The following is a 55220-nucleotide window of genomic DNA, read 5'->3' as shown; positions in this document are numbered from 1 at the left end:
ACTGGAGCGCCTTGGCGGTGGCGGAGAGGGTGGCGCAGGCCTCCGCCGCGTCGGCCGGCCCGCCGATCCAGCGCGCGTACATGCCGAGAAGCTCGAAGTTCGCCCCCACCTGCCGCAGCGTGTTGAAGGCGTAGAGATGGAAGTAGTCCATCGGCCGGGCCGCCAGGATTTCCAGATGCTCCGGCAACGCGGCACGGAAGGCGGCGATGGGGTTGCCCGCCGGACGGCGGCGCAGATGATCGGACAGCAGGGCGCGGGACGCTTCCATCAAAGGCTCTCCCTGCAAGGCCTGACCGCTGCGCTTCACGAACTCCACGTAGGGGAACAGCGGCGCCGGGGCGAACAGAGCGTCGTAATCCTCCCCCTCCAGCGTGAAGCGCCCGGCGTTGTGGATGTAATCGAGCCGCCGCGCGCCCGCGTCCATGCCGAGGATCGCGATGGTCGTCTTGACGTGCTGCGCGCGGTAGGAGGTGCCGCGGGTGTCCGGCAGATGATAGCCGTCCACCTCCACCAGCACGAGACGGCCGCGCGCCACCTGCACCGCCGCGTGGGTTTCCACACGGTCGTAGAGGGCGAGTTCCTGCACCTCCAGCCCATAGAGCCGGCGCAGGTCTTCCGGCGGCGCCTTGAAGAAGGTGAACTGGTCGCCTTCGAAATCCTGTGCGACGGTGAAGGCCAGGGCCGCCATCGGCTCCATCCCCAGCGCCCGCAGCAGCCCGAGCCACAGGTCGGTGTAGCAGTTGGTCTCCGCCCAGTCGCGGTCCGGCCTGTCGAGCGGATGCGCCATGCCCGGCCTCCCCTGCCCGCTCAGCCCCACAGGACGGCGCGCACCGCGGCGGGCCACGCCTTCGCGTCCAGGCCGTGATGGCGGAACAGCGCCAGCGCCACCCGCTCCATCCCGAAGCCGACGCAGGCCGTGTGGGCGACCGCGCCGTCCGGCGTCCGCAGATCCCACAGCAGCCCGAAATGGTCCTGATGGTAATTGAAGCTGAGGCAGGCGGTCGGCCGTTCCGCCGAGGCGATGGGGATCAGCAGCTCGAACTTCAGCCCCTGGTCGCGCTGGCTGGCCGCCAGCATGCGGCCGGCCCGCCCGAAGAAAGGGTCGCTCGCCAGATCGACGGCGACCGGCAAGGCCAGCGATTCCATCAGCGCCCGCCCCCGCTCCACCCAGCGCTGCCGGAACTCCATCACCTGCTCCGGCGTGCCGGCGCGCACATACTCGCGCATCCGGAACAGCTGCATCCGCGCCGGGTCCAGGGACGGCTCATGGCGGAAGCAGTAGGAATAGACATCGACCAGCGCGCCTTCGGCGGGCAGCGGCCCGCGCTCCGCGATGGTCGGGTAGACGGGGTAACAGGCGGCGGGGGTCAGGACGACGTTGGTCGCCATCTGGGCGTCGGTCCACTCCTCCCCCTCCTCCAGCCGGCGCAGCAGGGACTGGTGGGCGCGCTCGTCGCCCTTGAAGGCGTGGACGGTGCCGGCAAGGTGCGGAAAGCTCTTCAGATAGCCGCTCTGCTCGAACTGGTGGCGGGCCACCCCCGGGGGAAAACGCATGACGTCCGCCCCGTCGGCGCCGCCCCAGGTGGTGATCAGGTCGTTGAAGCGCTCCACGACGTCCTCGAAGACGCCGCTGCGGCCGTACAGCCCGTCGACCCCCGTGGGGATCAGCAGCCCGGCCGCGACCAGCGCGTCGCGGAACGCCGCCTGCCCGTTTTCCACCGGTGTGCCCTCTGCCCGCATGTCCATCCGCGTTCCGTTCCGAAAATGCCTCAGCCGAAGAGAGAGCCGTTGTCCCTGTGCGCCAGCAGCAGATTCGCCGTGTTGCCCAGGATCCGGTCGTTGTTGATCATCAGCGGCGCCGAGTGGGCGTCGCGCAGATGGCGGCACAGGCTGTAGGGGCTGTCGTTGCGGTAAGCGGCCAAGCCGCCGGCCAGCATCGCCTGCCCCACGATCCGCAGCACCGTCTCCGCCGCCTCCGTCTTCAGCGTGTTCATGGCGACGGCGAATCCCGGGGCGGTGAGACGGTCGGGGTCGTCCGCCACCTCTTCGAACCGGGCAAGCGCGCCGCGCACCATGCCGCGCATGCTCTGAAGCCCCGCGGTCGCCTCGGCCAGCCGCCGCGCCCCCGGCGGCGGGGTGCCGGGGCGCTTGCGCGCCTCCGCCCGGATGAAGGCGGCGGCCCGCGCCACCGCGTCCGTCGCGATGCCGAGCCAGACGCTGCTCCACAGGATGTGGGTCACCGGCAGCATGGTGCGGGCGGAGATGTCGGCGTAGGGCAGCGGCAGGATCTGCTCCCGCCCGGCCTCGGCCACCAGCCGGTAGCCGACGCTGTGGGTGCCCCGCATGCCCAGCGTGTCCCAGCCGCCGATCTCCTCCAGTTGCGTCTGCCCACGCAGAACCGGCACGATGACCTGATCGGAGGGCGGCGAGTCCGCCGAGCGCCGCGCCGTCACCAGGATCGCGTCGGCCTGAGCCCCGTAGGAGATGACCGTCGCCTGCTTCTCCAGCCGGAAAGCGCCACCCGGCTCGTCACCCACCGCGCAGGCGCTGGAGCGGACGTCGCCGCCGATCCCGGCCTCGGTGGTGGCGGAGGCGAGCAGAAGCTGCTCCCCGGCCAGCCGCTCCAGAAAGCCGCGATGCCACGCGCTGACCTGGCCGTGGCGGACGAGGCAGGCCACCTGGATCTGGTGCATGGCGTAGATCAGCCCGCTGGACGGGCATTTCTGGGCCAGCGCATGGGCCACGGCCGCCGCGTCGGCCAGACCGCCGCCGCCGCCGCCGAAATCCCGCGGCACCATCAGGCCGAGCAGCCGCGCCTCCCTCAGGGCGGCGAAGGCCTCAACGGGAAAGCGCGCCTCGCGGTCGACGCTGTCGGCATGGCGCCCGGCGACGGCGGCGACCCCCGCGGCGCCCTCCGGCGGCATCGCCGCCGGGCCGTCCGGCACGGCCGCCCTCATCCGGCCCCCGTCCCGCCCGGCGCGCCGTCCAGCAGACCGGCCACCGCGGCTCGGATCGCCGCGATGCTCTCGAAGGTGCGGCGGCGCAGCAGATTCTCCGGGAATTCGACGCCGTAGCGCTCCTCCAACGCCAGCATCAGGTTCACCGACCCGTGGGAGGTCAGCCCGGCGGCGTAGAGATCGTCCTCGTCGGACAGGGTGGAGGCGTCGGTGGCCAGCCAGCCGCTGTCGGCGAGAAGCACCCGGATGTCGGCCGTGTCGACCGCCGGGGCATCGCCGCCCCGCGGCGCCGATCCAGCCGCGATCTGCCAATCCGGTTGGCGCATGCTCATTCCCCTTACCCCCTATTCAACCTCTGGCTTTTCCAATCCCGGCACAACGCCACAAAACCTTAATTGTTCTGCGCCTTCCTCTGCTTTTCCGTATGCCTCGGGTGCCTTTCGGATGCCAACCGCTCCTCGTGCTTAACACCTGTGGCGATTGCCGTTCCCCCGGTCGGCTCTAACTTGAGCGCCGGTTCATCCAACCATCACAGGATCGGGAGATCACCATGGCTGTGCGGCAATCGGATGCGGAATGGCGCGGCAACCTCGCGCAGGGCGCGGGAACCATGCGGCTGGGCAGCGGCGCGTTCGAAGGCGCCTACTCCTTTCCGTCGCGTTTCGAGAATGGCACCGGCACCAACCCGGAGGAGCTGATCGCCGCCGCTCACGCCGGCTGCTTCTCCATGGCGCTGTCCGCCGGCCTGTCGAAGGCCGGGCACACGCCGACGCGCGTGCACACCACCGCCCGCGTCCACCTCGACAAGGCCGGCGACGGGTTCGCCATCACCAAAATCGAACTGGATTGCGAGGCGGAGATCCCGGGGATCGACGCCGCGACCTTCCAGCAGCAGGCCGAAGGCGCGAAGAAGAACTGCCCGGTGTCCAAGGCCCTGGCCGGAACGGAGATCAGCCTGAACGCCAGGCTTCTTTGATCGCGTCCGGCCCGGCGGTCCGTCAGGATGCGACGACCGCCGGGCCGGCGCCGCTTCGCCCGTTAACCTCCGGCGCGGGAAAATGCCACATTGTCGTGGCGGCGGCGGAGTTGCGGGCCGCCGGGAACACGCCCTTTGACAAATTGCTGCATTTTCAAATCCGGGCATTCCCTAAGCCATTAATCGGCAAAACCCCAACTTGTTGAATATCGCGGCACCGCCCGCTTCAATTTTCACAAAAACTCGTCCCCGTTTCCCATCACTTCATAAGCAATCGAGAACTCATCAGCTGATTTTTGATGAGATCAACACGATTATATAACATTTGAGTTGTGATTTTTTATATTATTATGCGTTTTGTCTTGGCGGCAGTGCGGCACGCCCGTTATGATCAAGCGGTGTAAACCATTGGTCGTAACGCTTACGCCCCGCTCGCAAGGTGAATCGCCCATGCCGCCGTCGCCGTCTCCCCTCGAGTCGATCCGCCAAAGCCTGATGTCGGGCGGGCGCCTGCCGGCGATGGTCGCAGCCCCCATCGCGCTCGGCGTCTCGCTGGCCGCGAACGCGGCGCCGATTTCCACGCTGACCGCCATCCAGAACGAGACCTTCTATCCGACCACCGGGAACATTCTCATCACCAGCACCGGCGGCGTGGTCGACAGCGGCACCGGCAACCTGTCCACCGACCTGACCACCGGCGTGTGGGTCCAGTCGCCCGGCGGATGGACCCTGACCAACCAGGGCACGATCAAGATTTCGGTCGAGACGAACTTCTATCAGGCCGACGGCATCTACGCTCAAACCTACGGCACCATCATCAATTCTGGATTGATCTCGGTGCCGAAGACCTACCACGGCATCCTCCTGGCCAACTCCGCGGGCTCGCTGACCTCGGTCATCGAGAACACCGGAACGATCATCGGCAATTGGTCTGCCATTGAAAGCTCCCACGCCCTCGTCCTCACCAACGGGTCCCCGTCGAACAGCACCGCGCTGATCAAAAACGTGCGGCCGGCGACGGAGTTCATGCAGACGGATTACGCGGCGGTCTCAGCCGCCTCCATTACCAAGCAGTCCACCGTCACCAACTACGGCACGATCATCGGCACTGGCGACGCGCTGTTGGTCAACGGCCCGTCGACCATCGTCAATCACGGCACCATCGCCGCTGGAAACGGTTTCAGCGCGATCAAGACCTTCGGCATCGGGGCCGGCAGCCTCATCAATCTCAAGGACGGCAGCTTGGTAGCCGGCGGCATCCAAGCCTCGGGCGCCAACCAGGTCATGCTGCTGGAGGGGGGGGGCACCCTGTCCGGTCCGGTGTCCGGCCTGACCACCCTCAACATGAACGGAACCGAGTGGACGCTGGGCGGCGCGAGTTCGGCCACCATCACGAACCTTCAGGCCGGCACGCTGCGCGTCAACGGCTCCCTCACCACCGGGTTGCAGCTCAGCAGCGGAACGACGCTGACGGGCACCGGAACGGTCGTCGGCAACGTGACCACCCCGTCCGGCACGACCGTGACGCCCGGCGGCTCCGGCGCGCCCGGCACCCTGACGGTCACCGGCAATTACACGCAGCAGAGCGGCAGCACCCTGGCCATCCGGACGACGTCTTCGGCGGCCAGCAAGCTGGCCGTCACCGGCACCGCCACGATCGGCGGCGACCTGTCCGTGACCTCCACCGGCAGCGGCTACGGCGACAGCACGACCTACACCATCGTAACGGCCGCGGGCGGGGTGTCCGGCGCCTTCACCACGATCACCGGCAGCGACGCGACGCTGACCCCAACGGCCACCTTCGACACGGCGGGCAAGGAAATTCTGCTCACCCTGACCAAGGTGACGCCGCCGCCCGACCCCGATCCCGGCCCGAATCCCAACCCGAATCCCGGCCCGAATCCTGATCCCGGCCCGGCGCCGAATCCCGATCCCACGCCCACGCCCACCCCAACGCCTCCGCCTCCGCCTCCGCCGACCGGCGTGATCGACACCAGCCGCCCCAGCTTCACCAACAGCGATGGCGCGGTCCAGGGCAGCTCGGTCACTTTCGACGGCGGCACGCTGCGCCCGGCCTCGCCGCTGACCGTCGGCCAATCGGTGACCGTGACCAGCCAAGGCGGCACCATCGCCCCCAACGGCAGCACCGTCACTCTGGCGGGCGCCGTCGGCGGCAGCGGCGCGCTGGCCGCGTCCGGCCCCGGCGCGGTGGTCGTCTCCGGCCAGCTCGCCAACGCCGGCGGCCTGTCGGTGAGCGACGGAGCGGCGCTGACCATCGCCAGCAGCGGCGTGGTCGCGGGCGGCACGCTGGCCTTGAACAACGGCGGCAGCGCCACGGTCGGCGGCGTCGTGGCCGTCCCGGTGACGGTGGCCCGCGGCGGCGCGATGACCGTCGTCGAGGGCGGCGGCGTCGGCGGCACGCTGGCGGTGAACGGCGGCACCCTGACCGTCGCCGCCTACGGCGCGGTCAACGGCGCGGTCACCGTGACCTCCGGCGGCAGCGCCACCCTGGCCGGCGCCGTCATGGCCCCGGTCACGGTGAACGACGGCACCGTCACCGTGGCCGCCACCGGCATCACCGGCGCGGTCAACCTGGGGAACGGCGGTTCGGCGACCGTGAACGGCGTGGTCTCCGGCGCGCTGACCACCAGCGCCGGTTCGGCCTTCAGCGGCGGCGGCACCGTCCGCGGTCCGGCCACGCTGGCCGGCGCCGTGTCGCCGGGCAATTCGCCGGGCGTGCTGACCTTCCAGTCCCCGGTGACCCTGACCGCCACCAGCGTCCTGAACGCCGAGATCGACGGCCCGACCGCCGGCTTCGGCGCCGGCCGCCACGACCAGATCCGGGTGCAGGGGGCGTCCTTCGCCGCCGCCGGCACGCTGGCTCCGGTGCTTCGCGGCATCAGCGGCGACGCGACCAACGCCTACACCGCCACGCTGGGGCAGAGCTTCACCATCGTCCAGGCGGACGGCGGCGTGACCGGCGGCTTCGCCGCCGTGACGCAGCCGGCGGCGGGGCTGGAGACCGGCACCCGCTTCGACACGCTCTACGACGCCACCGCCGTCCGGCTGGTGGTCACGCCGACCAACTACGCGGTCCGCGGCGGCACCCGCAACCAGCGGGCCGCCGGCGCGGCGGTGGACGCGCTGCGCCCGGCCGCCGGGGCGCGGCTGGAGGGCGTCGCCGCCCCGCTGTTCAGCGGCCTCTACGGCCTGCCGGGCAGCGGCATCGCCGGCGCGCTCGACCAGCTCTCGGGCAAGCTGCACGCCGACACGCTGGCCGCCGACCGCACCAGCCGCCGCCTGTTCGGCAGCGCGGTGGAAGGCCGCCTCTCGGCCCTGCGCGGCGGCGAGGCATCCTCCACCGGCGTCCGGCTGGCCGGCGGCGGCAACAGCACGAGCGCCGTGGGCGAAACCGGTGAGGCCCGCGGGGCGGGCGGCGTGTGGGGCCAGCCGCTGGCGGCCTACAGCCGGACCGGCTCGGACGGCAACGCCGCCGGCACCACCGAGCGCATCGGCGGTTTCCTGCTGGGCGCCGACCACAGCTACGAGAACGGCGTGAGCGGCGGCGTGGCGCTGGGCTACCTGCGCAACCGCGTCACCTCGCGCGACGGGCTGGGCAAGGCCGACGTGGACAGCTACCAGGCGACTCTCTACGGCTCCTGGAGCCTGCGCGGCACGGCGGACAGCCCCTTCGTCGAGGGCGCCATCGGTTACGGCTACGCAAACTACGACGCCTCGCGCGGCATCGCCTTCGGCACGCTGGGCCAGGGGGCCAGCGGCAGCGCCGACGGTCACGATTTCTCCGCTGAGATCGCCGCCGGGCACCGCATGGCCTTCGCCGGGTCGGACAGCGCCTGGATCGAGCCGCGGGCTGGCCTGCGCTTCGACCGCATCACCCGGGAATCCTTCCGCGAGTCCGGCGGCGGCGTGGCGCTGGACGTCGAGGCGGCGGGCTGGACCAGCCTGCGCAGCGCCGTCGGCGTGCGCGCCGGCACCAGCGTGACCGTGGGCGGCTGGCGCCTGCTGCCCAGCGCCGCCCTGGCGTGGGAGCATGACTTCGCCGACGCCACGGCCTCGACCACCAACCGTCTGGGCGGGGTGGCCTTCACCGCCGACGCCAGCAAGCCGGGGCGCGACGCCCTGGTGGTCGGCGCCGGGCTGGGCGTGGCTCTGGACGATCGCCTGACCGCCACCATCGGCGTCCAGGACGCGATCCGCGCCCGCGAAAACACCCTGTCGGCGACCGCCGGCCTGAAATGGAAGCTGTGAGAACCGGAACGGCGATGCGCAAGGCCATCATCACGGGAGCGCTGGCGGCGCTCCCCCTCCTCCTTGCCGGCGGAACCCCCGCGGTCGCGGTGGAGCCGGGCAAGACCTTCGGCGACTGGCAGACCGAATGCGAGACGCCCCCCGACGGCAAGCCGCGCTGCTTCCTGTCGCAGACCCGCGTGATGGAGAACAAGGAGGCCAAGCAGGCGACCCGCATCCTCAAGGCGTCGGTGGGCTATTTCGCCCCCGACGGCAAGGGGGTGATGGTGGTGATCCTGCCGCTGGGCGTCGATCTGCGCGCCGGGGCGGCGCTGACCATCGACGACGGAAAGCCACTGCCGCTGACCTACCAGCAGTGCATCCAGGACGGCTGCCTCGCCAACGCCCCGATGGACGAGGCGACGCTGACCGCGCTGCGCCGCTCCAAGGCCGCGCAGATCGCCGTCCGCCCCTATGGCGCGACGCAGGCCGTGGCCTTCCCGCTCTCCACCAAGGGCATCACCGACGGGCTGTCCGCCCTGAAGCCCTGAGGCTGTTGCCGGTCACCGCGGCGACGGCGCCGCGGATGGCCTCATCCCACCGTCCGGGGGCCGGCTGCCGGTGCAGGGTGACGGTGGGATACCAGGGCGTGCCGCCGCGGCCGAGCAGCCAGCGCCAGTCCGGTGCGTAGGGCAGCAGCACCGCGGTCGGGCGCCCCATCGCCCCGGCCAGATGGGCGACCGCCGTGTCCACGCAGACGACGTGGTCGAGCAGCGCCAGCACCGCCATGGTGTCGGCGAAATTCTCCAGCTCCGGCCCCAGATCGACCAGCGGCGCCGTCCCGTAATAGCGCGCGGCCTCGGCCTGCGCCGGCCCCTTCTGGAGCGACACCAGAACCGTTTTCTCCAACGCGAAGAACGGCGCCAGCCGGGCGAGCGTCAGGGAGCGGTTGCGGTCGTTGCCATGGGTCGGGCGCCCCGCCCAGACCAGCCCGACGCGGCGGTAGCCGCGGGGCAGCAGCCCGTCCAGGCGCTCCGTCCAGCGCTCCGCCCGCTCCGGCTCGGCCCGCAGGCCGGGAAGCGGCGGCGGAATGGTGTCGAGCCTCGTGGCGAACAGCCCCGGCAGGCTGGACAGCGCGGCGCAAGCGGCGAAGGGTGGTGTCTCCTCCCAGGCCGTGACGATCCGGTGCCCGCCGGGAAGCGCGCGGATCACCGGACGCATCTCCGGGCTGCACGCCACCACGATGTTCGGGCAGAGCGCGGCCGCCATTGGCAGGTAGCGCGCGAATTGGATGGTGTCGCCGAAGCCCTGGTCGGCGACCAGCAGCAGCGTGCCGTCGGGTATGGCACGGCCGTCCCACGACCGTGCGGCGGTGGGCCCATGCCGCTCCAGCACGGCGGGCGGGACCGTCGGCGGCACGCCGGGAAGGCGCCAGCGCCATTCATATTCCCGCCAGCCCTCCTCCCATTGCCCGGAGAGCAGCAGCCCCTCGGCCAATTCGAAATGCGGCCCGGGCCAATCCGGGCGGAGGCGGACGGCGCGGCGCTCGCAGGCGATCGACGCCGCGACATCCAGCCGGTCGTAGAGGACCAAGCCCAGATTGTACCAGCCCGCCGGATCGGAAGGATTGATGGTGACGGCGCGGCGACCATGGGCGACGGCCTCGTCCAGCCGGCCGTCGCGGCGGCGGATTTCGCACAGGTCGCTGTCGGAAGGGGGCATCGGCATAGCGGCTAAAGGCTGTAACCCAACCCGAGAATGACCGGCTCCAGGATCGGAACCGCCGGCTTCAGATGCTCCATGTAGGCGCGGTACCGGCCGACGGAGCGGCTGTAGAGCTTCTCCGCGACCTGGGCGTGGCTGGGGGTGCGGGCGTGGCGCCGGTTCTCCTCGAAGCGCAGGCAGCGCCGGTCGAAGCCCAGCCCGAGGAAGCCCAGCAGGCGCCGCACCGCCGGTTCCGGCTCCCGCACCAGATCCTCGTAGCGCAGCGGCAGGTAGCGCAGCGGCATCTCCCGCCGGTAATGCTCCACCAGATCGAACACCCGCAGGATATGGCGGGCCGCCGTCTCCACGTCGTTGGCGCAATGGAAGCCGTGGGTGAGGTTGGTGCCCATCATCGACAGCACAACGTCCAGCGGGTGGCGCAGCACATGCACCACAGGCGCTCCCGGGAACAGCAGCGCGATCAGGCCGAGATGCGTCTCGTTGAAGGGCATCTTGTCGGTGAACAGCGTGTGGCCGGGCTTGGCCGGGACCAGCCGGCGGGCGTGGCGCAGGTAGGCGTCGCGCAACCGCTCCAGCCCGTCGCGCTGGTCGCCCATCCACAGCTCCGACAGCGCTTCGGGATAGCCGAGCGGGCTGCCCAGCGTCTGCGGCAGCGCCCGGACCACCGCGCCGAGCGCCGGCAGCTCGTCCCCCGCGGCGATGGCGGGGTGGCAGGACAGGATCTGCTCGACCAGCGTGGTGCCGGAGCGCGGGGCGCCGGCGATGAAGACCGGTTGCGGTCCGGCGGCGGGCGCGGCGGGCCGCGGCATCAGGCGCAGGCGCGGAGCCACGAAGAAGGTGGCGAGGCGCGCGATGAGGTCCACCGCCGCCGCCTCGTCGTAAGGGCGCCCGGCCTGCCGCAGCAGCGCCTTGCCGGCGGCGAAGGCGGCGAAGGTCTCGTCGTGGCGGCCCAGGCGGTCGAGGATGCGCCCCGCCTCCAGAAGCGCGTCAGGGTCGGGGCCGCCGTGCCGGGCCGCCGACTCCTCCAGGATGGCGAGGGCCCCTTCGCCGTTTCCCTGCCGGGCCAGAAGGGTCGCCGCGAAGGTGTCGGCGCCACGGTGGCCGGGATCGAGACGCCGGGCGCGGTCCACCAGCCGTTGCGCGCCGGGAAGATCACGCGCGGCGTCCTCGGTCTGCGCCCAACCGTGCCAGGTCAGGGCGATGGAGGGGTGCAGCGCCGCCGCCCGGCGGTAGGTCCGCCGCGCCTCCTCCAGCCGGCCCTGCCGGTTCAGGCTCCAGGCGAGATTGGCGACCGTCGCGGCGTCCGGCGGCGCCAGGGCCAGGGCCCGGCGGTAGTGGAACTCGGCGGCCTGGGGCCGCTGGGTGTCGGCCAGCACCAGCGCCATCAGCGTGTGGGAGCGCGCATCCTCCGGCGCCAGCCGGACCGCGTTGCGGGCGTGAGGCTCGGCGTCGGCCGCGCGGCCGGCCTGGAACAGCCGCCCGGCCAGTTCCTGCGTCGCCGCGAGATCGTCCGGAGCGGCCCGCAACCGCCGCTCAAGCGCCGCGGCGTCGGGGGCGCCGCTCGGAAGGATGTCGGGCGTGGTCGGCATGACAGGCGGGTCCCATGGCGGCTGAACGCCCGCATGGGCGCGTGGTGCGGCGCCAGGATAGGGAAGCGTATGGGTGGCGGCAAGGGCATCCCCTCTCCCGCCCCGGGAGAGGGAAGGGGCCCGCGCGAAGCGTGGGAAGGGTGAGGGTGCCGTCAAGAATCCGTGCCTTGATCCTCGCACGACCCTCACCCGGCCCTGCGGGCCACCCTCTCCCGGGACGGGAGAGGGATTTGACGCCGCTGCGGACGCCCTACCGCCCCACCCAGACCGGGCGGCGCTTCTCCAGGAAGGCCGCGATGCCCTCCTGATAGTCGGCGGAGAGGTAGCAGAGGCGCAGCAGGTCGGCGTCGCCGTCCGCCGGCAGCCCATGGTCGCGCCAGCGCCGCAACGCCTCGCGCGTCGTCCACAGGGTCAGCGGGGCGAGGCCCGCCAGTTCCTCGGCCAACTCCTGGGTCTGCTCGGCGAGGTCGTCCTCCGCAACGACGCCGCGCAGGGCGCCGGCGCCGGACAGCTCTTCGGCGGTCAGCAGGCGGGCGCTGAAGATCATCTCCTTGGTCCGCGCGGTGCCGAGGATGGCCGCCAGCCGGGCGAGGTTCTTGATGCTCAGGCAGTTGCCGACCGTGCGGGCGATGGGGAAGCCGAAGCGCACCGACGGCGTTGCGATGCGCACGTCGCAACAGGCGGCGAGCAGCGCCCCCTCCCCCACGCAGGCGCCGGCCAGGGCGGCGATGGTGGGAACGCGCACCGCTTCCAGCGCCATCGCCGCGGCTTCCGCGCGATCCTCCAGGATCGTGTAGTCCTCCGGCGTCTTGACGCTCTGCAGGCAGGACAGGTCGGCGCCGGCCATGAAGGCGGGCTTGTCGCCGGCGGCACCGGTCAGCACCAGGGCCTTCACCGCCGGGTCCGCGTCGACCTCCCGGCAGATTTCGATCAGCCGGTCCTCCATCCACGGGGTGATGGCGTTGCGCGCCTTGGGCCGGTTGAAGATCACCCACTGGACGGCGCCGCGCCGCTCGGTCAGGATTTCGGGCAAGGCTTCGGCCTCGCCGGTCGTGGCGATGGTCATCGTTCGGACTTTCTTAGTTTTTAGCCGCCCTCAGGCCGCCGGCCCGAGGATCTGGCAGGAGCCGATGGGAAGAAGCGCCGTCACCACGCTGCCCGGAGCGAAGCTCTGCGCGGGCGGGATGAAGGCGCGCAGCGTCCGCCCGCCCCCCAGATCCACCAGAACGTCGCGGTACTCGCCGAGATAGGCGGAGCGCTGGACCGTACCGGTCAGCACGTTGCAGCCCTCGGCGGGCAACCCCGTCTCCTCGGCGCCGAACAGCCGGACCTGGGAGGGGCGCACGCACAGCGACACCGTCCCGCCATGCGCCGCGCCGCTGCGGTCGGGCGCCGTCAGCACATGGTTGCCGACGCGGATGGCGCCGTTGCCCTCGCTGGTCCCGGCCAACTCGTTGTTGGCACCGATGAAGGTGGCGACGAAGGCGTTGGACGGCCGCTCGAAGATGTCCTCCGGCGAACCGAGCTGCTGGAGGTGGCCCGACTTCATGACGGCGATGCGGTCGGCGGTGACCAGCGCCTCCGACTGGTCGTGGGTGACGTAGACGGTGGTCAGGCCCAGCAGGTCGTGGACCTGCCGGATCTCGAACCGCATCTCCTCGCGCAGATGGGCGTCGAGGTTGGACAGCGGCTCGTCGAGCAGGAGGATGCGCGGCTCCACCGCCAGCGCACGGGCCAGCGCGACGCGCTGCTGCTGGCCGCCCGACAGCTCCGACGGGTAGCGGTCGCGCAGCGCCTCCAGCCGGACGGTGCGCAGCGTGCGGTCCAGCCGCTCGGCGATCTCCGCCTTGGGCAGGCGGCGGATGGCGAGGCCGAAGGCCACATTCTCCGCCACCGTCTTGTGTGGCCACACCGCGTAGTTCTGGAAGACCAGGGAGATGCCGCGCTTCTCCGGCGGCAGCACCCCGCGCGCCGAGGACAGCAGCACGTCGTCGGCCCAGATCTCCCCCTCCGTCGGCGCCTCGAACCCGGCGAGGAGTTGGAGCGTCGTGGACTTGCCGCAGCCCGACGGGCCGAGCAGGGCCAGCAGCGTGCCGTTGGGAACCTGCAGGTCGATTCCGTGCAGCGCGGTGTAGGTGCCGAAGGACTTGCGGAGGTTCTTGATGCGGATCCCGCTCATGTGGGGAGAACTCCTTCCGCCGGGGCGGTTTTGCGACCGGATTTGCGAGAGGTGCGGCGCACGGTGGTCAGGCGCGTCAGGGGACCGGCGGCGGCCACCAGCGCCAGCGTGATGAGGAGGAGAAGGACGCTCATGGCGCAGACGGCCTCGTAATTGCCGCCGTCCTTGGCGTTGTAGATGAGCGTGGTCATCACGTTGGTCTTGGGCGTGATGAGGAAGACCGCCACCGACAGCTCCCGGATGATCGGGATGAAAACCAGGAACCAGCCCGACAGCAGCCCGCCGCCCATCAGCGGGATGGTGATGGACAGGAAGGTCCGTCCCTCGCCCGCGCCCAGGCTGCGGGCGGCGCGCTCCAGCTCCGGCCCGATGCCCTTGAGGATCGACCCGCCGTGGGCGTAGGCGATGGGCAGGAAGGTCGCCGCGAAGGCCGCCACCAAGAGAAGCGGTGTGCCGTAGAGGTTCAGCGGCGCCCGCGTGTAGGCGGCGAAGAAGCCGACCGACATGACGATGCCGGGGATGATGATGGGGACGGTCGCCACCGCGCCGAACAGGCTGGCGCCGAAGACCATCCGCCGCTCCACGAGGTAGGCGACCACGGTGCCGAGCATCACGCACAGCGTCGCGGCGAGCGTCGAGAACAGCAGCGAGTTGACGATGGCGGTGTGCGTCTCGGAGTTGCCGAACAGCGCCCACCAGTACCAGTGCAGCGACAGGTTCTCCCACGACAGGCCCTGGCCCCAGGCGCGGGTCAGCGAGACCAGCAGCAGCGCCGCGTAGGGCAGGAACACCGACACCAGCGGCAGCAGCAGCGCCGCACCGAAGGCCGGCCAGCGGGCGGCGCCCAGCGCGATCCGCCGCCCCGCCCGGCTCTTGCCGGAGATGGTGACGAACTGCTTGCGGCCCAGGATGCGGCGGCGCATCCAGAACAGCATGGCGGTGACCAGCAGCAGCGGCATGCAGTAGGCGGCCGCCATGTAAATTTCCGGCGGGAAGAGCTGGTAGAACTCGGCCAGCTTGGTCGTCACCACCGGGATGCCGGTCGGCGTCAGCAGGAAGGCCGGCACGCCGAACAGCGTCAGCCCCTGGATGAAGGACAGGATGAAGCTGGCGATCACCGCCGGGGTGACCAGCGGGATGGTGATGCTGAGCATGGTGCGCAGCGTGCCGGAGCCCAGCGTGGCGGCGGCGTCCTCAAGCTCCACGGCCATCTCGTCGAGCGCGCTCGACACCATGGTGAAGCTGTAGGGCACGGTGTAGATGCCGCAGATGAAGATCGCCCCGGTCATCGAGTAGATGTTCAGCAGCGGCCCCGCTTCCGCCCCGGCGAGCGAGCGCCACAGCGCGTTCAGCCAGCCGGAGTTGGGGGCCGCCAGCAGAATCCAACCGGTCGCCCCGATGAAGGACGGGGTGACGAAGGCGGTCAGCGTCAGCACGCGGATGGTGCGGCGGAACGGCAGGTCGGTCCGCGACACCAGCCAGGCCAGCGGCACGCCGATGCCGACGGCGATCACCGCGGTCGCCACGGCGAGCAGCAGCGAATTGAACAGCGGCTCCAGCAGGTCCGCCGATTGGAAGATCCGCGCGTAGTTGCCGAGTGTCCAGGCGCCGGTGATGTCGTCGTGGAAGCTGTTCTTGAGAACCCAGCCGAAGGGCAGGACCACCAGCAGGAAGAGAAGAAGGGCGACGGCGCCGAAGACCACGGTCCTGGCGAGCGGCACGCGGGCCATCGCCGGGCGCGCGGTTGCCGCGGCTGCGCTGTCTGGGCTGTCCGTTGAAATGACCCCCATAGGGTCCGCCTCCATTGTCCATCAGAACCCTCTCCCGTCCCGGGAGAGGGTGCCCGCGAAGCGGGCGGGTGAGGGTACGGCCAAGGATTGAATGTGGTCCCATCGCCGGCACCCTCACCCTTCCCACGCTTCGCGTGGGCCCCTTCCCTCTCCCGGGACGGGAGAGGGAATCAGCGATCAGCGCACCAGTTCCTTCCACTTGGCGATGCCTTCCGCGACTTCCGGGCCCAGGTCGTCGCCCGTGTTGCGGGTCCACTTCAGCTGGTCGAGCGACCGCCCCTCCGCCCAGGGCACGTCCTTGCGCAGCGTCGGCCAGAAATTCTTCTGGAGGATCATCGACACCTCCGTGGAATAGAGGAAGTTGGTGAACAGCCGGGCGGCGTTCGGGTGCGGGGCCTTCGCCAGGATGCCGGTGACGCCCAGGTTCAGGATGGCGTCGTCGGACGGCGCCACCACGTCGATGGGGTTGCCGGCGGCCTTCTGGGTCAGCGTGTAGCTGAAGGGCGCGCCGGAGCCGACGACCCGCTCACCGGCCAGGATGTCGGTGACGGTGTCGACGTTGGACTGGCCGACCTTCGGCTTCTGCTTGCCGAAGGCGCGCAGGAAGTCGTCGCCGTACTTGCGGCGGATGGCGACCACCCAGTTCGCCACGTCGCCGGAGAAGGCCGGGCTGCCGGTGGTGATCTTGCCCTGCCACTGGTCCTCCAGCAGCGCCTGCCAGCTCTGCGGCGGCGACGGGACCTTGCCCGGCGCGTAGTTGATGCTGGTCAGGCTGATGGCGCCCACATGGAACATCTTGTCGGGGTCGAGGTTGCGGAAGGCGTCCGGGATGTGCACCCCGTCCACCGGCTCGAAGGGCGCCAGAGCGCCGATCTTCTTCAGCTCCGTGTAGTGCAGCATGTTGGTGGTGCCCAGCGAGTCGCACTCGTGGACGCCGCTCTGCAGTTCCATGCGCAGGCGGGTGTAGACGGTCTGGGAGGCCTGGCGGAGCAGGTTGACCTCGATGCCCGGATACTTCGCCTTGAAGGCGTCTCGGATCGCCTCCATCGTCTGCTGCTCGTAGGAGCCCCAGTAGAGGGTCAGCGCGCCTTCCTTCTTCGCGGCGGCGTAGAGCGGGTCGTCCGCCGCCGACGCGATGCGCGAGAAGGCGGTGCCGGCCAGACCGCCGGTCACCAGGGCGGTGCCGACGAGTCCGCCGGTCTGGAGAAGGCGGCGGCGCGAGAATTCCATCATGTTGCCAATCCCTGTCTTGTTGTTGCGGTACCGCCGTTTCGGCGTCGTTCTTCGTTCTTGAGCGGAAATCAGTAGTCGCCGGTGGTCGCCCCGCCGTCGGCGACGATGGTCTGGCCGGTGACGTAGGCCGCGTCGTCGGACGCCAGGAAGGCGACGACGGCGGCGATCTCCGCCGGCTTGCCCAGGCGCCCGATGGGCGTCTTCTCCAGCCATTGCGAGCGCACCGCGTCGGGCACGCCCTCGACGATGGCGGTCTCCACGACGCCCGGAGCGACCGCGTTGACCAGGATGCCGCGCCGCGCCCCCTCCAGGGCGGCGGTGCGGGTCAGCCCGACCACCCCGGCCTTGGAGGCGGAGTAGTTCGCCTGCCCGAAGGTCCCCAGGATCGCCGTGGAGGCGATGTTGACGATGCGCCCCCAGCCGCGGTCGCCGATCAGCCGGAAGGCCGTCTGGCAACCCAGCCACGTGCCGCGCAGGTTCACGTCGATGACCGCGCTCCATTCCGCGTCGGTCATCTTGGGCAGCGAGCGGTCGCGGACGATGCCGGCGACGTTGACCATGATGTCCACGCCCCGGAAGGCCTCGGGCAGTCCGCTCACGGCGGCGCCCCAGCTTTCCCGGTCGGCGACGTTCAACGCCGTGGCGTGGGCCTGGGCCCCTTCGGCGCGCAGCGCGGCGGCGACGCTCTCGGCGGCCTCGGCCCCGATGTCGGCGACGACGACCGCCGCCCCTTCCGCGGCCAGCCGCTCGCAGACGGCGCGCCCGATGCCGCCGCCGCCGCCGGTGACGAAGGCGACACGGCCGGCGAGGCGGCGGGAATGGGTGGTTGCGGCACTCATGCCTGCGCCTCCTTGCGCGCGATGGAGAGCACGTCCTCGCCCTCCTGTACGGTCTCGCCGCGCTGGTTCTTCACGGTGATGGCGACGCGGACGATGCCGCGGTCGGGCTTGGAGGCGCTGGGACGGACCTCCGCCACCTCGGCCTCGTAATGCACGGTGTCGCCGGCGAAGACCGGGCCGACGAAGCGGCGGCGCGTCTCCAGGAAGGCGAGGATCGCCCAGTCGTCGATGGCGGAGCGCAGGCCGGTGCTGAGCGAGTGGGTCAGCATGCCGTGGGCGATGGTCCGCCCGAAGCCGTTGGCCTTGGCGGCCTCGGCATCCATGTGCAGCGGGTTGAAATCGCCGGTCAGCCCGGCGAACCAGACGATGTGCGCCTCGGTCACGGTGACGCGGGAGGAGCGCGCCCGGTCGCCCGGCTTGATGTCGTCGAGATGGATGGCGGTCATTCTGGATTCCTCAGGCGGCGGGACGCGGGCGGAACACGGGGAGGCTGGTCGCCTCGTCCAGCTGGTGGAAGGCCACGGCCAGCGGCAATCCGGCCCGCAGGTCGGCCTCCGCCACCCCCTCGACGCGGGAGAAGACGGTGACGCCCTCCTCCAGCCGGATCAGGGCGCAGACGTAGGGATCGCCGCGCTGGTTGCCGCGGTGGACGACCGAATAGGACAGCAGCTCGCCGCGCCCGCTCGCCTCGACCCACTCCGGGCGGGCGTGAGGTGCGTGGATGGAATGGGCGCGCGGGTACCACTGGAACTGCCCGGTCTCCGGGCAGCGCTGGATCAGGAAGCGCCCCTCGCGCGCCGCCTCCCAGAAGGGGGCGGAGGTCTCGTCCTGGACGGGCGGGATGGTCATGCTGGTCGTTGGGGCGGTCATCGGGGCACCTTACCGGGCAAGGATGGCGGTGGCGGCGGAGCAGAAGGTGCCACCCAGCCCATGGGCCAGGGCGATGCGGGCGTCGGGCACCTGGACGCCCGGCCCCTCGCCGCGCAGCTGGCGGACGCTCTCGATCAGGGTGAAGATGCCGCGCTTGCCGGGATGGTTGGACGACAGCCCGCCGCCGTCGGTGTTGGTCGGCAGGCTGCCGCCCAGCGTCAGGTTGCCGTCCGCCACGAAGGCGCCGCTCTCCCCGCGCCCGCAGAAGCCCAGATCCTCCAGCGCCAGCATCGGCGTGATGGTGAAGGCGTCGTAGATCTGCGCGACGTCGATCTCGACGGGGGTCACCCCGGCCATGGCGAAGGCGCGCGGGCCGGACAGCGCCGCCGGGGTGGTCAGGTCGTCGGGAATCTGGCTGTTCTGGGTGCGCGCCACGGCGGCCCCGTAGCCGACCAGATGGACCGGCGGCTTCCTCAGGTCGCGCGCCCGCTCCCGGCTGGTCATCACCACGGCGCCGCCGCCGTCCGTCACCACGCAGCAATCCAGCCGGTGCAGCGGCGAGGCGATCATCGGCGAGGCCAGCACGTCGTCCACCGTGATCGGCTTGCGCAGCCGGGCGTCCGGGTTCTTCGCGGCGTGTTCGCGGAAGGTCACGGCCACCTGGGCAAGCTGTTCCGGCGCGGTGCCGTAGAGGTCCATATGGCGACGGGCGAACAGGCCGTAGGTCGAAATCAGCGTCGGCGCGTAGGGAATCTCGTACTGGCCGGGGCCGGCGGGGAAGACGAAGGGGTCGAAGGACGGGTTGCTCAGCGGCCACCAGCGCGGGCAGGCGGCGTAGCTGATGACCACCACCTCGGCCAGCCCGGTGGCAATGGCCGCCGCCGCCTGCCCGGCCTGGAGGATGTAGGAGCAGCCGCCGACGTCGGTGCTGTTCACGTAGGTCGGCGCGATCCCGATGTATTCGGCCAATTCGACCACATCCATGGTGCTGCCGCCCTCGGCCCAGTCGCCGGAGGCCGCGCACAGCCCGTCCACGTCCTTCAGCGTCAGCCCGGCGTCGTCCAGCGCGCCGAGGATGCACTCCATCTGAAGGGCGAAGGGGTGGACGCGCGGCGCATCCCGGCGGGGCGATTCAAAAACGCCGGCGATGGCCGCCTTTCCCGAAAGATCGATCACGCGCGGGTTGTCCTTTCCTGGTTGTGGAAGGCCGCGCGGCGCTGCCGCGACGCGCGCCGAGCGGCTTCAGTGGACAGGCGATGGGAGTAAAGACATCGACCGTCTCGGAAATGACGAAGTCTTTCCGATGACCGGCAGAGATTTCGATCAGGCCGATCCGCTCCCGGCAAGATCAAGACTACCGGACACAGTTCGCGTCACAAGCAGAAAAAACGATGCGGTCCGGTGCACGGAACGCACCAATGTCACACCCGGCACATCCGTGGAACGGTGCCTTCCATGCACCGGATTGGGCCAAACTAAGCGATTGTTTTCCAGCCGCCGTGGCGCAAGCCTTGGGCATCGCATTCCCGCCGCCGCCCTGGACCGGACCGGTTTCCAGCCGGGCGCGCGGCCCCGCCCGGTCCGCCTGCGCGGCGTCCGGCCATCCGAAGGATCATGCATGCTCAACACCGATACGCAACGCCGCGACGGCCCCCTGGCCGGCGTGCGCGTGGTCGATCTCACGCACATGTTGGCCGGCCCCTACAGCACTTGGCTGCTCGGCGCGCTGGGTGCGGAGGTCATCAAGATCGAGCGTCCCGGCAAGGGCGATTTCACCCGCATCATTGCTCCCTTCAGCGATGAGGAAAGCATTTACTTCCTCAGCGTCAACCGCAACAAGCAAAGTCTGACGCTCAACTTGAAGGAGGAAAAGGGGAAGGAGATTTTCAAAAAAATCGTCGCCACCTGCGACGTGCTGGTGGAGAACAACCGGGCCGGGGCGATGGACCGGCTGGGGCTGGGCTACGCCGATCTGAAGGCGGTCAATCCACGGCTGGTCTACGCCTCGATCTCCGGCTTCGGGCAGGACGGCCCCTACCGGCACCGGCCCTGCTTCGACGTGGTGGCCCAGGCGATGTCCGGCATGATGAGCATCACCGGCGAGCCGGGCGGCGATCCCTGCCGGGTCGGCGCGTCGATCGGCGACATCGGGTCGAGCCTGTTCGCCGCCGTCGGCATCCTCGCCGCCCTGCAGAAACGGGCCGGCACCGGCGAGGGCAGCTTCATCGACGTGGCGATGCTGGATTGCCAGCTCGCCCTGATGGAGAACGCCATCGCCCGCTTCCTGAACGCCGGGGAGACGCCGCGGGCGCTGGGCAGCCGCCACCCGCTGATCGCCCCCTTCCAGGCCTTTCCCACCGCCGACAAGCCGATCGCCATCTGCGTCGACACCAACGAGCAGTGGGACCGGATGTGCCGCGCCATGGGGCTGGAGCATCTGCTGTCCGACCCGCGCTTCCCCACCGGCTCGGCCCGCAACGCCAACCATGCGGAGCTGGAGCCGCTGCTGCGCGAGGTCTTCCTCACCCGTGGGCGCGACGCCTGGCTGGACGCCATGGAGGACGCCGACGTGCCGGCCAGCCCGATCAACAGCGTGCCGGACGCGCTGAACGACCCGCAGGTGGTGCACCGCAAGATGGTCGTGGAGGTGCCGGAGGGCTCGGGCAAGCGCTTCGCCGCCGTGCCGATCACGATGCCCAACGCTCCGCTGCCGGCGGAGAGCCCGGCGCCGCGGCTGGGCGAGCACACCGACGCCATCCTGGCGGATCTTGGCTTCAGCCCCGACGAGATCGCCGCCTTCCGTCGCGACGCGGTGGTGTGATGGCCAACGGTGCGGAGGGCGCGGGGGGCGAGCGGCGGGTGGCGGGCGGCGAAGGGGCGCGTGCGGTGCTGGCGGAAATGTTTCATACTGCCGCCGGGATCACTGCCGCCGGGATCGCTCCCAGCCTCGCCCCGGCTTCCGTCCACAGCCCAAAGGTCCGCATGGCGCGCCGCCTTCCGCCCCTTCTCGCGCTTCGCGCCTTTGACATCTTCGCCCGCCAGGGCACGGTGCGGGCCGCCGCCGACGAACTGGCGGTGTCCCACACGGTGGTGTCGCGCCACATCCAGAATCTGGAACAGGCGGTGGGCGTGAAGCTGGTGGCGAAGTCGGGGCGCGGCCTGTCCCTGACCCGCGAGGGCATCCGCTACGCCGCCCAGCTCCGCCGCGCCTTCGACCTGATCGCCGATGCCAGCAACGAGCTGCGCAACGGCGGGATGGAGGCGGTGCACATCTGCTGCCTCGCCGGGCTGGCGTCGCGCTGCCTGCTCGCCCGCCTGCCCGAGCTTGAAGAGGCGCTGACCGGGCGCGAGGTGATCCTCCAGCCGACCTCGACCCGCCCCGACTTCAGCCGGGAGGAGGCCGACGCCGAGATCATGTATCTGGAGGACGGCGGCTCCGTCGCCGACGGGCTGCGCTCGGAGATGTTCGCGCGGCCGCGCATCCTCGCCATCGCCAGCCCGGAGTTCAAGGCCCGCTACCCCGACGTGCGCACGCCCGCCGACCTCGTCGGCCTGCCGCTGATCCACGAGCAGTCCACCGGCATGTGGGAAGCCTGGCTGGAGGAGGCCGGCATCGCCGACATCCCCCGGCTGCGCGGCCCCCGGCTGTGGCAGGCGCACCTGACCATCGAGGCGGCCCGGCTGGGGCGCGGCGTCGCCCTGGTCAGCGACCTGCTGGTGACCGAGCCGCTGGCCAACGGCGAGCTGGTGGAGATGGTGGACAGCAACGTGACCATCGGCGGCTATTACTTCATCGCCCCGGTCCACCGCTGGAACACCCCGGTCATCTCGGCCATCCGTCAATGGCTGCGCGGCGTCTTCCCGCCGGACCAGACCTCCCCCCTCCAAGGCACCCCATGACCCAGGACCACGCCCTGCCTTCGAACATCCTGCTGTCCGGCGTGCACACCGTCGACGAGAGCTGGATCGACCTTTACGGCCACATGAACATGGTCCGCTACGTCGCCCTGTTCGACGAGGTCGGCTACGCCCTGATGGAGCAATGGGGGCTGGGCGAGACCTACACGCGGGACGAGGGGCTCGGCCTGTTCGTGGTCGACGTGGCGGTGCATTACCGGCGGGAACTGCGCGCCGGAACGCCGCTGCAGGTGGCGCTGCGTCTGCTCGACGCCGACGACAAGCGGTTGCTGAGCCTGCTGGAGATCCGGCGGGCCGACGACGGGACGGTCGCGGCGACCATGGAGCAGCTGTCGATCCACGTCGATCTGGGCACCCGCAAGGTGACCACCTTCCCGCCCGCCATGGCCGAGCGCCTGCGCGCGCTGGCGGCGGTCCAGTCCGCCCTTCCCCTGCCGCCCCGCCACCGGCGGCGGCTGCATCTGGCACCCACTCCCTCTCCCGCCCCGGGAGAGGGAAGTCTGTAAGCAACAGAACTGGTTGCCGGCCAGTGGGACCTTCACGATATGTCCGCCATGACTCATCTGCGCATCGCGTTGCGGCTGGCTTGGCGGGACCTGCGGGGCGGCATCGCCGGACTTTGGATCGTCGTCCTCGGGGTGGCGCTGGGGACGGCCATGATGGCCGCCATCGGCTCGCTCAGCGGCGGCGTGCTTGATGGGATGCGGGCCACCGCCCGCGAGGCGGTCGGCGGGGATCTCTCCCTGCGCCTGTTCCACGCACCAGCCACGCCGGAGCAACGGGCGGTCCTCGACAAAATCGGCACCGTCGGCGAGACGGCCGAGCTGCGGCCCGTCGCCTCGACGGTGACCGACAACGCCCGCGCCCTGGTCGAACTGAAGGCGGTCGAGGAAAGCTACCCGCTGGTCGGTGCGGCGGCGGTGTTTGGCGCCCCGTCCCTTGCCGACGCGCTGGCCCGCCGGGACGGGCACTGGGGCGCGGCGGTGTCCTCCGACCTCCTCGAAGCGCTCGCGCTGGGCGTCGGCGACCGTCTGCGGCTCGGTGCCGCCGAGGTCGCCATCCGCGCCGTCCTGGAGCATGAGCCGGACCGCGCCTTCCGCGCCTTCTCCCTCGGCCCGCGCGTCGTCATCGACCGCCGGGCGCTGGACGCGACGGGCCTCGCGGAACCGGGAATGCCGGTCTATTGGTACTATCGCCTCGTCCTGCCGGAGACGGCCCGCGCCGACGCCGTCCTGCGCGATCTGGAGAACCGCTTCCCCGACGCCGGATGGCGGATCGTCGACGCCGCCCGCGGCATTCCGGGCGTGGACCGCACCGTGCACCTCGCCCGCGCGCTGCTCCTTCTCGGGTCGCTGGCCGTGCTGCTGATCGGCGGCGTCGGCATCGGCCGGGCGCTGTCGGCGCATCTCGCCCGGCGCTTGCCGGTCCTTGCCACGCTGAAGGCGCTGGGCGGCTCGCCGCGCCTGCTCTTCACCGCCTTCCTGGTGCAGACGCTGGGGGTGGTCGGCGTGGCGCTGCTGATCGGTGTGGGGACCGGCGCTGCCCTGGCCGCCCTGGCGGCGAACGCCCTGCCGCTCGACTGGAAGCCGGAGGCGGGCGGTGCCGTCGATCCGTCGGCGCTGCTGCTGTCCGGAGCGGTCGGGCTGCTGGCGGCCCTGCTCTGCGCCGTGCCGCCGCTGGCCCGCGCCGCCGGGACCAGCCCCGCCGCGATCTGGCGGGGAGCGGTGGATGGCCTGTCCCAGCCGCTGGGATGGCGGACCCGTGGCGCTGTCGTTTTGCTCGGGCTGGGGCTCGCCGGTCTGCTCGCCGCCTGGACGGGGATGCCGCTCGCCGTCGCCGGCTTCCTGCTCGTCGCCGGGCTGGTGTGGGCGGCGTTCGCGCTGCTGGGGCGGGGACTCGCCGGCGTGGCCCGCCGGTTGGCGCGCGGGCAGGGAGCGGTGGTCCGGCTGGCCGTCGCCAACCTCGGTCGGCCCGGCGCGCCGACGGTCCCGGTGGCCGTCGCGCTGGGCATCGGCCTGACCCTGCTGGTGGCGGTCGGCGTGGTCGGACGGTCGGCGACCGGTCATGTCACGGCGACGCTGCCGGCACAGACGCCCTCCGTCGTCGTGCTGAACGTTCCACCGCCGGAGGGTGGCGGCTTGAGCGAACGCCTGTACGCCCTGCCCGGTGTCGGGCGGGTCGAGACGGCGCCCTTCCTGCACGCCCGGATCAGCCGCCTCAACGGCGTCGCCATCACCGAGGCGGACGCCCCCCGTTCCGTCGGCTGGGCGGTGCGCGGCGACCGTGGCCTGTCCTGGCGCGACCGCCCCGTTCCCACCGACCGGATCGTCGCGGGGTATTGGTGGCCCGAGGGCTACACCGGTCCGCCGCTCGCCTCGCTGGACGCCCAGGTGGCCCGCCGGCTGGGGTTGGCGGTGGGGGACCGCCTCACGCTGGCCCTGTCGGGCGGCCCGGTGACCGCGACGGTCGCCAACCTCCGGCGCATCGACTGGACCCGGCTCGACCTGGACTTCCCAATTCTCCTGTCCCCCTTCGCCGAGCCGCCGCCGCACAGCCTCGTGGCCGCCGTCTGGTCGCCGCCCGACGCGGTTCCCGCGGTCGAGGCCGTGGTGGCGCAGGCGGTCCCGCAGGCCCCCACGATCCGCGTGGCCGAGGTGTTGGACACGCTTGGCTCGACCGTCCGCAGCGTGCGCGGACTTCTCGACGGCCTGTCCGCCGTCGCCCTCGGCGCGGCGGCCGTGGTCCTTCTCGGCGCCATCGCCAGCAGCGCCCGGCGGCGGCTTCAGGAAATGGCGATCCTGCACGCCCTCGGGGTCGGGCGGCGCCCGATGGTCCAGGCGGTGGTGCTGGAGTTCGTCCTCCTGGGCGCCGCCGTCGCCGCCGTCGCGGTGCCGCTCGGCTGGGCCGGCGGCGCGGCGGTGGTGGCCGGCCTTGCCGAGGGCGCTCCCCTTCCCGGAGGCACGGTTCCCCTGGCCGCCTTCCTGGGCACCGTCGCCGCGATGGCGGCGGTCGGGGCCGCGCTGGTGGCCTGCCTGCCGCGACGGGACGTGATGCGGCGGTTGCGCAGCGACACGCTGTCCGCCTGACCCACCGGGCCGTCAGGCCATCTCCGCCGCCGGGATGATCGCGTCGGTCAGCAGGGCGTTGAGCAGGCCGACATGGCCATCCGACCGCGCCGGCCGGCTTGGATCGGACGTCACGACAACGGTCAGCCCCAGGCCGGGCACCAGATAGAGCATCTGCCCGCCATAGCCGCGCGCGTAGGCGATGCGGTGGCCCTTCGCCTCGGCGAGGAACCAGCCGTACCCGTAGTCGTCGCCGGAGAAGGGGGAGCGCGTGCGGGGCACCCAGGACTCCCGCACCCAGGCCGCGCTGATGACCGGCTGTCCGTTCCACAGGCCGCCCTGCCGCCACAGCTCGCCGAAGCGGAACAGGTCGAGCGGCGACAGCGCCATGTTGTTGCCGCCGAGGTAGAAGCCCTGCGGGTCGCGCGTCCAGGACGGCACGTCGATGCCCAGAGGCTCGCCCAGCCACTCCCGCGCCAGGGACAGCAGGCTGCGCCCCGACGCGCTGGACAGCGCCGCCCCCAGCAGGTGATAGCTTCCGGTCGAGTAAAGCATCCGCGCGCCCGGCTCGGTGACGAAGGGGCGGCGCAGCGCGTCGGCGACCCAGTTGCGGCTGTTGATCCAGCGGCCGTAGCCCGGCCCGGAGGTCGGTTCCAGACCCGCCTGCATGGTCAGAAGATCGGCCATGGTGATCCGGCGCACCCGTTGATCGACGCCCGCCGGAACCAGTCCCGGCGCCGCCTCGGCGAGGGTGACATCGACGCCGCGCAGGACCCCGCGGTCGATGGCGATGCCGGCGAGCGAGGCGGCGATGGTTTTGGACACCGACTTGACGTTCACGGCGCGGTTCACCGCCGGCCCGCGGAAGGCTTCCGCCGACACCACCGCGCCGTTCCGCCCGATGACCAGCGCGTGGATCTGGTCGAGCCCCGCCGCCCGCTTGACCGCCCTCTCCAGCAGGACGGGATCGAACGCGGCCCCGGCCGCCGGCTGGGCGGCCCACAACGGACGCGCCGGGGCGCCGCCGAGGGACGCGGCAGCAACGGCGGCGGTGGCGGCGGTGGCGGCGAGGACGGTGCGGCGGCCGAGCCGGTGCGGCGGAGTCGAGATCATCCCGGATATGTGGTCCCGCTTCGGTGCCGTCCAAGATGGCCGCGGAGAGACCGGTCGGACTTTGTCTCACCCAGCGCCGCACGCACCGCTTGCCTCCCCACCCCACGAGAACATATTAAGAACGAACAAGCACGGTGGGATGGGACGATGGACGACGCCTTGATCGAGAAGCTCGGCATTCTGGCCGACGCGGCGAAATACGACGCCTCCTGCGCCTCGTCCGGCGCCAAGCCGCGCCGTGGCGGCAAGGAGGGGCTGGGTTCGACCACCGGCGCCGGGATCTGCCACGCCTACACGCCGGACGGGCGCTGCGTCTCGCTCCTGAAGATCCTGCTGACCAACCACTGCCTGTTCGACTGCGTCTATTGCATCAACCGGCGCTCCTCCAACGTCCGCCGCGCCCGCTTCACGGTGGAGGAGGTGGTGAAACTGACGCTGGGCTTCTACAAGCGCAACTGCATCGAGGGGCTGTTCCTGTCCTCCGGCATCATCCGCTCGCCGGACCACACGATGGAGCAGATGATGCTGGTGGCGCGGACCCTGCGGCGCGACCATGGCTTCGCCGGCTACATCCACCTGAAGACCATCCCCGAGGCCAGCCCCTGGCTGATCGAGCAGGCCGGGCTGTGGGCGGACCGCCTGTCGATCAACCTCGAACTGCCCACCGACCACAGCCTGAAGACCTTCGCGCCGGAGAAGAACGGCGGCACCATCAAGGCGGTGATGGGACAGGTCAACGAGCGCATCGTCGAGGCCAAGGAGGAGCGGCGCCGCTTCTCCCCCGCCGGTCAGAGCACCCAATTGATCGTCGGCGCCGACGACGCCACCGACCGCTCGGTCCTGGAGACCAGCGGCACGCTCTACCAGCGCTACGGGTTGCGCCGCGTCTATTATTCCGCCTTCAGCCCGATCCCGGAAGCCAGTTCGGTCCTGCCGGTCAAGCCGCCGCCCCTGCAGCGGGAGAACCGGCTGTATCAGGCCGACTGGCTGCTGCGCTATTACGGCTTCACCGTGGAGGAGATCGCGTCCGGCGGCGAGGGCGGCATGCTCGACCTCGGCATCGACCCGAAGCTGGCCTGGGCGCTGAAGAACCGCGAGCGCTTCCCGGTCGACGTCAACCGCGCCGACCGCGAGATGCTGCTGCGGGTGCCGGGACTGGGCGCGCGCGCCGTCGACAAGATCCTGTCGGCGCGCCGCCACACCCGCCTGCGCATGGAGGATCTGGGGCGGCTGTCGAACGGGCTGCGGCGCGCCCGCCCCTTCCTGATCGCCGCCGATTACCACCCCGTGGGCGGGCTGACCGACCGGCTGGACCTGCGCCAGCGGCTGGTCACCCCGTCCAGCCAGCTGAGCCTGTTCTGACGATGCGTCCGATCGCCTTGCGGGACGGGGCGGACCTCGACGGCTTCCGCCGGGCGGTGCGCCGCCTCGCCGCCGCCCGGACGGCGCCCGAGGCCGTGCTGTGGAGCGTCGGCGCACCGTCGCTGTTCGGCGACGACGCCCCCACGCCCGACGAGGGGGCGCCGGTCCTCCTGCCCCAGGCGGTCGGGCGGCTGATCGAAACCGTCGTCTGCCACGGCGATCCGGAGCGCTACGCCCTGCTCTACCGGCTGGTCTGGCGGGTGCTGAACGGGGAGCGGGCTCTGCTCGACCAGCACGCCGACCCGCTGGTGCACCGGCTGGAGCGGCTCAACAAGGCGGTGCGCCGGGACATCCATAAGATGCACGCCTTCCTGCGCTTCCGCGCCCTACCGGACCCGGGCGGCGGCGAGCGTTACGTCGCGTGGTTCGAGCCTGACCACCACATCGTCGAGGCCGTCGCCCCCTTCTTCGTCGAGCGTTTCGAAAGCATGGTGTGGACGATCCTGACGCCGAAGGGCTCGTTGCACTGGGACCGCCACCGCCTGATGACCGGCCCGCCCGCCGAACGTCCGGACTCCTTGGCCGACGACCGCTTCGCCGAGGGCTGGCAACGCTATTACGAGAGCACCTTCAACCCGGCGCGCGTCAACCCGACGGCCATGCGGGCGGAAATGCCGCAGAAATACTGGGCGAACATGCCGGAGACGGCGGCCATCCCGGCGCTGGTCCGTGCCGCCCCCGCCCGCGTGCAGGCGATGCTGGAGGCCGAGGCCGCCATCCCGCGCCGCCGCATGCCCGAGAAGGCCGTGGCCGCCATGGGCCGGCAGGCCCCGGACAGCCTCGCCGACCTGAACCGCCTGATCCTGCGCTCCGAACCGTTGGTGCCGGGCGCGACGCGCGCGGTGCTGGGCGAGGGGACGGAGGGTGCCGCCATCGCCATCGTCGGCGAGCAGCCGGGCGACCAGGAGGACCGCGACGGCCGCCCCTTCGTCGGCCCCGCCGGCCAGCTGCTGACCGCCGCGCTGGAGGAGGCCGGCATCGAGCGCGGCGGCTTGTACCTGACCAACGCCGTCAAGCATTTCAAATTCGTCCAGCGCGGCAAGCGGCGCATCCACCAGTCCCCCACCGCCGGCGAGGTCAAGCATTACCGCTGGTGGCTGATGACGGAGCTGGGCTTCGTCCGTCCCCGCCTTGTCGTGGCGTTGGGAGCGACCGCGGCCCTGGCGCTGACCGGGCGGCCCGTCGCCGTGCTGCGCGAGCGCGGGCCGATGGCCTTCGACGGGTGGAACGGCTTCGTCACCGTCCACCCCTCCTACCTGCTGAGGCTTCCGGGGGAGGAGGAGCGGCGGCGGGCGCAGGCGGACTTCGTGGCCGACCTGCGCCGGGCCGCGGCCTTGGCCTGAGGTACGGGCCCGTCCCCCCGTTCGCGGGCCTTACGCGCCCTGCTGCTTGAACCGCTTGCCCACCGTGCACTGGATGCGCTGAAGCTCGTACTTCGGGTGGTCGTTGATCCACTTGGCGCTTTCGATCTGGCCAGCGATCGGGCAGCTCGACATGGTCAGGGGTTCGGTGTCGGGAATCATCGGGTTGATGGTCCGGCACTGGGTCGGATCGGACGCCAGGCAGAAGATCATCGACAGGGTAACAAACATCGGGTGCTCCAAACTGCAACGGCACGGCGGTGCCGACATCGCGTGGATCAGCGTAGGCAAGCCGCATGCCATGCCCGGAACGAGGGCAGGGTGTCGGAATTTCGATTGCCCGGAAATGAGCCAAACCACAAGGCGCCGCATGATTAGGCATCGAAGGTTAACCAATGCCTAAACGTTAGGACTTTGCGAAGCCGACGATGGCGCGGATGAAGCGGAAGCGGCCGCAAGCTCCAAGACGACCTTCACGCAAGTCTGGAGTCGGCGCGCCGTACGTCAACGGAACGTTGAAGACGACGATTCCTGTCTTTGCGACGATCTGTGGTGGCGTCAGGCCCCGGGCTGTTCGCACCGCCATTGACGGACGTTCCAGTTGGGATGCTCCATGAGCCAGTGCACGACGTGGACATAGCTGTTGCGGGTGCATTCCAGCGCGGTCGGGTACCGTTCGATGGAGAGCGGGCGTTCGATGGCGCATTGGTCCGGCCGCAGGGCCAGACAGATCACCATGACCAGTTCAAACATGGTTCACCATTCCCGTACAAAAGATCGGTCCTGAAGGATCGGGCCTGAAAAGTCGATGCGCCGGCGCCTTCGCGCCGTCTCAGCGAAGCGGATGAAGGCCGGAACAGCTTATCAACAGGCACCGGCACCGATCGGGCCACGTTGCTTTGCAGCAATTTTTGCTGCCGTGCACAAAATCCATCGCGAAAACTGCAAATAAATAAATTGCAAAATCATATTTTGAAGGATTATTCACTTACCACCAATTTGCGGCCGTCTCCGGGCAAAACAGTTAGGAGCCGATTGTTTTGCGTTTTCTATTCGGCAGAGCCTTGACGAGAAGATGGTCCCAATATAGCATTAAGTCCCAATTTGGCGTCAGCTTTTCTGAATATTGAATTCAGAACAAAACACATCGCGCGACAAGAAGCGCGCGACAACGCCCTTTTGCACTCAGCGCCGCGCTCATAAGCAAGAAGCCCATTGGTTTTTGGGTAAACAATAAGCGCCACCACGGGAGGGATCGTCATGAAGGTGTTGTCTCGCTGGCTTCTGGCGTCAGTCGCCATTGTCGCAGCCGGCTCGGTTTCCGCGAATGACAGTATTCTGAAGAATGAAGCGAACCCCAACAACTGGGCGTCCCAGCTCGGCAACTATGCCGGACAGCGTTACAGCCCGCTCAACCAGATCACCACCGACAACGTCAAGAACCTGCAGGTCGCATGGTCGTTCTCGACCGGGGTTCTGCGTGGCCATGAAGGCGGGCCGATCGTCGTCGGCGACGTGATGTACATTCACACGCCGTTCCCCAACAAGGTCTTCGCGCTCGACCTCAACAACCCGGGGCGGGTGCTCTGGAAATATGAATCGGTGCAGGACCCGACCGTCATCCCGGTGATGTGCTGCGACACCGTCAACCGCGGCGTCGCGGTCGCCGACGGCAAGGTCTTCCTGGCCCAGGCGGACAACACGCTGGTGGCGCTCGACGCCAAGACCGGCAAGGAGATGTGGAAGGCCAAGAACGGCGACCACACCAAGGGCGAGACGCTGACGGCGGCCCCGCTGGTGGTCAAGGACAAGGTCTTCGTCGGCATCAGCGGCGGCGAGTTCGGCGTGCGCGGCCATCTGACGGCCTATGACACGAACAGCGGCAAGATGGTGTGGCGGGCTTTCTCGACCGGTCCCGACGCCGACGTGAAGATCGACCCGTCGAAGACGATGATGATGGGCAAGCCCATCGGGCAGAAGGATCTCGGCGTCTCGACCTGGCCGGGCGAGGAATGGAAGCGCGGCGGCGGGACGACCTGGGGCTGGTACACCTACGATCCGGCGCTCAACCTGATCTATTACGGCACCGGCAACCCCGGCACCTGGAACCCGACGCAGCGGGCCGTCGACAAGGACCGGGCCAAGAGCGACAACAAATGGTCGATGACCATCTTCGCCCGCGATCCCGACACCGGTGAGGCGAAGTGGGTCTACCAGAAGACGCCCTTCGACGAGTGGGACTTCGACGGCGTCAACGAGAACATCCTGGCCGACATCACCATGAACGGCCAGCCGCGCAAGGTGCTGGTCAACTTCGACCGCAACGGCTTCGCCTACACCCTGGACCGGGCGACCGGCGAACTGCTCGTGGCGCAGAAGTACGACCCGACGGTCAACTGGGCGACCGACGTCGACATGAAGACCGGACGGCCGAACGTCGTCGACAAATACAGCACCTTCGCCAACGGCGAGGACAAGAACACCGCCGCCGTCTGCCCGGCGGCGCTCGGCACCAAGGACCAGCAGCCGGCGTCCTTCTCGCCGGACACCGGCCTGTTCTACGTCCCGACCAACCACATCTGCATGGACTACGAGCCGTTCTCGGTCTCCTACACGGCCGGTCAGGCCTATGTCGGCTCCACCGTGTCGATGTACCCGACGCCGAACTCGCACGGCGGCATGGGCAACTTCATCGCCTGGGACGCGGCGGCCGGCAAGATCGTCTGGTCGCGGCCGGAGCGCTTCGCGGTGTGGAGCGGCGCCCTGTCCACCAAGGGCGGCGTCGCCTATTACGGGACGCTCGAAGGCTACCTCGTCGCCGTCGACATGAAGGACGGCAAGGAGCTGTGGCGGTTCAAGACCCCGTCCGGCATCATCGGCAACATCAACACCTACACCCACAACGGCAAGCAGTATGTGGCCGTCCTGTCGGGCGTCGGCGGCTGGGCCGGCATCGGCCTCGCCGCGGGCCTGACCCAGGAGGCCGGGGCGCAGGCGTGGCACAACGCCGTCCATCCCGGCCACACCGAGGGCGGGGGTGTGGCGACCGCTGGCCTGGGCGCGGTGGGCGCCCACCAGTCGCTGGGCGAATACACCCAGCTCGGCGGCGTCCTGACGGTGTTCCACGTTCCCGACCAGAAGTGATCGGCAGACCTGCCCCCGGTGCCGCAACGCACCGGGGGCTTTTCAACTTCCGGCATTCACTGCGACCCGGTTTCCGGGCAAGGATCCCGACATCCATGAAACGCAGACTTGGCTTGCTGACCGGTGCGCTGACCGCGGGCACCGTCGCCTGTTTCGCCGCCCTGGCGCAGGACGCGCCGACGACCCCCGACGGAACGCCGACCTACATCGTCAAGGACGGTCAGGTGGACAAGGGGACCTACAACGGCTACCGCCGCTTCCACGCCACCTGCCACACCTGCCACGGCTTCGACGCGTCGGGGTCGTCCTTCGCCCCCAGCCTCGCGGATTCGCTCAAGCGCCTCAGCTACGACGACTTCAAGGAGGTCGTCGTCAACGGCCGCCAGAACCAGGGGGCCACCGGCGACAAGGTGATGCCCTCCTTCGGGCTCGACCCGAACATCATGGACCATCTGGACGACATATACCGCTATCTGAAGGCGCGGGCCGACGGCGCGCTGCCCGGCGGACGCCCGCAACGCATCGGCGGCTGATCCGGCGGAGGGAGACCGTTCATGACACGTCCTTCCACGCTCGCCGCCATCGCCCTCGCGCTCGCCGGGGCGCTGTTGTCCGGCGCGGCGACGCCGGCCCGTGCCGTCGAGGCGACCGACCGCGAAACCGTGCGCGTCTGCGCCGACGGCAACCTCCTGCCCTATTCCAACGAGAGGATGGAGGGTTTCGAGAACGAGATCGCCCGGCTCATCGGCGAGGATTTGAAGAAGCCGGTGACCTATTACTGGTGGCCGCAGACCATCGGCTTCGTCCGCAACACGCTGCGCGCGCGGCAATGCGACCTCGTGATGGGCACGGCGTCCGGCGAAGAGCTGATGCAGAACACCAACCCCTACTACCGGACCGTCTACTCCCTCGTCTACCGCACCAAGTCGGGCATCCGGGCGGAGAGTGTGGGCGATCCGTCCCTAAAGGACGCCCGCATCGGAGTCGTCGAGAAGACACCCGCGGTCAACCTGCTGCGCCTCTATGGCATCACCCGCACCGAGCCCTACCAGCTCAACACCGACACGCGCGCCAACAACCCGGCCCGCGACGCCATCGAGGACGTGGCAACCGGCAAGACCGACGCCGCGGTGATCTGGGGGCCGATCGCCGGCTACTTCGCCGCCCAGCAGAGCGAGCCGCTGACCGTCGTTCCGCTGGTCAAGGAACCGGCGGGCGCCCGGCTGCAGTTCAACATCTCGATGGGCATCCGCTCCGACGAGCCGGAATGGAAGCACTGGCTGAACGACTTCATCAAGCGCCGCCAGGACGACATCGACCGCATCCTGCTGCGCTACCACGTCCCGCTCATCGGCCCGGACGGTGCGCTGAAGACCGCCGCCGCCATCGAGCCGCCGGGCTACCGGATGGACCAGTACCGCGCCCCGACCCCCGCCGGCCTGTCCGGCGCCTCCACCGTGACCCTGGCGGAGCTGCGGCGGCTGATCGAGCATTTCCCCGACACGCGGCTGATCGACGTGATGCCGGCCCCGCCGCGCCCGGCCGACCGTCCGGCGCCGGCCGTGTGGGCGCCGCCGCCGCGCCGCAGCCTGCCGGGGGCGGTCTGGCTGCCCAACACCGGCTACGGCAGCCTGTCGGGCGAACAGGAACGCTATTTCCGCGCCGGGCTGGAGACGGTGAGCCACGGGGATCGGGCCGCCCGGCTGGTTTTCTTCTGCGAGCCGGACTGCTGGATGTCCTGGAACGCCGCGAAGCGGGCGGTGGAATGGGGATACGGCAACGTCTACTGGTACTCCGACGGGGCCATGCGCTGGCAGGAGGCGGGATACGGGCTGGAGACGGTCGAACCCTTCGCCGGCGGCGCGTCGAATTGACCGAAGCGGTTCGCCTCAGTCCAGACGGGCGGCGATGTCCCGGGCGATGCGGCCGGCCTTCTGCTCGAACTGGACCGGCTGTTCGCACAGCGCCGTCTGGTTGCGCCGCCGCTCGTCGAGGATGCGACGCCGCCACGCGATCTCCTCGCGCAACGCGGTCGCCTCGGGAGAGTCGGCGGGAAGCGCCTGGAGACGGGTCAGCGCCGCGTCGATGCTGTCGAGCAGGACGCGCTGCTGGTGGGCGTAGCGCTTGATGGCCGAAATGACTTGGCCACGCTCCTGGTTGAGCGCGTCGAAGGCTCCGGCGAACAGGGCGGTGAGGGCGGCGTTGCGGTCCGCCGCCGCGCCGCTGGCCTCCAGCTGGTCGGCGAAGCGGTCGATGGTCGCCTGCTCCTGCTCCGGATCGAGGCGGCGGTCGAGAAGCTGCTTGAGGACCGCCTCGGTGCCGGGAATGCCGCGCCAGTCGCCTTCCTTCCCCTCGATGGGGTCGCCGGGCCAGATCTGGCCGGACGACAGGCTCGGCACGAGGATCTGGACGCAGGGCCAGTCCGGATCGCTCCCGGCCGCCCCCGCCGGGACGGACGCCGCCGGGAAGGAAGCCAAAGTGAGCAACGCGACGGCAAGGACAGCGGAGCGGTGACGCATGATGGGATTCTGCCGGACATCGGGCGCCCTTGCCCATCCACGCATTCGGATGAGGCCGACGGAGTTCGCCGCGACGGTGCTCCTGTTCCTGCCGCTGAGCGGCGCGGCTCCAGCGGCGGCGCAGGCGCCGGCCAAGGTTCTGGTCTTCGATCTGGAACTGGTGGACACCAGCCGGGAACCCCCCGATCCGGACCATGCCGGACGGCTGGAGCGGGTCACGGCGCTGCTGCGCGACGGGCTGACGGACGGCGGTTACGAGGTGACGGGCGTCCGCGACAGCGCCGTCGCCGCGGAGGTGCCGGCGTCGCTCTATCGGTGCAACGGCTGCGAACGCGACCTTGGTCGGCGGGCCGGCGCGGACATCGTGGTGACGGGTTTCATCCATAAGATCAGCACGCTGATCCTCAACATGCAGATTATAATGCGCCGCACCGGAGATGGCGCCGGGGATGGCACCAGGGATGGCGAGGTCGTCGCCGTCGCGAACGCGGACATCCGCGGTGACAACGAGCGGTCATGGCGGCGCGGCGTCGAATGGCTGCTCCGCCACCGTCTGCTGGCTCCGCCGCCATCGGACCGGTGACGAACCCTGACGACATCCGCGGCGGGGGAGCCAACCTTCGTCCGACACGGGGAGGAGGATCGCTTGGCCGACGACGCTTTGCTCTCCTATGTCCCGTACCGTCCGGCGGCGAGCCGCGTCCGGTACTACGACATCACGCTGCGCGACTATGTGGACCAGTTCCGGATCGGCGTCTGGGACGACGAGAAGGACCGCACGCAACGCGTCCGGATCAACGTCTCGCTGACACTCCCCTGGCCCGACCGGCCGATGACCGACAGCCTGGACGAGGTGCTCTCCTACGATTTCCTGATCGACGGCATCCGCGCCCTGCGCGACGGCGCCCATGTGAACCTCGTCGAAACGCTCGGCGACCGGATTCTCGCCTTGTGCTTCTCCAACCCGGATGTGACCCGCGCGCGGGTGCAGGTGGAGAAGCTGGACGTCGTCCCGGAATCCGGCGGCGTCGGCGTGGTCATCGAGCGCACCCGCCCCGAGGGAGCGCAAACGGCATCATGAGCAGCGCGCCTTTGTGGGTCGTGAAGCTGGGCGGCAGCCTGTGGCGAGCCCCGGAATTGCGAAGCTGGCTGGAGATCCTGGCCGCGGCGCGCCGCCTGCGGGTGGTGATCGTCCCCGGCGGCGGCCCCTTCGCCGACGCCGTCCGCGACGCCCAGCCGGCGCTCGGCTTCGGCGACCGCGCCGCCCACCGCATGGCCCTGCTCGCCATGGAGCAGTATGGAACCGCCCTGGCCGACCTGGAGCCGCGGCTGACGCCCGCCCGCAGCCTCGCCGACCTGCGCGGTCGGCCGAGCCCCACGCTCTGGATGCCTCTGCCCCTGGCGGAGGATGCCGACGTGGCGGAAAGCTGGGACGTCACGTCCGACAGTCTGGCGGTCTGGCTGGCCGGTGCGCTCGGCGCGACCTGCGCGGTCCTCGTGAAGTCCGCCCCGGTGACGGACGCCGTCGCCTCCGTGACGCAGCTCGTCACCGACGGCGTCGTCGATCCGGCCTTGCCGGGCCGCATGGCGCGCTACGGCGGGGCCGTCTGGTGCGTGTCGCGGGACGATCACCGGCGCTTCGCCAAGGCCCTGGACCGCGGCAACCCCTGCGGAACCCGGCTGATGCTGGCTCCCGAAGGCCAGGATGCCGATGGCTGAACGCCCCGAGCACGTCCTGTTCCTGACCGGCTCGCTGGCCGAACCGCGCCTGCGCCATGTGCTCGCGTCGCTGGAGCCGCTGGAGTTCCGGACCACCGTGGTCAATCTCGGCATCAAGGTCGCGGCGCTGGCGACGACGGAGATCGTGCTGCGCCGCCTCGCCTCGACCGAGGGGGCCGACCTCGTCCTGCTGCCGGGACGGTTCCGCGGCGACCTCGACCGGCTGTCCGCCCATTTCGGCGTGCCCTTCGAGCGCGGCCCCGACGAGCTGGAGGATCTGCCGCAGCATTTCCGGCGTCAGGCCGCCCCGCTCGATCTCAGCCGCTACCGCACCAAGATCTTCGCCGAGATCGTCGAGGCGCCGCTGCTCGGCGTGCCGGCCATTCTGGAGCGCGCCGCCCGCTTCGCGGCGGACGGCGCCGACGTGATCGACCTCGGCGGGCTGCCCGACCACCCCTTCCCCCATCTGGAGGAGGCGGTGACGGCGCTGCGCGCGGCCGGCCACTCGGTCAGCGTCGATTCCCTCGACCCCAGGGAGCTGCTGCGCGGCGCCGGGGTGGGCGCCTCCTACCTGCTCAGCCTGACCGAGGAGACCGCCTGGGTCGCCCGCGAGACCGACGCGGTTCCCGTCGTCATCCCGACCACGCCGGGCGATCTCCCGTCACTTGATCGCGCGCTGGACGCCATCCGCGGCGAAGGCCGGCGCTGCATCGCCGACCCGGTCCTGGAGCCGATCCATCACGGCTTCACCGACTCCCTGCTGCGCTACCGCGAGCTGCGGGCGCGCCATCCCGACCTGGAAATCCTGATGGGCGTCGGCAACGTCACCGAACTGACCGACGCCGACACGCCGGGGATGACCGCCCTGCTGATGGGAATCGTCTCCGAACTGCGCATTGACCACATCCTGACGGTGCAGGTCAGCCCCCATTGCCGCCGGAGCATCCGCGAATTCGACGCGGCGCGGCGCCAGTTCTTCGCCGCATCGGAGGCCGGCGCCCTCCCCCGCAACTTCGGGGACGCCCTGCTCTGCCTGCGCGACCGCAGGCCCTTCGCCAGCACGCCGGAGCAGGTGGCCGACCTCGCCGCCCGCATCCGCGACCCGAACTACCGGATCGAGGTGACGGAACGGGGCCTTCATCTCTACAACCGTGACGGGCACCACGTGGCCGGCGATCCCTTCGCCCTGCTTCCGCACATCGATCCCGGCACCGATATGGGGCACGCCTTCTATCTCGGGGCGGAGCTGGCCCGCGCGCAGATCGCCTGGCGGCTTGGCAAGCGCTACAGCCAGGACAACGAACTGCGCTGGGGCGTGGCGGTGGACGCCCCGGACGACACCGGAGGGCGCGGGACGTGACCTTCATCCGTGAAACCATCATCACGAGCTGCGACGCAGCGGGCAACGTCCATGTCGCCCCCATGGGCGCCACGGTGACCGAGACCGGCTATGTGCTGGCTCCCTTCCGCCCGTCGCGCACGCTCGACAACCTGCTCGCCACCCGCTGCGCGGTGATCAACTTCACCGACGACGTCCGGGTGTTCGCCGGCTGCGTCACCGGGCGGCGCCGCGACTGGCCGACCGTCCCGGCGGAGCGCGTGCGCGGCGCGGTGCTCGCCGGGGCGCTGGCGCACGAGGAGGTGGAGGTGGCCGCGGTGGAGGACGACGGCGTGCGCCCGCGCCTGGACTGCCGCCCGGTGCACCTCGTCACCCACCGCCCCTTCCGCGGCTTCAACCGGGCGCAAGCCGCCGTGGTGGAGGGGGCGATCCTGGTCAGCCGCCTGCATCTCCTGCCGGCCGAGAAGATCGACCGCGAGATCGACTATCTGTCCATCGCCATCGGCAAGACCGCCGGCCCCGACGAACTGGAGGCGTGGGGTTGGCTGCTCGACCGCATCGCCGAACACCGCAGCGCCGAACACCCCATCGCCGAACACCCTATCGCCGAACACCCTATCGCCGAACACCGGGCGAGCGGGGAGAACGCCCCATGACCCGCCTGCTCGCCAGCGTCGCGTCCTTGAAGGAACTGACGCTCGCCGCGCGGGGCGGGGCGGACATCCTGGACTTGAAGGACCCCAAAGCGGGGGCGCTGGGCGCCTGGCCGCTGGACGGCATCGTCCACGCCGTGGATACGGCCCGGCAATGGCTCATCCGCGCGCCGCTGAGCGCCACGGTGGGCGACCTTCCGATGGCTCCCGCGGCCGTGGCGAGGCGCGTGGCCGAGACCTGGGCCTGCGGCGTCGACTATGTGAAGATCGGCCTGCTTCCGTCCGGCGATCCGGCGGGCTGCGTGGCCGCTCTGGCGCCGGAGGCCCGGCGGGGCGCCCGCATCGTCGCCGTGCTGTTCGCCGATCGGTGGAGCGACGCCAACCACCTGCTTCCCGACCTTGCGCGAGCCGGCTTCACCGGCGCCATGCTCGACACCGCCGGGAAGGCCGGCGGCGGCTTGCTGCGGCACAAGACGCTCGAAGAGGTGGCGCGCTTCCTGGAGCAGGCGCGCCGTCTTGGCCTGCTCTCCGGACTCGCCGGGTCGCTGGGACGGGACGACATTCCGGCCCTGCTGCCCCTCGCTCCCGATTATCTCGGCTTCCGCACCGCGCTGTGCGCCGGCGCCGACCGGGGCGGCGCGTTGGACCCGGCCGCGCTGGCCGCGGTCCGCGACGCCGTCCCGAAACAGCCCCTCATCGGTTGAGCGCGCGATCCACTACTGCCCGGAACCCTGCTTCGGCGGTTCGGAGGCGCTGGTGCCGCCCTGCGTCACCGAGCCGCCGCCGATGGTGCCCTGCCGCTGCCCGGCCAGGGAGTTGTCCGGCAGAGCGCCGGTCCCGCTGGTGGAACCGCCCGAGGAACCGGACGGCGAAGCCCCGGGCGTCGTCGCGCCGGACGTTCCGCTTTGGCCGCCGCCCTGGGTGACCCCGCCTCCGACGGTTCCCTGCCGCTGCCCGGCCAGGGAGTTGTCCGGCAGCGCCCCGGTCGACGGGCTGGTCTGGCTTCCGGAACCCTGTGGCATCGCGCCGCCCGTGGTTTGGGCCGACGCCGGGACCACCGCCAGGACGGCGGCAAGGGCCAGCGCGGATGCACCGGCCAGGATGTGAAGCTGTTTCATGGACACGTCCTCCCGCATGATGGTGAAAGCTCTGGCACCCTCAACCCACGTCCTTCGTGCTGCGGTTCTGGCGGGACGCTTCGCCCATGCGGCCGATGTCCTCCTTCGCCCGCTCGTCCCGGCCGGCGTCCTGCGGTTGGTCCTTTTTGAACTCCTGTTCGCTGCCGAGAACGCTCTTCTCGCCGCGCGGCTGGTCCTGAGCCTTGTCGGTGTTTTCGGTCATGACGTTTCCTCCACCCGAGCCCGCCCGGCGGGATGACCGGACGGTCGCCTGTGCCATCAACCGAAGGTGGCCGGAGGCGGTTCCCCCGTCCTTCATCCCTGTTCCGCCGGCCCGCCGCGGCGGGCCCAGAAGCCCCGCCCGGGGTCATAGGCGAGGATCGCCGCCCCCAGGAACAGCGCGAGGCACGCGGCGACGGCCAGGAAGGCCGTGCCGTTGAATTGCAGGTACAGCGCGAAGCGGATCAGCTCGACGGCCTGCGTGAAGGGGTTGATCCCGGCGATCCAGGCGAGCGTCGGGCTGCCCTCGCGGATGCGCCACAGCGGGTAGAGCGCGGAGGAGGCGAAGAACATCGGGAAGATGACGAAGTTCATCACGCCCGCAAAATTCTCCAGCTGCCGGATGAAGGAGGACAGCAGGAGGCCGAGCGCGCCCAGCATCAGCCCGCTCAGCACCAGCGCCGGCAGAACGGCGAGATAGCCGGGTCCGGGCGGCTGGACGCCCCAGAACCACGCGATGGCGAGGAAGACGTAGACCTGGGCGATGGACACCAGCACGCCGGCCAGCAGCTTGCAGACCAACAGGTACCAGCGCGGCAAGGGGCTGACCAGCAGGGTCTTCATGCTGCCCATCTCCCGGTCGTAGACCATGGACAGCGAACTCTGCATCCCATTGAACAGCTGGATCATCGCGACCAGCCCCGGCGTCACGTAATCCTCGTAGAGGATGTAGGTCTCGTAGGGCGGAATGATCGACAGGCCGAGCACCGCGCGAAACCCTACGGCGAAGATGGCCAGCCAGACCAGCGGCCGCACCAGGGCGGCGAAGAAGCGCTCGCGCTGGTGCACGAAGCGCAGACCCTCGCGGACGATCACCGCGCGCAGGCAGCGCCAGCAGAGCGTCGCGTTCATTCGCGCCCCCCCGTCTCCGTCAGCCGGGCGAAGGCGTCGCCCAGCGTCGCCGCCCCGGCGGCGGCGCGCACCGCCTCCACCAGCCCGGAGGCCAGCACGCGCCCGCGGTGCAGCACCACGACGCCGTCGCCGTCGCGCGCCTCGTCGATCAGGTGGGTTGCCCAGAGCACGGCCAGCCCGCGCTCCCGGCAGAGGTCGTGCACATGGTCGAGCACCTGCCGGCGCAGCGCGATGTCGAGCCCGACGGTCGGCTCGTCGAGCAGCAGCAGGCTCGGGCGGTGAAGCAGCGCGCGGGCGATCTCGACCCGCCGCCGCTGGCCGCCGGACAGGGTGCGCACGCGCTCGTCGGCGCGCTCGGACAAGGCGATGCGGGCCAGCTCCTCGCCCGCCCGCGCCTCGATGTCGGCGGGCGCCAACCCGTGAAGCCCGCCGTGGTAGCGCAGGTTCTGGATGACGGTCAGGTCCGGGTCGAGCGTCGGCTGCTGGAACACCACGCCGATGCGCGCCAGCGCCTGGGCCGGATGGCGGCGCATGTCGGCGCCGAAGACGCGGATGCTGCCCCGGCGGGTGTTGTAGAGCCGCGTGATCAGGGAGAAGAGCGTCGTCTTGCCGGCCCCGTTGAGCCCCAGCAGGACCGTGAACCGCCCGGCGGGAACGCCGAACGACACGCCGTCCAGCGCCATACGCCCCCCGAAGGCGTGGCTCAGCCCCTCGACGGCCAGGACGGGGTCCGCCGCGGCGCCGCCGGGAACGGCACGCGGCTCCGCAGGCACCGTTTCGAAGCAATCCATGTCGTCTCCATCGCCCATAACCGCCGCTGTCCAAACCCTCCCCGCTCCGGGAAGAGGGCCATAAGGTCACGGCTTGACAATCACGCCCCAGGGCGCGCCGCCGACCGAGATCGACTTCACGACCCGGCCGCGTTCCAGATCCATCACCGACATGTCGTTGCTGACGCCGTTCGTCGTGTAGAGGCGCTTCTCGTCCGGCGACAGCGCCAGATTCCACACGCGCTGGCCGACGAGGTGGTAGCGCTTCACCTCGTAGGTCCTGGCGTCGATCTCGGCGACCCGGTTGGCCGGGCCGAGGGCGACGAAGGCCCGCTGCCCGTCGCTGGTCAGCTGGATGCCGACCGGCTGGATGGATTCGCGCGGCACGCCCTGGACGGCGAAGCCGATCTTGTGGACGAGCTTGCGCGAGGCCGCGTCGATGACGCTGACCGTCCCGCCGACCTCGGACGACACCCAGACGAACCGTCCGTCCCCGGTGAACTGCGCGACGCGCGGACGCGCATCGACCAGCACGTTGTCGATGATCTTGTGCGACTCCGTGTCGATGAAATGGGCCATGTTCGTCGTCTCGGAGGTGTTCACCAGGATCTTGCCGTCCGGGCTGACGCCCATGCCCTCCGGCTCCACCCCGACCTGGATCTCGCCGATGATCTTCTTGGTTGCGATGTCGACCACCGAGACCATGTTGTCGTCCTCGTTGGCGACGTAGAGGCGGTGCCCCTGCGGGTCGAGGACGAACAGCTCCGGATCGGGGCCGGAGGGCAGCCGGTCGACGACCTTCTGGGTCGCCACGTCGATGACGTCGATCCGGTTGTCGTCGCCGACGCAGACGAAGATCTGGGTCATGTCCTCGTTGAAGGTGATGCCGCGCGGCCGGCGGCCGACCTTGATCGTGGCGACCACCTGGAGCTTGCCGCCATCCACCACCGAGACGGTGTTGCTCTTCTCGTTCGACACGAAGATGGTGTCCGCCTGCGCGGGCTGGGCGACGGCGAAGCCCAGCAGCGCTAAAGCGCCGATCCGGGCGGCTCCTCCGGTTAACGACATGACGTTCCCTCCCATGGTTGCCCCCTGCCGGGGGCTTGTTCACAACAGTTCGGCTCTCAGCGGTTGCGGCACCGGCTTTCCGGACGGTCGTCGCCGAGCGTGTCGAGTTCCGAGAACTGGTGCAGGTAGCCCGGTTGCGGCGACACCGAGACGAGCACCCGCGGCCCGGCCAGCAGCACCGGCTGCCGAAGCTGTCCGTCCCAGTCGCGGAAGGTCAGCCCCTGCCCCTTGAAGGCCGGCAAGGCGAAGTCCGGACCGCGCACGAAGGCGGCGAGTGCTCCGGAGTCGGCGGACTTGGTGCGCGTCGCCGCTTCGCCCACCGCGCGGACGGCCATCCAGGCGGTGTAGTCGCGCGGGCGCATCCAGCGCCCGGCCTGCCGTTCGAAGCGGCTGTGGATCTGCGTCGCCCCCCACTGCTCGTGCACGCGCGACCACGCGGTCGGGACGAGACCATGGGTGCCGGCGACCGGGCGGGGCAGCCAGGTCTGGTAGAGCAGGTACTCGCCGAACCCGTCCGCCTCGTCGGCGACGACCAGCACGTCGTGCTCGGTGCCCTGGGTGAAGGTGAGGATCTCCGACTGGACGGTAACGTGGCCGGTGTCGACGCGGCGGTTCGCGTCCTCGAAGGCCCAGCGCTTCTCCTCGACGATCTTGGCGCGGTAGCGCTTGGCGGCGGCGCGGATCGCGTCGGCGTAGGCGGCGTCCTGCGGCGTCCGCCCCACCACCAGCAGCCAGTTCATCCATTTCCGCGAGGCGAGATACTGGGCCAGCGCGTCGGCCTGCATCCGCCGGCTGGGCGTGACGTGCAGCAGGTTGGCGCGGCAGCGCTCGTTGCGCAGGTCGTCGTCCGGGGCGCGGGTGTTGAAGATCAGCATGTCGGCCGCCTCGGGCGCCGCCGCCGCGGCGAGCAGCGTGTCCTCCGTCAGGTCGGCGACGAGCAGGCGCACGCCCTGCCCGGCGAGGTCGCGCACGGCGTCCTCGACGCGCCCGTCCTCCGGCACGGTCACCTCGACCAGATCGAAGCGCTGGTTGAGGAAGCGCCCCGTCGTGTTGTTGTCGGCGATGGCGAGGCGGGCGCCCTGGACGCCCTCGTCGTCCGACACCGGTTCGAGGAAGGTCTGGGGAATCCGTGGCTCCTCCGCGCGGGTCAGATAGCCGATGCGGACCACCATCGGATCGGCGCCCCAGGCCGGGGCTCCGAACAGCAGCGCTGCGGCGATCGCCAAAAGGGCGGCGGCCCGGCTCGCGGGTGCGTGCCCGCTACGCTTCCGCAAGAACAAGCACCTCTCCGATCCCCCCGGCCGACCGGTCGCCGATAAGGCGCCGGGCACGGGTTCCGGCGGTTGGGAATCCACTGGGCCAAGCCCCGCCATCGATCAGCTCCTTCCGCATCAGGTCCAGAAACAGCCAGTCGTTCATGCCGCCGTCGACGAAGCCGGACGGAACGGCTAGCGGCGCTTGGGGCAGCAGGATGGAGCCGCGGCGCATGGCCTGCCCCGGATCGGGGCCGCAACCGGCGCCGACGACGATGGTCCCGGCGATCATCCGGGTTCCGCACAGGCTCCCCGCCCGCCCGTGGACGGCGATCAGCCCCCGCCGCATCCGCTCGCCGACGCGGTCCCCGGCGTTGCCAATGACGACGACGGAGCCGCCGCTCATGCCGCGCGTGCCGCCGGCCAGCGGCGCCCCCAGGAAATCACCGGCATCGCCCGCGACGCGCAGGGCCCCGCCGGCCATCCCGGCGCCGGCGAAGGCCCCGCAATTCCCCTCGACGGTCAACGTGCCGCCGCGCATGGCGCTGCCGGCGTAGGCGCCGCACCCCCCCTCGACCAGCATCGCCCCGGCGCCCATGCCGGTCCCCACCCAGTCGAGCACCGCGCCGCCGGGTCGCAGGACCAGGGTGCCGGACGGGCCGCCCTCCTCCAGCAAGAACAGCGTGTCCAGCCGATGACGCTCCCGGCCACGGACCAGCATCACCCCGGCGAGCGCCTCCCGCCCGCCTTCGCCCAGCCGTTCGGGCAGCACGCCCGTCATGTCGATGGGCGGGCTGGCGGGGTCGCGGGTGGTGAGGATGATGCCGCTCATGCCATGACCTCGTGCAGGCGGAACTGGTAGCGGCCGAGCTTGCCGCCGTAGTTGCCGGCGGTGACCGACACCACGCCGCCTTCGGCGCCCTGTCCGGCGACCGCGGCGATGCCCGCGCGCATGGCGGCCGCCACCGCCGCCTCGCTCACCCCGTCGATGACCAGCTCAAGAATGGATTCCACCCCCTCCGGCACCAGCGACACCGGTGCCGCCGCCCGCAGCGTCGGGCAGAAGGCCGTGTTGGTGGAGGCGATCAGCCCGTTGTATTTGCCGCCGATCTTGGAACCGGAACGGACCACCCCGCCGGGAAAGGGCAGGATGGCGCCCGGCACCTCGCGGATCGCCTGGACCGCGGCCTGCGCCGCCGCCAGACCGGCGCGGCGGTCCGCCGCCAGGATGATGAAATTGCCGCCGCCGACGCCCTGCACCGCCGCGGTGGAGGCCTCGCACAGGAACTCGCCGTCCATAACCGGGATTCGCCAATAGCGGCGGGTGCCGACCCGCTTGGCGATCTGCCAGCCGTCGCCGAAATAGCGCAGCGCGTTGCCGAGCGGGATCGTCGGGCCATCCCGCAGCCCGGCGTAGCAGGCCGTCCCGGGGCAGGTCATCACGCATTGGCCGACGCGGCGCGCCACCTGCTTGGCCAGCTCCGCCTTCGACATCGCGAAGAGAAGCACCGCGGCGCCGGGCCGCGAATCCGGCGTCCCGTCGGGCGGCAACACGCGTTCCATCGCCGCCTCGCAGCCGCAGGCGATGACCGAGGTGGCGAAGCCCGTCAGGCTGACCACCGCCGCCTGGACCCAGGCCGGCGTGTCGGCGGTGATCACCAGCCGCGTGCCGAGCATGGGGAATGCCTCGGCGAAGGTGTCCTCGACGTGGACGCCGTTGAGCCGCATCAGAACGCCCCCATCAAAATGCTCCGGGCTGGCAGGCGTGGCGGAGCAGCCCGTTGCCGCCGCGGATTTCCTCCTCCGCGATGCGGAACTGCGTCAACCGCTGGCCCATGCGCTCGTCGAAGCGGCGCGCCATCCAGGATTCGATCGTCGAATCGTAGGCGGGTTCCACCACATGCGTGCGCCCCTGGAGGAACGCCACCACCACGCCGTCGCGGACGATCAGCCGGCCGTCCTTGAAGACGAGGTCCGGCTTCTCGAACATGGCGCGGCGGTCCGGCCGGTCGGTGTAGACGGTGATGTCGGCGACCGCTCCCGACCCGAGATGGCCGCGGTCGGTCAGGCCCAGGATGCGCGCCGGCGCGGCACGGGTCATGGTGGCGATCTCGCCCAGCGAATACTCGCGCGTCAGCGACCCGAGGATGGTGTGTTCCGGCAACGCCGGGTGCAGGTCCGCCATCCGGGCGAGGCGGTGATCGCGGTCCATCAGCAGGCGGATCAGCTCGGGATAGCTGGTAAAGGGCGCGCCGTTGGGGTGGTCGGTGGTGAGGAAGATCCGCCAGGGGTCCTCGATCAGCAGGAATAGCTCCAGCCCGATCGCCCATTGCAGCGCGTTGACGAAGGCCTTGTCGCGGTAGCGGAAGGGCACGACGCCGCAGCCGGCGTCGCATTCGATGTCCATCATCACCCATTTCTTGGGATGGGCGAGCCCGGCGTTGTTCATCTGGGCCATGGTGTCGGCCGAGGCGGTCACCGTCTGGCCGAACATGATCTGCCCGACATCCACCGAGATGTTGGGACGGCGGTTGACCGCCTCGGCCACCCGCGCGGCGGCGGAGGAGAATTTCCGGTCGCCCTCCGCGCCGTAGGCGTGGAACTGGACGTGGGTGAGGTGGAGCCGCAGGCCGTCGACCGCCGCGATGCTGTCGAGCGTCGCCTCGACGTTGCCGGGAACACCCAGGTTGAAGCCGTGCAGATGCAGCGGATGCGGGATGCCCAGCCGCTGCACCGCCCCCGCCAGGGCGGTGAGGATGCGGCGCGGCGTGATGGCGTGGAAGGGGCCGGTCTCGTCCACGTCGAGGCGGCGCTGGTTGTACTTGAAGGCGTTGATTCCGCCGGGATTCACCGCCTTGACCGCGAGGCTGCGCGTGGCGTTCAGCATGAAGCCGACGTAATCGGCCACCGCCGCCTCACCGGCGCCGGAGGCGAGAAGCTCCAGCAGCAGGTCGTCGTTGCCCAGCACCAGATAGCCGCCGGTGTCGATCAATGGGATGTCCGCCATTTCCAGATGGGCGTGGCGGGCGTTGCTCGGCAGCATCGCCGGCTCGAAGGCCGCCGTGTAGCCCATCTGGGCGTAGCGGCAGCCGGTGGCGTGGGTGGAGGGGGTGGCGAGGCCGGCGCAACCGCAAGGCTCCTCCGCAGCCGCGCGGTGTTCCTCCGCCATCAGGAGGCGCGCGATGTTGACCTTGCCGCCGGCGATGTGGCTGTGGATGTCGATGGCGCCGGCCATCACGATCCGCCCGGACAGGTCGTGGACCTCGTCCGGCGCGGCGCCGGGGCCGGGATCGGCGACGATCCGCCCGTCCCGAAAGAACAGGTCGCCCACCGCGCCGTCGCGCCCGTTGGCCGGGTCGTAAAGGCGCGCCCCGGCGAGTTTCGTCAGCATGCGGGGGCCTCCTGCGGCAAGGCGGCGGCGATGGCCGTCAACACGGCCGCGACGTCCGGCAGACCACGGTCGATGAGGCCCCGCGCGCGCAGGGCGACCACCGTGTCGCTGCGGAAGACATGGGCCGCATGGTCGATGCCCGGCGTGCCGACCGGGATGACCACCGCCGGCTCGTCGGCGAAGACGGTTCCCGGCGGCGCCAGCGCGATGACGGTCTGCTCCGCCGGAAAGGCCGGCACCTCCGGCCGGAAGGCGGACACCCAGACGACGGCGTCCGACACCGCCGCATAGCGCGCCCAGGCGAAGCGGTGGGGATCGTGCAGCGGCGCCCCTCCGGCCAGCGACGTGCGCAGCGGCACCCCAAAGCGCCAGGTGCAGACCTGATTGACCCCAACCATGTTGTCGTGCCCGGCCAGCGGCAGACCGGCGCAGCGGGTGTGCCGGTTCACGTCGCGCACGAGCTGGACCAGCCGCTCCACCGTCAGGTCGGCGTGCGTCCCGTCGAAAGCGGCGGCGGCCCAGGCCACGACCGCGTAGCGTGCCTTCATCAACCGCTCCGCCAGGGCGGCGATGTCGCCGGCTGCAATGTTGGCGGCTCCCGAAGCGCGGAGCGGATCGACCAAAGCCGCAGCCAGCGCCGCCGCCGCGTCCCTGACGCTCGCCGGGTCGCCAGGCAGGACGGTAACGGGAAGCCCCGAGAGCGCGTCCCGCGTGCTGTCCAGCGGTTCGCCGCACAGGAAGACCACCTCCCGCGACGGCGGCGCCTGAAACGCCGGAGCGGGTGCCACCCAGCGCTCGAAGAGGCGCGGGTGGAGCGCCGCCGGGTCCGGTCCGGCCACCAGCAGCAGGTCGCAGCGGTTGCGCAGCTCGGCCAGGGTCGTCGCGATCCAGCCCGTGCGCTGGAGCACCGCCAGATTTCGGTACAGCCCGTCGGACAGCACGTGATCGACCACCGCGCCCAGCCGTTCGGCGAGCGCCAGGGCGGCCCGCGCCCCATCGACGTCGGTGCCGAGCCCGGCCACCAGGGGCGCCTGCGCCGCCGCCAGCACCGCCGCGGCGGCCTCCACCGCCTCCGCCAGCGGCACCGCGACGCCCGCGACGCGCGGAGGTTCGGCCGCCGGTGTTCGGGAAAAGCGCTCGCGCGCCACCGGGCAGTCGGTGGAGCGCACCGCCAGCGTCGACGGCGGCTCCTCCTCGACGGTCAGGTCGTCGCAGCCGAGGCCGCAGAACGGGCACACGACGTCGCGATGGACGACGGGGCGGACGGCATCGGGAATTGGCCGGTCGCTCGCCATGCCGTCAGTCGTATTTGATGTAGGCGAAGCGGGGATCGTCCTTGGGCGTTCCCTCCAAAGCGCCGCCGTCACGAGCGGGCTGCCAGTGGATGACCTCCTCGATCTTGCGGGCGAGGTCGAAATCCTTGTCGGTGATTCCCTTGGCCGAGTGGGTTTTCAGCCGCACCTCGACCCAGGCGTAGGACGCGGTGAGGTCCGGGTGGTGCCACGCGGCTTCGGCCAGATGGCCGACCGTGTTGATCACCATCAGGGTGCCCTTCCAACTGTTCGTCTTGTACTTCCGCCGAATCCAGCCGTCCTCGAACCGCCACCGCGGCAATATTTGCTGCAGCCGCTCAACGATTTCCGTATCGGAATAGGTGGTTTCCTGAACCGCGGTCATGTCTTCCTCCCCGAAGTGACCGAACAGTCCTCACCCCGAAGAGGTATATACTATTGGATCGGGGTCTTTTTTTAATGCAAGATTATCATGACCAAAAGAACGACGCAACTTTCCTTAAGCGAGTGAGGTCCTCATGCCACTCGGCGTCGATGAAGTCAGGGAGCTGCGGGTCACGGCCCCCGCGCGCCTGCATCTGGGATTTCTCGACATGAACGGCGGCCTGGGCCGCCGCTTCGGCAGTTTGGGCCTGACGCTTGACGGAATGACGACCACCCTCCGCGCGCGCCCGTCCGACCGCCTCTGCGCGAGCGGCCCGTCGGCGGAGCGCGCGCTGAAGGCCGCGCGGGCGGTCTGCGACCGCTTCCGCTGGCCGGCCCGCGCCGAACTGACGGTGGAGGAGGCCATTCCCGAACATGTCGGGCTGGGCTCCGGCACCCAGCTCGGTCTGGCGGTCGGCACCGCGCTCGCGCATCTGCACGGCCGGCCCTCGACGGTCCGCCGCCTCGCCGCGGAGCTGGAGCGCGGCGCCCGCTCCGGCATCGGGATCGGCGCCTTCGAGAAGGGCGGCGTGATCCTCGACGGTGGCCGCGGGCCGGACGACGCGCCGCCGCCCATCGTCGCACGCCTGCCCTTTCCGGACTCCTGGCGCGTCCTGCTGATATTGCACCGCGACGGCCAGGGGTTGCACGGCACCGCCGAGCTGCAGGCCTTCAAGGCGCTGCCGCCCTTTCCGGCGGAGCGGGCCGGGCATCTGTGCCGCCTGATCGTCATGGCGGCCCTGCCGGCGCTGATCGAGGGCGACGCCGACCGTTTCGGGCGGGCGGTGGGCGAACTGCAGCGCACGGTGGGCGACCATTTCGCTCCGGTCCAGGGCGGGCGCTTCACCAGCCCGCTGGTGGCCGAGGCGCTGGCATGGCTGGAGGCGGAGGGCATTCCCGGCGTCGGGCAGACGTCCTGGGGACCGACCGGCTTCGCCATCGTCGGCGACGCCCGGCGGGCCGAGGGCCTGCTGGCGGAGGCGCGGCGCCGCTGGGCGGGGTCCGCGCTGGACTTCCATCTGGCCCGTGGCCGCAACGACGGCGCGACGCTGGAATCCACCACCGGCCGGGTGGCGCTGCGGGCCTCCTGACCCCCCACACCCGAGCAAAGCGGGAGGCGCGCCATGGCGGCACCCTATGTTCTGCACATGCTGACGCCGCTGAAGCACGTCAGCGCCTTCGACGTCAACATGGCGGCGGACGCCGGCATGGGGCCGCTGTTCCCCTACACCGGCGTCGCGCTGGAGGAGATCGCCGGCATCACCCAGGACGCGATGTTCTCCCGCGATCCGGCGAACGCGGCGCGCACCGGCCTGTTCATCGGCGGGCGCGACGCCGTGCTGGCGCTCGACATGATGGACGCCGCCCGCAAGGCCATGTTCGCGCCCTTCACCATCTCGGTCATGGCCGATCCGTCGGGCGCCTTCACGACCTCCGGCGCCATGGTCGCCGTCGTCGAGCGCGCCCTGCGCCGCAGCCACCCGGACGGCATCAAGGGGCTGACCCTCAAGGTCTTCGGCGGGACCGGCGTGGTCGGCGGGATCACTGCGGTGATCGCGGCGCTGGCCGGCGCGCGCGTCACCCTGGTCAGCCACCGCGGCCTGTCGGGCGTCGAGCCCAAGGCCGCCGAGTTCCGCCGCCGGTTCGGGGTGGAACTCGCCTGCGCCGACGCGCCCGACGACGCGGCGCGGGAGGCGCTGCTCGCCGATGCCGAGGTGGTGTTCGGCTGCGGGCGGGCCGGCGTGCAGATCCTGTCGGCGCGCAACCTCGCCGCGGCGGGCCGCCTGCTGGTCGCGGCGGACATCAACGCGGTGCCGCCGTCCGGCATCGAAGGGGTCGGTGCCAAGGACAACGGCACGCCGCTCCCCGGCGGGCGCGGCGTCGGCGTCGGCGCGCTGGCGGTCGGCGCCGTCAAGTTCCGGGTGCAGCACGCCCTGCTGACGCGCCTCGCCGCGGCGAAGACGGCGGTGTATCTGGATTTCTGCGATGCCTACGACGCCGCCCGTCAGATCGCCGGCTGAACGGGTGGCGGAACGTCCGGACATCGTCGTCGCCGCCCTGTCGGCGCGGGCGCTCGCCGCCGCCGCCCGCCGCGCCGGCCGGCGGCCGGCGGCCGTCGACCTGTTCGGCGATCTGGACACCGGACAGCTCGCCGAGCCTAGTCTGCGGCTGCGGTTGCCCTCCGACGCCCTGCGCCTGGAATCCGGCCCTCTACGGGATGCGCTGGCGCGGATCGATCTGCGCGGTCTGCCTTTGGTCTACGGCGCCGGCTTCGAAGAGGATCCGGCGCTTCTGGCGCGCCTCGCGGCGGACCGTCCCCTGATGGGCAACCGGCCCGAGGTGGTGGCGCGCGTCAAGGACCCGTTCCGCTTCGCCGCCACCCTGGCCCGGCTCGGCTTTCCCCATCCCCCGGTCGCGCCGGCCTGGGACGGATCGCCCGGCGACCATCTGTTGAAGCGGATCGGCGGCAGCGGCGGCGCGCACATCGCACCCGCGACGGCGGCGCAGGCCAAGCCGGGCTGGTACGTCCAGCGCCGCGTCGCCGGCCACGCCGTGTCGGTGCTTTTCCTCGCGGACGGCGAGCGCGCCGTCGTCGTCGGCTTGAGCCGGCAATGGACGGCGCCGACCCCGGACAGCCCCTACCGCTACGGCGGGGCGGCCGGGCCTTGGCGCTGCCCGGAGCGCTGGACCCGGACCTTGCCTGCCCTGGTCGGCCGCCTCGCGGCGGCGTTCGAGCTGGTCGGGCTGAACAGCGCCGATGTTCTGGTGACCGGTTCGGACTTCCATCTGTTGGAGATCAACCCGCGCCCCGGCGCGACGCTGGACGTCTTCGACCGCCCGCCGCTGCCGCCCTTGCTCGGCCTCCATCTGGACGCCTGCGCCGGGCGCCTGCCCGACCGCCTTCCGGCCTTGCCGGGAAGCCGGGCGGCCGCGGTGCTCTACGCCGGCGCCCCCACCCGGATCGAGGCGGGGCTGCGCTGGCCGGCCTGGACCGCCGACCGGCCGGCGGCGCCGACCGTCATCGGGCGCGGCGAGCCGGTCTGCACGGTGTTCGGCGACGGACCCAGCGCCGCCGCGGCGCGACGCCGCGCCGAGCGGCGGCAACGCGAACTGGCGGCCCTCGCCGCGATGGAGATGCAGCCATGACCACGGAAACGCCGTCCGATCCGCGCCCGAGCCTTGCCGCCCTGTCCGCGCCGCTGGTCGAACAGCTGGTGGCCGATGCCGCGGTGCTTCGCCTCGGCATCGAGAGGGTCGGGGGCGCCCGCGTCGTCGATGCCGGCATCGGCCATCCCGGCGGGCTGGAGGCCGGGCGGCGCATCGCCGAACTGTGCATGGGCGGCCTTGGCCGGGTGGCGTTCGGCCCGGTGCCCGGTCCGCCGTCCTGGCCGTTCGGCGTCACCGTCCACAGCGCGCAGCCGGTCCTCGCCTGCCTCGGCAGCCAATACGCCGGCTGGAGCCTCAGCCACGGCAGCGGCAAGGGCTCCTTCTTCGCGCTGGGCTCCGGCCCCGGCCGCGCGCTGGCCCGGCAGGAGGCTCTGTTCGACGAGCTGGCCTACCGCGACAGCGCCGACGCGGCGGTCTTCGTCATGGAGGCGACGGCGCTGCCGCCCGCCGAGCTGGTCGCCCACATCGCCACGACCTGCGGCATCGCCGCGGAGCGGCTGACCCTGGTCCTCACCCCGACGCAGAGCCTCGCCGGGACCACCCAGGTGGTGGCCCGCGTGCTGGAGGTCGCCCTGCACAAGCTGCACGCCCTCGGCTTCCCGCTCGACCGCGTCGTCGACGGCATCGGCATGGCGCCTCTGCCGCCGCCGGGTGGCGGCTTCCTCACCGCCATGGGCCGGACCAACGACGCGATCCTCTATGGCGGCACGGTCCATCTTCACGTCGCCGGCCCGGACGACGCGGCGGAGGATCTGGCGCGCCGCCTGCCCTCCGCCGCGTCGCGGGACCACGGACGCCCCTTCGCGGAAGTCTTCGCCGCGGTGAAGGGGGATTTCTACGCCATCGACTCCATGCTGTTCAGCCCGGCGCGCGTGACGGTCACCGCCCTGGACAGCGGACGCAGCTTCCACGGCGGCACCCTGGCGCCGGACCTCGTGGAGCGCTCGTTCCGCGATGTCCGGTGAGCGCGCCGCCCTGATCCTCACCGAGCGGCCCGACTGGCACACGCCGCGGCTGGTCCGGGCCATCGAGGCGCGTGGCCTGCCCTGCCGCTGCGTCGCACCGCGGCGCTGCGGGATCGCCGTCGGCCACACGGCGACGGGTCTGCTGATCCCCGGCTTCGAGGACACGCTGCCGGCGGGCGTGTTCGTCCGCGCGATCGGCCAGGGCAGCTTCGAGCAGGTGACGCTGCGCCTCGGCGTGCTCCACGCGTTGCGCGACCTCGGGGTGCCGGTCCACAACGACGCGCGGGCCATCGAGCGCTGCGTGGACAAGAGCATGACCAGCCTCCTGCTCTCCCGCGCCGGCCTGCCCACCCCGGCGGCCCTCGCCGTGCAGGAGGCCGAACCGGCCCGGCGCCTCCTGGACCGCGCGCCCGGCCAGGTTCTGAAACCGCTGTTCGGCGCGCAGGGGCGCGGCCTGCAACGGTTGGACGGGCCCGACGCGCTGCCCGACCCCGACGCGCTCGGCGGCGTCTACTATCTGCAGCCCTTCATCCCCCCGCGGACCGAGGGGGCGTGGCGGGACCGCCGCGTCTTCGTGGTCGGAGGGCGGGCGGTCGCCGCGATGACCCGGCACGGCCGGAGCTGGATCACCAACGTCCATCAGGGGGCGGTGTGCGAGGCCGCACCCGCCGACGACGAGGCCGCCGCGCTCGCGGTCCGCGCCGCGGTTGCGGTCGGCGCGGGCTATGCCGGCGTGGACCTGATCCAGGACCGTGCGGATCGCTGGCTGGTGCTGGAGGTCAACAGCATGCCGGCATGGCAGGGCCTGCAGCGGGTCAGCGCGGTGGACATCGCCGACGCGCTGGCCGCCGACTTCGTGGAGCGGGTCGGCTCATGATCGGCGGACCCGCGATCGACTGGGCGCCGATCCCTCCCGATCCCGCGTCCGGCGTGACCGGCGCCTACCGCGCCGCCTGCCATCTCGAACTGCGCGCGCTGAAGCCCGGCAACGTCCACATCCACGCTGAGGGACACGGCATGACCGTCGCCCAGTTCCTCGCCAGCGCCGAGACGACCGCGCCCATCCTCGCGCGGCCGGGCCTGGGCGTCGGGGAGCGGCTGCACGCCGCCGTCGTTGCCACGCGAGAAGCGGTCGGCTGCAACACCAACCTCGGCATCCTGCTGCTGGCCGCACCACTGGCCCAGGCCGCGCTGATGCCCGGAAACGCCCCCTTGCGCGACCGTTTGGGCCATGTCCTCGCCAGCCTGACGGTGGCCGACGCGGAACTGGCCTTCCAGGCGATCGCGCTGGCCGAACCCGCCGGGCTGGGCCGCGTGGAGGGGGCGGACGTGCACGCCCCGGCGCGGGTGACCCTGCTCGACGCCATGCGGGAGGCGCAGGACCGCGACACCATCGCCCGGCAATACGCGACGGGCTTCGCGGACATCTTCGACACCGGCGTGCCGAGCCTGCGGCGATGGCTGGACGCCGGGGCGGATTTCGAGCAGGCGACGGAAATGATTTATGTCGAATTCCTCGCCACCCTGCCCGACAGCCATGTCATCCGAAAATACGGGCGGGAGCGTTCTGAATGGTTACGCGCGCGGGCTTCGGAATTGAGGGAAAACATGGGCGCGGATCGTGCATTCACGCTAACGCGATCGCGCTTGGCGGAAATGGACCGGGACCTCAAATACAATGGCGTCAACCCGGGAACGACCGCGGATATTGTGGTGGGTTGCCTCCTTGCGTTCTGGCTCATGCAATCGCCGCAGCCGCCCGTCATAACGGATGCTCTTCGACAAGACGCGCTCGGCGAAGGGCGCCGGCAACGTTAGGGAGAAAGGACATGCCGATGTGGGGAGGACAGTCCACGAAGATCAACCGCGTGCTCGTCGGCGAGTCGCTGGTCGGTGATGGGAACGAGGTCGCCCACATCGACCTGATCATGGGGCCGCGCGGCAGCGCCGTGGAAACGGCCTTCTGCAACGCGCTGACCAAC

At 70.8% G+C, this 55220-nt stretch carries 54 protein-coding genes (2 of these 54 running past the window's edge); 25 read left to right on the top strand and 29 right to left on the bottom strand.

The features are described 5' to 3' along the window. The 4 genes in view from ABVN73_RS22315 to ABVN73_RS22300 are tightly spaced (at most 23 nt apart) and all read right to left on the bottom strand, a layout consistent with a single transcriptional unit that may run on beyond the window. Positions 1-787, bottom strand: partial view of a DUF1839 family protein gene (locus ABVN73_RS22315; RefSeq protein WP_353861381.1) — the 5' portion only. It extends 116 nt beyond the left edge of the window; the window shows 787 of its 903 coding nt (coding positions 1-787); the start codon lies at positions 785-787; its stop codon lies off the left edge, out of view. Positions 788-807: 20 nt separating this feature from the next. Then, the gene (locus tag ABVN73_RS22310; protein ID WP_353861380.1) at positions 808-1746 is read right to left on the bottom strand and encodes an amino acid--[acyl-carrier-protein] ligase; all 939 of its coding nucleotides are present in this window, start codon (positions 1744-1746) and stop codon (positions 808-810) included. Between the two features lie 23 nt (positions 1747-1769). Beyond that, positions 1770-2957 (bottom strand): acyl-CoA dehydrogenase family protein, encoded by a 1188-nt coding sequence (locus ABVN73_RS22305; protein ID WP_353861379.1) that lies wholly within the window; start codon positions 2955-2957, stop codon positions 1770-1772. After that, positions 2954-3205, bottom strand: coding sequence for an acyl carrier protein (locus ABVN73_RS22300; protein ID WP_353861425.1), 252 nt, complete (start codon positions 3203-3205; stop codon positions 2954-2956). The genes ABVN73_RS22305 and ABVN73_RS22300 overlap by 4 nt, the downstream gene beginning before the upstream one ends. A 302-nt stretch (positions 3206-3507) precedes the next feature. Here ABVN73_RS22300 and ABVN73_RS22295 point away from each other — a divergent pair, with 302 nt between their 5' ends. From ABVN73_RS22295 to ABVN73_RS22285, 3 genes are all read left to right on the top strand, one after another. Continuing rightward, positions 3508-3933 carry an OsmC family protein gene (locus tag ABVN73_RS22295; RefSeq protein ID WP_353861378.1) on the top strand — a complete coding sequence of 142 codons (426 nt, stop codon included), beginning with the start codon at positions 3508-3510 and terminating at the stop codon, positions 3931-3933. Between the two features lie 450 nt (positions 3934-4383). After that, positions 4384-8202 (top strand): autotransporter domain-containing protein, encoded by a 3819-nt coding sequence (locus tag ABVN73_RS22290; RefSeq protein ID WP_353861377.1) that lies wholly within the window; start codon positions 4384-4386, stop codon positions 8200-8202. Between the two features lie 14 nt (positions 8203-8216). Beyond that, positions 8217-8732, top strand: coding sequence for an invasion associated locus B family protein (locus ABVN73_RS22285; RefSeq protein WP_353861376.1), 516 nt, complete (start codon positions 8217-8219; stop codon positions 8730-8732). Here the strand turns inward: ABVN73_RS22285 and ABVN73_RS22280 are convergent. The 10 genes from ABVN73_RS22280 to ABVN73_RS22235 all read right to left on the bottom strand — a co-directional run bounded on the left by ABVN73_RS22280 (position 8701) and on the right by ABVN73_RS22235 (position 19579). Next, a complete protein-coding gene (locus ABVN73_RS22280; RefSeq protein WP_353861375.1) occupies positions 8701-9909 on the bottom strand; it encodes a tetratricopeptide repeat protein in 1209 nt (402 codons plus the stop codon). The genes ABVN73_RS22285 and ABVN73_RS22280 overlap by 32 nt on opposite strands. A gap of 5 nt (positions 9910-9914) precedes the next feature. Beyond that, a complete protein-coding gene (locus ABVN73_RS22275; protein ID WP_353861374.1) occupies positions 9915-11495 on the bottom strand; it encodes a sulfotransferase in 1581 nt (526 codons plus the stop codon). Between the two features lie 250 nt (positions 11496-11745). Then, the gene (locus ABVN73_RS22270; RefSeq protein ID WP_353861373.1) at positions 11746-12561 is read right to left on the bottom strand and encodes an enoyl-CoA hydratase; all 816 of its coding nucleotides are present in this window, start codon (positions 12559-12561) and stop codon (positions 11746-11748) included. Positions 12562-12591: 30 nt separating this feature from the next. Next, on the bottom strand, positions 12592-13674 hold the full coding sequence (locus ABVN73_RS22265) for an ABC transporter ATP-binding protein (RefSeq protein WP_114856735.1): 1083 nt from the start codon (positions 13672-13674) through the stop codon (positions 12592-12594). Then, positions 13671-15404, bottom strand: a complete 1734-nt coding sequence (locus tag ABVN73_RS22260) for an iron ABC transporter permease (RefSeq protein ID WP_353861424.1) — start codon at positions 15402-15404, stop codon at positions 13671-13673. The genes ABVN73_RS22265 and ABVN73_RS22260 overlap by 4 nt, the downstream gene beginning before the upstream one ends. A gap of 237 nt (positions 15405-15641) precedes the next feature. Further along, complete coding sequence (locus ABVN73_RS22255) at positions 15642-16697, bottom strand: extracellular solute-binding protein (protein WP_137142385.1); 1056 nt, start codon at positions 16695-16697, stop codon at positions 15642-15644. Between the two features lie 68 nt (positions 16698-16765). Next, entirely contained in the window at positions 16766-17536 is a 771-nt protein-coding gene (gene fabG, locus ABVN73_RS22250) for a 3-oxoacyl-ACP reductase FabG (protein WP_353861372.1), read from the bottom strand. Continuing rightward, positions 17533-17982 carry a MaoC/PaaZ C-terminal domain-containing protein gene (locus ABVN73_RS22245; protein WP_149163666.1) on the bottom strand — a complete coding sequence of 150 codons (450 nt, stop codon included), beginning with the start codon at positions 17980-17982 and terminating at the stop codon, positions 17533-17535. The genes fabG and ABVN73_RS22245 overlap by 4 nt, the downstream gene beginning before the upstream one ends. Before the next feature lie 10 nt (positions 17983-17992). Then, a complete protein-coding gene (locus tag ABVN73_RS22240) occupies positions 17993-18406 on the bottom strand; it encodes an OB-fold domain-containing protein (RefSeq protein ID WP_353861371.1) in 414 nt (137 codons plus the stop codon). A gap of 9 nt (positions 18407-18415) precedes the next feature. Further along, entirely contained in the window at positions 18416-19579 is a 1164-nt protein-coding gene (locus ABVN73_RS22235) for a hypothetical protein (RefSeq protein WP_353861423.1), read from the bottom strand. Between the two features lie 445 nt (positions 19580-20024). On the opposite strand from ABVN73_RS22235, the gene ABVN73_RS22230 reads away from it, so the two are divergent. The 4 genes from ABVN73_RS22230 to ABVN73_RS22215 all read left to right on the top strand — a co-directional run bounded on the left by ABVN73_RS22230 (position 20025) and on the right by ABVN73_RS22215 (position 25410). Beyond that, a complete protein-coding gene (locus tag ABVN73_RS22230; RefSeq protein WP_353861370.1) occupies positions 20025-21227 on the top strand; it encodes a CaiB/BaiF CoA-transferase family protein in 1203 nt (400 codons plus the stop codon). A 161-nt stretch (positions 21228-21388) separates the two neighbouring features. Then, positions 21389-22306, top strand: coding sequence for a LysR substrate-binding domain-containing protein (locus tag ABVN73_RS22225; protein ID WP_353861369.1), 918 nt, complete (start codon positions 21389-21391; stop codon positions 22304-22306). Then, positions 22303-22830, top strand: a complete 528-nt coding sequence (locus ABVN73_RS22220; protein ID WP_353861368.1) for a thioesterase family protein — start codon at positions 22303-22305, stop codon at positions 22828-22830. The genes ABVN73_RS22225 and ABVN73_RS22220 overlap by 4 nt, the downstream gene beginning before the upstream one ends. A gap of 39 nt (positions 22831-22869) precedes the next feature. Next, positions 22870-25410, top strand: coding sequence for an FtsX-like permease family protein (locus ABVN73_RS22215; RefSeq protein WP_353861367.1), 2541 nt, complete (start codon positions 22870-22872; stop codon positions 25408-25410). Positions 25411-25422: 12 nt separating this feature from the next. Here the strand turns inward: ABVN73_RS22215 and ABVN73_RS22210 are convergent, their stop codons facing one another. Continuing rightward, positions 25423-26502 carry a serine hydrolase gene (locus tag ABVN73_RS22210; RefSeq protein WP_353861366.1) on the bottom strand — a complete coding sequence of 360 codons (1080 nt, stop codon included), beginning with the start codon at positions 26500-26502 and terminating at the stop codon, positions 25423-25425. A 147-nt stretch (positions 26503-26649) separates the two neighbouring features. Here ABVN73_RS22210 and ABVN73_RS22205 point away from each other — a divergent pair, with 147 nt between their 5' ends. Continuing rightward, the gene (locus tag ABVN73_RS22205; RefSeq protein WP_353861365.1) at positions 26650-27864 is read left to right on the top strand and encodes a putative DNA modification/repair radical SAM protein; all 1215 of its coding nucleotides are present in this window, start codon (positions 26650-26652) and stop codon (positions 27862-27864) included. 2 nt (positions 27865-27866) lie between these two features. Next, on the top strand, positions 27867-29267 hold the full coding sequence (locus ABVN73_RS22200; protein WP_353861364.1) for a UdgX family uracil-DNA binding protein: 1401 nt from the start codon (positions 27867-27869) through the stop codon (positions 29265-29267). 30 nt (positions 29268-29297) lie between these two features. Here the strand turns inward: ABVN73_RS22200 and ABVN73_RS22195 are convergent, their stop codons facing one another. Continuing rightward, positions 29298-29516, bottom strand: coding sequence for a hypothetical protein (locus ABVN73_RS22195; protein WP_353861363.1), 219 nt, complete (start codon positions 29514-29516; stop codon positions 29298-29300). 327 nt (positions 29517-29843) lie between these two features. Further along, on the bottom strand, positions 29844-30038 hold the full coding sequence (locus tag ABVN73_RS22190; protein WP_353861362.1) for a hypothetical protein: 195 nt from the start codon (positions 30036-30038) through the stop codon (positions 29844-29846). 507 nt (positions 30039-30545) lie between these two features. Here ABVN73_RS22190 and ABVN73_RS22185 point away from each other — a divergent pair. The 3 genes from ABVN73_RS22185 (at position 30546) to ABVN73_RS22175 (ending at position 34303) form a co-directional block, all read left to right on the top strand. After that, the gene (locus ABVN73_RS22185; RefSeq protein WP_353861361.1) at positions 30546-32429 is read left to right on the top strand and encodes a methanol/ethanol family PQQ-dependent dehydrogenase; all 1884 of its coding nucleotides are present in this window, start codon (positions 30546-30548) and stop codon (positions 32427-32429) included. A 95-nt stretch (positions 32430-32524) separates the two neighbouring features. Continuing rightward, positions 32525-32962 (top strand): cytochrome c, encoded by a 438-nt coding sequence (locus ABVN73_RS22180; RefSeq protein WP_353861360.1) that lies wholly within the window; start codon positions 32525-32527, stop codon positions 32960-32962. A 21-nt stretch (positions 32963-32983) separates the two neighbouring features. Then, the gene (locus tag ABVN73_RS22175) at positions 32984-34303 is read left to right on the top strand and encodes a quinoprotein dehydrogenase-associated putative ABC transporter substrate-binding protein (protein ID WP_353861359.1); all 1320 of its coding nucleotides are present in this window, start codon (positions 32984-32986) and stop codon (positions 34301-34303) included. 15 nt (positions 34304-34318) lie between these two features. On the opposite strand, the gene ABVN73_RS22170 is transcribed toward ABVN73_RS22175, so the two are convergent. After that, on the bottom strand, positions 34319-34948 hold the full coding sequence (locus ABVN73_RS22170) for a hypothetical protein (protein ID WP_353861358.1): 630 nt from the start codon (positions 34946-34948) through the stop codon (positions 34319-34321). 49 nt (positions 34949-34997) lie between these two features. On the opposite strand from ABVN73_RS22170, the gene ABVN73_RS22165 reads away from it, so the two are divergent. The 6 genes from ABVN73_RS22165 (at position 34998) to ABVN73_RS22140 (ending at position 39363) form a co-directional block, all read left to right on the top strand. Then, positions 34998-35531, top strand: coding sequence for a DUF3280 domain-containing protein (locus ABVN73_RS22165; RefSeq protein WP_353861357.1), 534 nt, complete (start codon positions 34998-35000; stop codon positions 35529-35531). A gap of 63 nt (positions 35532-35594) precedes the next feature. Beyond that, positions 35595-36029, top strand: coding sequence for a dihydroneopterin aldolase (locus ABVN73_RS22160; RefSeq protein WP_353861356.1), 435 nt, complete (start codon positions 35595-35597; stop codon positions 36027-36029). Then, positions 36026-36667 (top strand): aspartate/glutamate/uridylate kinase, encoded by a 642-nt coding sequence (locus ABVN73_RS22155; protein ID WP_353861355.1) that lies wholly within the window; start codon positions 36026-36028, stop codon positions 36665-36667. The genes ABVN73_RS22160 and ABVN73_RS22155 overlap by 4 nt, the downstream gene beginning before the upstream one ends. Next, entirely contained in the window at positions 36660-38027 is a 1368-nt protein-coding gene (locus ABVN73_RS22150) for a DUF6513 domain-containing protein (RefSeq protein WP_353861354.1), read from the top strand. The genes ABVN73_RS22155 and ABVN73_RS22150 overlap by 8 nt, the downstream gene beginning before the upstream one ends. Beyond that, positions 38024-38662, top strand: a complete 639-nt coding sequence (locus ABVN73_RS22145) for a DUF447 domain-containing protein (protein ID WP_353861353.1) — start codon at positions 38024-38026, stop codon at positions 38660-38662. Before ABVN73_RS22150 ends, ABVN73_RS22145 begins: the two co-directional genes overlap by 4 nt. Then, on the top strand, positions 38659-39363 hold the full coding sequence (locus ABVN73_RS22140) for a (5-formylfuran-3-yl)methyl phosphate synthase (protein WP_353861352.1): 705 nt from the start codon (positions 38659-38661) through the stop codon (positions 39361-39363). Before ABVN73_RS22145 ends, ABVN73_RS22140 begins: the two co-directional genes overlap by 4 nt. A gap of 12 nt (positions 39364-39375) precedes the next feature. Here ABVN73_RS22140 and ABVN73_RS22135 read toward each other — a convergent pair whose 3' ends face one another. The 11 genes from ABVN73_RS22135 to ABVN73_RS22085 all read right to left on the bottom strand — a co-directional run bounded on the left by ABVN73_RS22135 (position 39376) and on the right by ABVN73_RS22085 (position 49067). Beyond that, positions 39376-39777, bottom strand: a complete 402-nt coding sequence (locus ABVN73_RS22135) for a hypothetical protein (RefSeq protein ID WP_353861351.1) — start codon at positions 39775-39777, stop codon at positions 39376-39378. A 40-nt stretch (positions 39778-39817) separates the two neighbouring features. Next, the gene (locus ABVN73_RS22130) at positions 39818-40000 is read right to left on the bottom strand and encodes a hypothetical protein (RefSeq protein ID WP_353861350.1); all 183 of its coding nucleotides are present in this window, start codon (positions 39998-40000) and stop codon (positions 39818-39820) included. 92 nt (positions 40001-40092) lie between these two features. Then, a complete protein-coding gene (locus ABVN73_RS22125) occupies positions 40093-40908 on the bottom strand; it encodes an ABC transporter permease (protein ID WP_353861349.1) in 816 nt (271 codons plus the stop codon). Further along, entirely contained in the window at positions 40905-41699 is a 795-nt protein-coding gene (locus ABVN73_RS22120) for an ABC transporter ATP-binding protein (RefSeq protein WP_353861348.1), read from the bottom strand. Before ABVN73_RS22120 ends, ABVN73_RS22125 begins: the two co-directional genes overlap by 4 nt. A 66-nt stretch (positions 41700-41765) precedes the next feature. Next, positions 41766-42746 (bottom strand): PQQ-dependent catabolism-associated beta-propeller protein, encoded by a 981-nt coding sequence (locus tag ABVN73_RS22115; RefSeq protein WP_353861347.1) that lies wholly within the window; start codon positions 42744-42746, stop codon positions 41766-41768. Positions 42747-42802: 56 nt separating this feature from the next. Next, positions 42803-43972 carry an ABC transporter substrate-binding protein gene (locus ABVN73_RS22110; protein ID WP_353861346.1) on the bottom strand — a complete coding sequence of 390 codons (1170 nt, stop codon included), beginning with the start codon at positions 43970-43972 and terminating at the stop codon, positions 42803-42805. Between the two features lie 34 nt (positions 43973-44006). Next, positions 44007-44831, bottom strand: coding sequence for a formylmethanofuran dehydrogenase subunit C (locus tag ABVN73_RS22105; RefSeq protein ID WP_353861345.1), 825 nt, complete (start codon positions 44829-44831; stop codon positions 44007-44009). Beyond that, entirely contained in the window at positions 44828-45727 is a 900-nt protein-coding gene (gene fhcD, locus ABVN73_RS22100; RefSeq protein WP_353861344.1) for a formylmethanofuran--tetrahydromethanopterin N-formyltransferase, read from the bottom strand. Before fhcD ends, ABVN73_RS22105 begins: the two co-directional genes overlap by 4 nt. Before the next feature lie 13 nt (positions 45728-45740). Then, positions 45741-47390: a formylmethanofuran dehydrogenase subunit A gene (locus ABVN73_RS22095; RefSeq protein ID WP_353861343.1), complete on the bottom strand. Its 1650-nt coding sequence runs from the start codon at positions 47388-47390 to the stop codon at positions 45741-45743. Then, a complete protein-coding gene (locus ABVN73_RS22090; RefSeq protein WP_353861342.1) occupies positions 47384-48685 on the bottom strand; it encodes a formylmethanofuran dehydrogenase in 1302 nt (433 codons plus the stop codon). The genes ABVN73_RS22095 and ABVN73_RS22090 overlap by 7 nt, the downstream gene beginning before the upstream one ends. 4 nt (positions 48686-48689) lie before the next feature. After that, on the bottom strand, positions 48690-49067 hold the full coding sequence (locus ABVN73_RS22085; protein WP_353861341.1) for a 4a-hydroxytetrahydrobiopterin dehydratase: 378 nt from the start codon (positions 49065-49067) through the stop codon (positions 48690-48692). 133 nt (positions 49068-49200) lie between these two features. On the opposite strand from ABVN73_RS22085, the gene ABVN73_RS22080 reads away from it, so the two are divergent. The 7 genes in view from ABVN73_RS22080 to fae are tightly spaced (at most 33 nt apart) and all read left to right on the top strand, a layout consistent with a single transcriptional unit that may run on beyond the window. After that, the gene (locus ABVN73_RS22080) at positions 49201-50196 is read left to right on the top strand and encodes a beta-ribofuranosylaminobenzene 5'-phosphate synthase family protein (protein ID WP_353861340.1); all 996 of its coding nucleotides are present in this window, start codon (positions 49201-49203) and stop codon (positions 50194-50196) included. A gap of 33 nt (positions 50197-50229) precedes the next feature. After that, entirely contained in the window at positions 50230-51126 is an 897-nt protein-coding gene (locus ABVN73_RS22075; RefSeq protein ID WP_353861339.1) for an NAD(P)-dependent methylenetetrahydromethanopterin dehydrogenase, read from the top strand. A 4-nt stretch (positions 51127-51130) separates the two neighbouring features. Next, entirely contained in the window at positions 51131-52252 is a 1122-nt protein-coding gene (locus ABVN73_RS22070; RefSeq protein ID WP_353861338.1) for an ATP-grasp domain-containing protein, read from the top strand. Further along, the gene (gene mch, locus ABVN73_RS22065) at positions 52249-53238 is read left to right on the top strand and encodes a methenyltetrahydromethanopterin cyclohydrolase (RefSeq protein ID WP_353861337.1); all 990 of its coding nucleotides are present in this window, start codon (positions 52249-52251) and stop codon (positions 53236-53238) included. Before ABVN73_RS22070 ends, mch begins: the two co-directional genes overlap by 4 nt. Continuing rightward, positions 53228-54115, top strand: coding sequence for a RimK family alpha-L-glutamate ligase (locus ABVN73_RS22060; protein WP_353861336.1), 888 nt, complete (start codon positions 53228-53230; stop codon positions 54113-54115). The genes mch and ABVN73_RS22060 overlap by 11 nt, the downstream gene beginning before the upstream one ends. Further along, positions 54112-55056, top strand: a complete 945-nt coding sequence (locus ABVN73_RS22055; RefSeq protein ID WP_353861335.1) for a triphosphoribosyl-dephospho-CoA synthase — start codon at positions 54112-54114, stop codon at positions 55054-55056. Before ABVN73_RS22060 ends, ABVN73_RS22055 begins: the two co-directional genes overlap by 4 nt. Before the next feature lie 11 nt (positions 55057-55067). Next, on the top strand, positions 55068-55220 hold the beginning of the coding sequence (gene fae / locus ABVN73_RS22050) for a formaldehyde-activating enzyme (protein WP_275945596.1). 375 nt of this gene lie beyond the right edge of the window; only the first 153 of its 528 coding nucleotides appear in the window; its start codon is at positions 55068-55070; the stop codon falls past the right edge of the window.

Origin of the sequence: Azospirillum formosense (genome assembly GCF_040500525.1) — a bacterium.
In the GTDB taxonomy this organism is placed as follows: Bacteria; Pseudomonadota; Alphaproteobacteria; order Azospirillales; family Azospirillaceae; genus Azospirillum; species Azospirillum formosense_A.
Note: the sequence above shows the minus strand (reverse complement) of the source record. Positions and strands in the feature narration are given on the sequence as shown.

Excerpts from the sequence above, each read along its gene's own strand:
- ABVN73_RS22310 (WP_353861380.1), bottom strand. The coding sequence starts at position 1,746 with ATGGACATGCGGGCAGAGGGCACACCGGTGGAAAACGGGCAGGCGGCG.
- ABVN73_RS22305 (WP_353861379.1), bottom strand. The coding sequence starts at position 2,957 with ATGAGGGCGGCCGTGCCGGACGGCCCGGCGGCGATGCCGCCGGAGGGC.
- ABVN73_RS22295 (WP_353861378.1), top strand. The coding sequence starts at position 3,508 with ATGGCTGTGCGGCAATCGGATGCGGAATGGCGCGGCAACCTCGCGCAG.
- ABVN73_RS22290 (WP_353861377.1), top strand. The coding sequence starts at position 4,384 with ATGCCGCCGTCGCCGTCTCCCCTCGAGTCGATCCGCCAAAGCCTGATG.
- ABVN73_RS22285 (WP_353861376.1), top strand. The coding sequence starts at position 8,217 with ATGCGCAAGGCCATCATCACGGGAGCGCTGGCGGCGCTCCCCCTCCTC.
- ABVN73_RS22280 (WP_353861375.1), bottom strand. The coding sequence starts at position 9,909 with ATGCCGATGCCCCCTTCCGACAGCGACCTGTGCGAAATCCGCCGCCGC.
- ABVN73_RS22275 (WP_353861374.1), bottom strand. The coding sequence starts at position 11,495 with ATGCCGACCACGCCCGACATCCTTCCGAGCGGCGCCCCCGACGCCGCG.
- ABVN73_RS22270 (WP_353861373.1), bottom strand. The coding sequence starts at position 12,561 with ATGACCATCGCCACGACCGGCGAGGCCGAAGCCTTGCCCGAAATCCTG.
- ABVN73_RS22265 (WP_114856735.1), bottom strand. The coding sequence starts at position 13,674 with ATGAGCGGGATCCGCATCAAGAACCTCCGCAAGTCCTTCGGCACCTAC.
- ABVN73_RS22260 (WP_353861424.1), bottom strand. The coding sequence starts at position 15,404 with ATGGCCCGCGTGCCGCTCGCCAGGACCGTGGTCTTCGGCGCCGTCGCC.
- ABVN73_RS22255 (WP_137142385.1), bottom strand. The coding sequence starts at position 16,697 with ATGATGGAATTCTCGCGCCGCCGCCTTCTCCAGACCGGCGGACTCGTC.
- fabG (WP_353861372.1), bottom strand. The coding sequence starts at position 17,536 with ATGAGTGCCGCAACCACCCATTCCCGCCGCCTCGCCGGCCGTGTCGCC.
- ABVN73_RS22245 (WP_149163666.1), bottom strand. The coding sequence starts at position 17,982 with ATGACCGCCATCCATCTCGACGACATCAAGCCGGGCGACCGGGCGCGC.
- ABVN73_RS22240 (WP_353861371.1), bottom strand. The coding sequence starts at position 18,406 with ATGACCGCCCCAACGACCAGCATGACCATCCCGCCCGTCCAGGACGAG.
- ABVN73_RS22230 (WP_353861370.1), top strand. The coding sequence starts at position 20,025 with ATGCTCAACACCGATACGCAACGCCGCGACGGCCCCCTGGCCGGCGTG.
- ABVN73_RS22225 (WP_353861369.1), top strand. The coding sequence starts at position 21,389 with ATGGCGCGCCGCCTTCCGCCCCTTCTCGCGCTTCGCGCCTTTGACATC.
- ABVN73_RS22220 (WP_353861368.1), top strand. The coding sequence starts at position 22,303 with ATGACCCAGGACCACGCCCTGCCTTCGAACATCCTGCTGTCCGGCGTG.
- ABVN73_RS22215 (WP_353861367.1), top strand. The coding sequence starts at position 22,870 with ATGTCCGCCATGACTCATCTGCGCATCGCGTTGCGGCTGGCTTGGCGG.
- ABVN73_RS22210 (WP_353861366.1), bottom strand. The coding sequence starts at position 26,502 with ATGATCTCGACTCCGCCGCACCGGCTCGGCCGCCGCACCGTCCTCGCC.
- ABVN73_RS22205 (WP_353861365.1), top strand. The coding sequence starts at position 26,650 with ATGGACGACGCCTTGATCGAGAAGCTCGGCATTCTGGCCGACGCGGCG.
- ABVN73_RS22200 (WP_353861364.1), top strand. The coding sequence starts at position 27,867 with ATGCGTCCGATCGCCTTGCGGGACGGGGCGGACCTCGACGGCTTCCGC.
- ABVN73_RS22195 (WP_353861363.1), bottom strand. The coding sequence starts at position 29,516 with ATGTTTGTTACCCTGTCGATGATCTTCTGCCTGGCGTCCGATCCGACC.
- ABVN73_RS22190 (WP_353861362.1), bottom strand. The coding sequence starts at position 30,038 with ATGTTTGAACTGGTCATGGTGATCTGTCTGGCCCTGCGGCCGGACCAA.
- ABVN73_RS22185 (WP_353861361.1), top strand. The coding sequence starts at position 30,546 with ATGAAGGTGTTGTCTCGCTGGCTTCTGGCGTCAGTCGCCATTGTCGCA.
- ABVN73_RS22180 (WP_353861360.1), top strand. The coding sequence starts at position 32,525 with ATGAAACGCAGACTTGGCTTGCTGACCGGTGCGCTGACCGCGGGCACC.
- ABVN73_RS22175 (WP_353861359.1), top strand. The coding sequence starts at position 32,984 with ATGACACGTCCTTCCACGCTCGCCGCCATCGCCCTCGCGCTCGCCGGG.
- ABVN73_RS22170 (WP_353861358.1), bottom strand. The coding sequence starts at position 34,948 with ATGCGTCACCGCTCCGCTGTCCTTGCCGTCGCGTTGCTCACTTTGGCT.
- ABVN73_RS22165 (WP_353861357.1), top strand. The coding sequence starts at position 34,998 with ATGAGGCCGACGGAGTTCGCCGCGACGGTGCTCCTGTTCCTGCCGCTG.
- ABVN73_RS22155 (WP_353861355.1), top strand. The coding sequence starts at position 36,026 with ATGAGCAGCGCGCCTTTGTGGGTCGTGAAGCTGGGCGGCAGCCTGTGG.
- ABVN73_RS22150 (WP_353861354.1), top strand. The coding sequence starts at position 36,660 with ATGGCTGAACGCCCCGAGCACGTCCTGTTCCTGACCGGCTCGCTGGCC.
- ABVN73_RS22140 (WP_353861352.1), top strand. The coding sequence starts at position 38,659 with ATGACCCGCCTGCTCGCCAGCGTCGCGTCCTTGAAGGAACTGACGCTC.
- ABVN73_RS22135 (WP_353861351.1), bottom strand. The coding sequence starts at position 39,777 with ATGAAACAGCTTCACATCCTGGCCGGTGCATCCGCGCTGGCCCTTGCC.
- ABVN73_RS22130 (WP_353861350.1), bottom strand. The coding sequence starts at position 40,000 with ATGACCGAAAACACCGACAAGGCTCAGGACCAGCCGCGCGGCGAGAAG.
- ABVN73_RS22125 (WP_353861349.1), bottom strand. The coding sequence starts at position 40,908 with ATGAACGCGACGCTCTGCTGGCGCTGCCTGCGCGCGGTGATCGTCCGC.
- ABVN73_RS22120 (WP_353861348.1), bottom strand. The coding sequence starts at position 41,699 with ATGGATTGCTTCGAAACGGTGCCTGCGGAGCCGCGTGCCGTTCCCGGC.
- ABVN73_RS22115 (WP_353861347.1), bottom strand. The coding sequence starts at position 42,746 with ATGTCGTTAACCGGAGGAGCCGCCCGGATCGGCGCTTTAGCGCTGCTG.
- ABVN73_RS22105 (WP_353861345.1), bottom strand. The coding sequence starts at position 44,831 with ATGAGCGGCATCATCCTCACCACCCGCGACCCCGCCAGCCCGCCCATC.
- fhcD (WP_353861344.1), bottom strand. The coding sequence starts at position 45,727 with ATGCGGCTCAACGGCGTCCACGTCGAGGACACCTTCGCCGAGGCATTC.
- ABVN73_RS22095 (WP_353861343.1), bottom strand. The coding sequence starts at position 47,390 with ATGCTGACGAAACTCGCCGGGGCGCGCCTTTACGACCCGGCCAACGGG.
- ABVN73_RS22090 (WP_353861342.1), bottom strand. The coding sequence starts at position 48,685 with ATGGCGAGCGACCGGCCAATTCCCGATGCCGTCCGCCCCGTCGTCCAT.
- ABVN73_RS22085 (WP_353861341.1), bottom strand. The coding sequence starts at position 49,067 with ATGACCGCGGTTCAGGAAACCACCTATTCCGATACGGAAATCGTTGAG.
- ABVN73_RS22080 (WP_353861340.1), top strand. The coding sequence starts at position 49,201 with ATGCCACTCGGCGTCGATGAAGTCAGGGAGCTGCGGGTCACGGCCCCC.
- ABVN73_RS22075 (WP_353861339.1), top strand. The coding sequence starts at position 50,230 with ATGGCGGCACCCTATGTTCTGCACATGCTGACGCCGCTGAAGCACGTC.
- mch (WP_353861337.1), top strand. The coding sequence starts at position 52,249 with ATGACCACGGAAACGCCGTCCGATCCGCGCCCGAGCCTTGCCGCCCTG.
- ABVN73_RS22060 (WP_353861336.1), top strand. The coding sequence starts at position 53,228 with ATGTCCGGTGAGCGCGCCGCCCTGATCCTCACCGAGCGGCCCGACTGG.
- ABVN73_RS22055 (WP_353861335.1), top strand. The coding sequence starts at position 54,112 with ATGATCGGCGGACCCGCGATCGACTGGGCGCCGATCCCTCCCGATCCC.